A 56,780-nucleotide genomic window follows, 5' to 3' on the forward strand; every position below is an offset into this window, starting at 1 on the left:
GGGTTCAGTCCCATTTGAGATTTCTTTTTTTATATGTTTAGAATCCTTATTATGTGGAAAAGTTTCTTATCAATTGGATGGAAAAAGGGGGATTTTCAATGGACTTAGTTCCTTTAACGATTCAACGTGCCTATATGACATTCTTGTTTCCCTTCGCCTATCACACAAAAGACCGACAAAAGATTGGTAATGTCCTCTTACATGAAGGGTTTTCATTTTTTGATTTGAACAACATAGCTCTTGAAAATGCCTTTTATGGGGACATAACAATCATACACGAGGAGCTTGCCCAGTTTTTCTATCCCTTTCTTGAGGATAAATTATTTCCAAAGGGATTGGACAGCCCAGACTTTCTTCGGTTCTCAAAAGCTTTCTATACACAAGGGGCTTTACATCATCAAGAAAGCAGTATTAACTACGAAATCATGAGTATTGATGTGACACTATGTCCTTTCGGCAATGGCATCGTGACAGTTCGAACAAACATCACAGATATGCCTCATGACATTAGTGATATTTTGAATTTCATCCACTACTTTAGGGTGCTAGAGGCAAAGCTGCGAGAGGAAAAAGGTGCAAGTCATCATTTTTCATTTGGTCATTGTGGTTCAACTAGTGAGCTATTATTCAACTATTTTATCCCCTACTTAAAGCCTTTTCTACAGCACCACCAAGACCATAGCAACGAAGGCTTACCTTTTTTTGAGGATGAACGAATGTTCTCATCCGCTTATTTAATTTGTAATGAAAAAGCAGAACTATTACCTGAACATCTTTTTCGATTAGGGCAGGTAGATGGACGAACACCTGATGGCAAGTCCTTTATTTCCAGTACAAACCCTCAATATATCTCAAATTATGTGCAGGAACATACTCATACACGCTGGGCACCAAATAGTTATATTATCTCTTCAGCACAGGCACAAATGACACTAACAAATAGAACATTTAAGAAATGCACACATAGCATTCAGGAGTTTATGGGTACTCACTATTATAATCTGTTCATCCATTACTTTTATAAAATGATGCTCTTAAAACTTTCTTATGAATACAGTGAAATAAAGTGGGGAAAGGATAAGCAGGTTGTCAATGAGTTAATCGAGCTGATTACAAAGTTTTCAGCACGTTATTATTTTGAAGAGGTTATTGTTCGAACTGAAGGTAGAGAAATTGCTCAAATGCTACGAAAGCATTTTCGTATAAATGAACATTATGTAGAAACAAAAGCAACATTGAACAGTTTGTATCGAACACAAGAAGATCAGTCTGATAATCGAAGCAATAATTTACTGTTTATATTAACCGTATTTACAGTTATATCTGGTATTTACGGCATGAACTTAGTCATTGAAGAATGGAAGGACAGTAGTGATTTAGATAGCGTTTGGAGCTATACACCATTCGAATGGCTTGCCTTCATCACCGCATTGAGTGGGATTGGCCTGTCAATTGTACTCGTTTGCTTGAATGCCTTCAAAACGCTACAAAATATGGTGCGTCGTGCTAGAAGAAAAATTTAAATAAAAGAATCTGTCCCCACGTGGAGGCAGATTCTTTTTAATTAGACATTTTGTTGGTTATTTGTATTTTTCTTATCTGCTAGAATTCGTGCTTCAATTTCCTTTGATTTAATTTCTTGTTTCTTAGAAATTTTACGGAAAAGCGTAAACACGATAACACATAAAATAAGCATGATTAAAAATTCAAATGCTGCTGGAATATATCCTGATTTATCTTCCGGGAAATATAAAAATTGGTACATTAAGTTTTCCATGCTCTACACGTCCTTATAATTATTATTCAAAGACTGTAATTGACTCAATTTTCACATCTTCTAATGGCTTATCACGGGGATCTTTTTCTACGTCCGCAATTTTATCCACAATGTCCATTCCTTCTACAACATGACCGAATACAGTATGTTTATGGTCTAACCAAGGAGTACCACCATTTTGTGCATAAGCTTCGATGATTTCCTCTGGGAAGCCTGCTCCTTGTAATTGACGTAGCATATCACTTGGAAGATGTTTCATTTGTACAAGAAAGAATTGAGAACCATTTGTGTTTGGACCAGCATTAGCCATTGATAGCGCACCGCGTAGGTTAAACAATTTATCTGAGAATTCATCTTCAAAAGAATCACCCCAAATTGACTCTCCGCCCATACCTGTTCCAGTTGGGTCACCACCTTGAATCATAAAGTCTTGAATAACACGGTGGAAAATGATGCCGTTATAATAACCTGATTTAGCATGACCCAAAAAGTTTTCAACAGTTTTTGGTGAAAACTCTGGGAACAGCTTAATTTTGATGGCACCTAATGTTGTGTTCATTTCTACAAGCACTTCGCCTGCTTGTACGTCAGTTGTTAATTGTGGAAACATGGAAGTCTCTCCTTTAATGATAAATTTCAGTTTCAATGAAAAGGATGACAATTCATCCTTCTTGACCTCATTTTAGTCTAACATACTTCCCCTTGGTTTTCTTCATCAAAGTATTGACGATTTATGCACTTTTAACTCCCCCTCTAAAAACGAAGGAAATAGGTCTGACCGAGTATTTGGAATCAATCCAAAATATGTTATTCTGTTGAAGGATTCATAGAAAGAGTGGAGGCACACATGAAAAAGGCTTTTGGTTTTTTTATTATACTTCTTTCCCTACCTGTTCTTTGGTGGATTAGCACAAACATACGAACAGAAATCAATACAGCTCAAGCACATGAGGAACAAATTACACAGGCTATTTATTTGCCCGAAGTGCAACCTCAGCTTCCAGTAACACTTAAAGATCAAAATGGGCAAACATTTAGTGAAGAATATGTCGAATGGCGGCAGCCACTAACATTACAAGAAATTCCACAAATTGCCCAGGAAATATTCATTACTAGTGAAGATGCCGACTTTTACGAACACATCGGCTTTGATTTAAGTGCTATCCTTCGTGCAGTGGTCGCCAATTCAAATACGAGTACTAGCTCTCAAGGTGGCAGTACGATTACACAGCAGCTTGTTCGGATGCGTTATTTATCTGACGAAAAAACATATGAACGAAAATTAACCGAACTTTTTTATGCTTATGAATTAGAAAAAGAATTCGATAAAGAAACAATTTTAACCATGTATCTTAATGAATCCTATTTTAGCAATCAAGTTTATGGCATTGGTGGAGCAGCAACTTATTATTTTCAAAAACCTCTCCAACAATTATCTATAGCTGAAATTGCTTTCATCGCAGCGATTCCCAATAACCCGTCCCTTTACAATCCTTTAAAAAATTTCGATCAAACCAAGGCACGTCAGGAGCGCTTATTAGATACGCTTTCCGCTAAAGGTAGTATTACAAAGGAAGAGGCAACAACGTATAAGGCTGAAACCATTACATTGCAAATTAAAGATAAAATTCAAAGCTATCCGATGTACAGCACTTATGTTCTTCAAGAGTTAAAATGGTTAGTCGCAGAAAAAGAAGGCTATGCAGATCGACTTAACAACACAGATAATGAGGAAGAAAAGAAAAAAATTAAAGCACAATTAGACAATCGACTTGATACGCTATTTCAAAATGGACTCATGATTTACACAGCATTAGATCCTCATAAACAGCAGCATGATGAGGAAAAAATGACGGCTACTTTAGGTGCAGGCCCGTTGCAAGCAGCAGGAGCTGTCATTCAAAACCAATCAAGAGAAATAGTTAGCTTGTATGCAGGAAAAAACTATGAAAAATTTGATTATCATCGCGCATTTCAAGGAACACGCCAGCCAGGTTCTGCCTTTAAGCCACTGGCAGTCTACGCCCCTTTCTTTGAAACGACAGCCCATACACCTGATTCGATTGTAAATGGCGGCAGTTATTGTGTTGGATCATTTTGCCCCCAAAACTATGGGGGTTATAAGTATGGCGATGTGTCCATACGTACAGCGTTTAGACATAGCTATAATACATCCGCTTTGCGACTCTTTCATACAGTTGGCGTTGAAACAGCATTTCATTACTTAGATCGTTTCCACTTCCGTTCTATTGTAGAAAAAGATCGTAATTATGCCACTTCTTTAGGTGGACTTACCTATGGTGTAACAGCGTTAGAGCTAGCAGATGCCTATACAAGCTTTATTGATGGATCTTATGTTCTTGCTCATAGTATTCGTAAAGTCACAGCATTAGATGGAACAGAACTCTATAGTTGGCATACACAGCGTGATCAAATCTGGTCTCCTAAAACAGTAAAATACATGCGCGAACTCCTTGCCGATGTTGTGGCGAATGGTACCGGACAAGGTGTTTACAGTAACAGTAGCTACGTTGGTGCCAAAACAGGTACAACTAATGACTATCGAGACTACTGGCTTGCTGGACTCAATGATAACTATACAGCTGCCGTATGGATTGGTTATGATAAGCCTCAATCCATGCAAAAATTAGAAGAATACAAAATTCATCATCAATTATTTAATGTTTTACTTGAGTAAGATTAATAGCGATTCAAGACCTGCAACATAACCTTTTGGTGCTAGTTGAGTCTCTTTGCTCAACTGCACCTCTTACACATAGATCTTCAATAAAAACCTTCCCTATTCAAATCAGAAAGCTATTTTTGACCTTATTCTTATTTGGAGTTTTAATAGGTGGATGTACGAAGAAAGAGGATGCAGGTAAGTATGTGAAATACTTAAAAAAGGCAGCAGAAATTACTTTTCTGCTGCCTTTTCAATAGTGAAACTATAGAGCAATGTGTATTTATTGAGCAAATGGTAAACTTGCCAAAATACCATTATATAGTTTCAATACAACATAAACGACTAATGTTAATAGAATAGACCACATAAAAAGTTCAAAGATTAATAGACCGATTGTGCCACCCATTGTCATAAAATGACTCATTTTGTAGATCAGATAAATGAAATAAGTAAACACAGTTATGACAAAGATTCCTATTAAAACATAAATAAATTGGATCGCAAATGCTGAACACATGGCACCGATAAACAAGATAATATAGCCGCCTCGCGCTTGACTAACGGTTGCCCCATCATTATCTTTTGAAAAAAAGAGCATTCCTAACTCATGTATGGTTTCTCCTACTAATTTGAGTGCTGAAAATAGCATAAAAAAAACAATAGCAAAAATAATGAGTAAAAATACACGTAATTCCACATCAGATAAAAATTCTCGCATACCTGAATATACACCGATTGCTCGAAAAATCTGTAAAGATTCTCCAACAGCATACATACCAAATGTCAAACTAAACAATAAAATTGTAATTAATGGTAGATAACCATAGATATATGGATTCTTCATAAAATTTTTTTTCCTCGATTTTTATTGATAACTTCCTATTTATAATATAACGAAAATTCTTCCACTACCGCAAGCTAAATCCCAATAGTGCAAATGCATTCCCAATTAAAGTACGTTATAATTGATTTACTTACCTGCATAAAGGAGGGTTATTTTTTTGTTACAAGTACTTTATATTTTCATTCCAATGCTTGCTGCGATATTAGTACCATTTTTATATAGAAGCATAAAAAATATTCATACTGGCTGGTTTGTTCTTGCTGTTCCAGCTACGCTCGTAGTTATCTATGCATCCTATATTACACAAGTAGCTAAAGGCGAAATATTTACTGGTGAACTTCCATGGATTCCATCGCTTGATATTTCCATCGTCTCCTATTTGGATGGCCTTAGCTTATTATTCTCACTATTAATTACTGGGATCGGTTCATTAGTTGTTCTATACTCCATTTTTTACTTAGATAAACATAAAGAAAAATTACATAATTTTTATGTTTACTTACTGTTGTTTATGTCAGCCATGCTTGGAGTAGTACAGTCAGATCACTTAATTACATTGTATTTCTTTTGGGAATTAACATCGATTTCCTCATTTTTACTCATTGGTTATTGGTATAACCGTGATGCATCACGCTTTGGCGCGCTGAAGTCAATGATGATCACAGTTGGCGGTGGCTTAATGATGCTAGGTGGATTCGTGCTTCTCTATTTAATGGGAGGGACTTATTCTATTCGAGAGCTCATTGTCATGGCACCAAATTTAGTAGATCAACCTTTATTTACCTGGTCGCTTGTTTTAATACTTCTAGGAGCATTTACAAAATCCGCACAATTCCCATTCTACATTTGGCTACCAGATGCTATGGAAGCGCCAACACCAGTAAGTGCATACCTTCACTCTGCCACAATGGTCAAAGCAGGTATTTATTTAGTGGCACGCTTTACCCCAATTTTTGCAGCTTCTGAGCTCTGGGTGTGGCTTGTAACAGGTGTAGGTATCTTAACTTTATTCTGGGGCTCCTTCTTTGCAGTCAAACAAACAGACTTAAAAGGTATTCTTGCATTCTCAACAGTCAGTCAACTTGGACTCATTATGTCACTACTTGGGGCAAGCGCAGTTGCTTTTCATTCTAATGACTCAATAGATACGATTAAATTTGCTGCATTTGCTGCCATTTTCCACCTTATCAATCATGCAACATTTAAAGGCAGTCTATTTATGATTGCTGGAATTATCGATCATGAAACAGGGACACGTGATATTCGAAAACTGGGTGGATTAATGAGTATTATGCCCATCAGTTTTACAGTTGCGGCGATTGGAAGCTTGTCGATGGCTGGTCTTCCGCCATTTAATGGCTTCTTAAGTAAAGAAATGTTTTTAACAGCCATGCTCTCACTTCAAAAGTTTGAGTTATTTGGCTTTGATACATGGGGAACGCTCTTCCCTATAGTGGCTTGGGTTGCTAGTATTTTCACATTTATTTATAGTTTTTATTTTGTTTTTCGAACATTTAATGGAAACTACAAACCAGAAAAATTACCTCATAAACCACATGAGGCACCTATCGGGATGCTAATTTCTCCAATACTTTTAGCAGTCTTAGTTGTGTTAATATTCTTTATCCCGAACTTTATTGGCGATACATTTGTAAAACCGGCTGTTCAAGCGATTCAGCCATTTTTATACGATACACCACAAGATATTGACATACATGTAGTAGCTTGGCATGGAATCAACCCAGAGCTGCTAATGACAATAGGTATCATTATCATTGGGGTACTGCTTTTTGTGGCATTACCAAATTGGCAAGGTATGTATCAACGATTACCAAAAGCTTTCACATTGAACAATGCTTATGACAAAATTATGCAGGGATTAGATGTTGGCCTAAATCGTCTATCTCGAATCTACATGACAGGTTCTATGCGTCATTATTTGCTCTATATGTTTAGCGGTATCGTCGTTATCGTCATTGGTTCTCTTGTTGTAAAAAATGCCTTTAGTCTTTCATTCCAAGATACTGCTCCAATTAGACCTTATGAAATTATTTTAGTCATCGTTTTATTAATTGGAACAGCTATCACAGTACTAGCCAAGTCACGGTTAACGGCCATTATAGGGCTTGGTTCTGTAGGTTATACAGTAGCATTATTCTTTGTTATTTTTAATGCACCCGATTTAGCGTTAACACAACTAGTTATTGAGACAATATCTGTTGCACTCTTTTTATTGGCATTCTACCATCTACCAAAGCTTGGTAAACGAGAAGAACGTATGAGGTTTCAATTAAATCGTGCTGTTATATCCATTGCAGTGGGTGTCATGGTAACACTTGTCGCACTATCTGCCCATTCGCAAAAACTCATTCCCTCTATTTCCAAGTACTATGAGGAAACCGTTTATTCCTTAGCTGGCGGAGGAAATATTGTCAACGTCATTTTAGTAGACTATCGTGGCTTCGATACATTGTTTGAAATTACAGTACTAGGTATTGCTGGAATGGCTATTTTAGCAATGATTAAATTGCGCATGAATAGAAAGGAGAAATCACATGAAAACAAATGATGTGATAATACAATTTACGGCTAAAATTGTATTTTTCATTATTTTCTTCTTCTCCATTCATATTTTTTTAGCTGGTCATTACACGCCTGGTGGAGGCTTCGTAGGAGGGCTTTTAACCTCAAGTGCAATCGTACTATTAGTGTTAGCCTTTGATATCAATACAGTACGACATATTTTACCTATTAATTACACGTACTTAACGGCCATTGGTTTACTATTGGCCCTTGCCACTGCGGCATTTCCTATGTTTATGGGCAAACCGTTTTTTACCCACTACTTTAATTATTTCGATTTACCGCTTCTAGGCAAACAGTCTCTACACACGGCTATGCTTTTTGATAGCGGTGTCTATCTGGTTGTTGTCGGCGTTACGATGACCATTATTCAAACGATTGGAGAGGATGAATAATGGAAATAATTATGGCTTTTGTGATTGGCTTTCTCTTTATGGCAGCTGTCTATTTAATTTTATCGAAAAGCTTATTACGTATTATTATTGGTACAGGACTTTTAAGTCACGGTGCCCATCTACTTATTTTAACGATGGGTGGACTTGGCGGTGAGGCTCCACCCGTATTAAACGAAGGAGCCAAAACTTTTGCAGATCCATTACCGCAGGCGCTTATTTTAACTGCTATTGTTATTAGCTTTGGGGTAACAGCATTCTTCCTTGTGCTGGCGTATCGTTCCTATCAGGAACTTCAAACAGATGATATTAGCTTAATGAGAGGAAGTGATGAGGATGAATAACTTCCTACTTCTGCCTATCATCATTCCGTTCTTCTTCGGGATGATTTTAATGTTTGGGCAAAAAAATCTAACCTATCAACGAACCTTTTCATTACTGGGCATCGGAGTCTCCCTGATCACTGCCCTTTCACTTCTTTTTAAAGTGAAAAATGATGGTATCCAAAAGGTAACTTTCGGAGACTGGCCAGTTCCTTATGGCATTACTATGGTTTCTGATATGGTATCCGCACTGCTTGTTACAACGACATTGCTAATAGCTCTTTTTGTTGTTTGGTATGGCTTTGGTTCTATTTCTAAAGAACGTGAACAATTCTTTTATTACCCTGGAATAATGTTTATTTTAACTGGGGTGAATGGAGCCTTTACAACAGGTGATATTTTTAACTTATTCGTTTTCTTTGAAGTATTATTAATGGCTTCTTATCTACTTATCGTGCTAGGTGGCGAGAAAGGGCAACTAAAAGGATCAATCAAATATATCTTAATTAATGTTATTTCGTCTGCCTTATTCGTTATTACCGTTGCCTTTTTATACTCTGTTGTAGGAACCTTGAACATGGCTGATATTGCCGTTAAAATAGCTGAAATCAATCAACCTGGGATCATTACTGTTATAGCTGTACTCTTTTTAATGGTATTTGGATTAAAAGCAGCTATTTTTCCATTGTACTTTTGGCTTCCTACTTCGTATGCAGCGGCGCCTATACCGGTACTTACACTATTTGGTGCACTGCTCACAAAGGTTGGCGTATATGCGATTACACGCACCTATACACTATTCTTTGTACATGATTTATCCTATACACATGATCTATTGATGGTCCTTGCCATTGCTACAATTGTAGCTGGGTGCATTGGGGCACTAGCTTATTTTGATGTCAAACTTATTATTATCTACAACATTGTCATTGCAGTAGGTGTTATTTTATTTGGTGTCTCTCAAATGAACGAGGTTTCTTTAAAAGGTGCGATGTTTTATCTAGTGCACGATATGCTTATAAAGGCAGCACTCTTTATGTTAATCGGTATTATCATCTACATTACAGGTACATCGGATTTGCGTAAGATGGGTGGTCTGATGAAGAAGTACCCGGCTCTTGGTTGGTTTTACTTAATTGCGGCTTTTGGTTTAGCTGGTATTCCACCACTTAGCGGATTTATTGGTAAGCTATTGATTGTACAAGGTGGCTTTGAGGCAGGGAGTATGTGGAGCAGTATTTTCATATTAGCGTCCTCACTGCTCGTGCTATTATCAGTGATTCGAATCTTCCTCTATGCCTTTTGGGGTGATGAAAAAGAAACAAAAGGTACTGTCGACAAATCTGTCTATAAGATGCTGTTTATGCCTTCAGCCCTTTTAGTACTCATTTCTGTAGCATATGGTGTAGGTTCTGAATGGATTACGCCATTTATGGACGATGCAGCAAAACTATTAAATGATCCATCTATCTATATAGATGCTGTGATGAAGGGGGATTAGCACTATGGCATTTCAAATGATTTTAAACTTTGTACTTGCCTTTGTATGGATGTTCCTTTCCTCTAATTACACAGCAACCGGCTTTATTATTGGGTTCTTAATGGGAATCATTCTACTCATAATAATGCGGAGATTCTTCAAGTCTCGTCTTTATATCTATCGCTTATGGGCCCTTTTAAAATTGACTTTGCTGTTCTTTAAAGAATTAATATTAGCGAATGTGCAGGTTCTAAAAGTAGTGTTAAAGCCTAAATTAGACATGCAGCCTGCCTTTTTTGCTTATCCAACTGTATTAACCGAAGATTGGGAAATCACTTTATTATCCAGCCTTATTACTTTAACGCCAGGAACTGTAGTTGTACATGTATCTGATGATGCTAAAACACTGTATGTACATGCTATTGATATTAGTGATGTGGATGAAGCTGTTGCTTCAATTCGAGATTCATTTGAGAAAGCGATTTTGGAGGTGAGTAAATCATGACAACTTTTATTATTGCGGTCATTGTAGTGATTTGCTTATCGATGATTGCGGTCATTTATCGAATGGTAAAAGGGCCTTCAGCATCTGACCGTGTTGTTGCTTTGGATTCACTGGGTGTTTCCCTTATTTCCTTGATTGGACTATTTTCGATATTAGTGGAAACAAGCTTCTTCCTTGAGATTATTTTATTGTTAGCGATTTTATCATTTATCGGTACAGTAGCCTTCTCTAAATTCATAGAGAAAGGAGATATCATTAAACGTGACAATTCTCGCTAATAGTTTAGTTATCTTTTTCATTTCTATTGGAGTAATTTTCATTGTCGTCACAGCTATTGGACTTGTTCGCTTACCTGATTTATATACACGGGCACATGCTGCTTCAAAAAGTGCTACACTTGGTGTCATGTGTGTATTGATAGGTGTATTCTTTCACTTTTGGCTGATTGAAGATCATTTCAATCCACGTATATTACTGGGAATATTATTCCTCTTTATCACTGGCCCTGTTGGGGGACATATTATGACTCGCTCTTCCTATATCGCTGGTGTAAAGCCTTGGAAAGGGACAGTACGTGATGAATTAGGTCCTGAAATTGACAGAATGAAAAAAGAACAAGGTGTGAAATAAAACATATAAAAAATCTGCTCGATCATTCTGAACGAGCAGATTTTTTGTTTGCTTAAATATATCCCTTAGCAGTTAAAATACTTATTAGCTGTTCCACACATTCTTCAATGGTATGGTGTTCTGTATCTAAAATAATTTCAGGATTTTCTGGTTCTTCATAAGGAGCGCTAATACCTGTAAAATTAGCAATTTCTGCATTTCTTGCTTTTTTATATAGACCCTTTGGATCCCGTTTTTCACATGTTTCTACTGAGCACTTTACAAAGACTTCAATAAATTCGCCATCTTCGACAAGCGTACGGACCACCTGACGATCTTCTCGATAAGGCGAGATAAATGCCGTTAACACAATTTGACCGCTTTCTATAAATAACTTTGAAACTTCTCCTATTCGACGAATGTTTTCTTTTCGCCCTACCTCATCAAAGCCTAAATCCTTATTTAAGCCATGACGGACATTATCGCCATCCAACACAAACGCTTGGTTGCCCCTTTCATATAATTGACGGGCGAAAGCATTGGCTACGGATGATTTTCCTGAGGCAGATAAACCCGTAAACCATAAAATAAAACTTTGGTGTTTATTATGGGATCGACGCTCCTCTTTCGTAATGGACGCTTCATGCCAAACAATATTCGAACTCATTTGACTACCTCCTTCTGCATGCCTTTAATTAATACATCTACTACCTCTTTACGGCTGAATGTACTAGGTGGCACTTCTCCATTGCGAAGCATCTCTCGTACTTTTGTTCCTGATAAAATAATATGGGCAGAGCTATCGTGCGGACAAGTTTTTGTCGTAGCCATCCCTTCACATTGCTGACAATAAAAACTATGCTCGAACTTTAATGGGACAATCCCTAATTCGTCTTTCGTAAACTGTTCGAAGATCTTTTGGGCGTCATACGTGCCATAGTAATCCCCTACACCTGCATGGTCTCGGCCGACGATAAAATGTGTGCAGCCATAATTTTTCCTTACAAGTGCATGGAAAATGGCCTCCCTTGGTCCTGCGTAACGCATAGCAGCCGGAAATACACCCAATTGTACACGATTTTCAGGATAGTAATTTTTTAATAGAATCTCATAGCTCTCCATGCGGATAGTCGCAGATACATCATCCGATTTTGTTTCACCAACAAGAGGGTTTAAAAATAAACCATCAATCGTTTCAAGTGCTGCCTTTTGGATATATTCATGTGCTCGATGCACTGGGTTACGCGTTTGAAAGCCAACAATTGTTTGCCATCCCTTTTCAGCAAATAAATGACGGGTTTCCACTGGATCAAATGAATACGTAGGAAACTTTTGTGCAAGACGTTTGATTAAGGTGATTTTTCCTCCGACATAAATAGCAGGACGTTCATGTAATTTGTGAACCCCAGGATGTGCTAGATCCTCAGTACCATATACAAGTAATGCCTCTTTTCGCTTATTCGGCTCAAAAATATCAGCCACCTGAATGACACCATAAGTTTCACCTTGATAGACTAATTTTACCTCTTCATCAGGTTGTAATGTCGCTGCTTTCTCTTCCGTCACAGGGAGGGTAATTGGAATACTCCATACTATGCCTGATGCTAATCGACTTTTTTCCACCACTGATTCATAATCTGCTTGTGTTAAAAAGCCTTCGATGGGACTATAACCACCTATGGCAATTAACTCTAAATCACTCAAAGAAATGGCATCCAGCTCTATCTCCTTATGAATAGATGTCATATCCTTTTCGGGATGAAAAGCTTGCACAAGAAACCCTCCATGTGGTTGTAAACTCATATAATCTCCTCCTAATTCTAGTTAAATACTAAGTTTAATAGTTGAAATGTATGAAAGATCAAAATCAATGATGTTGTAACACTAGTAAAATTAAATACCCTCTCCTGCATCATATATGGATTGCTCTTCTTCTCGCATTGTACGCATTAAACTAATAACACCAAGCGTTCCAACAATAATGCTGCCATTCAAAATAATCGCATAAAGATCTTTTTCTAAAAACAACTGCACTAAAAAATAAGAAATAGCTAACGAAAAAATTGGTGATACAACCCAAATACGAATAATTTTTTTCACGATATGCTTGTGGAAAATTTGTTTTCCATTCTTCGCCATCCCTATCCCAATAATAGAAGAAGATGTTACTTGTGTTAACGGTACTGGAAGTCCAAAAATTGAGCTTATACCAACAAGAAGCGCACCCGTACTTGAAATTAAAATCCCTTCTGCCTTTTGAAAACGAATAATCTTTTTACCGTTTGTTTCAAGAACTCGTTTTCCAAGTAGGATGGCCCCTAACGCCACAAATGCACCACCCAGCATAATGCCCATAGAAACGTCCATCATCCCCGCACCAACTAGCGGTCCAACTGCATTGGCAACGTTATTCATACCTGCCGAAAAAGCTTCAAAAAATCCTGCTAATACTAGTAGTAAAGTTAAAATTGGACGATCTTTTAGTAATCCCCTGTGTTGTAATTTATATAATAGCTTCCCAAATATAAGGGCAATAACAAAGGCTATAAGTGGTACAATGACCCAAAAGGTTATGATGACAAGCAAAGAATTGACGTATAACACTTTATATGCCATTCCCACACCAACGACTGCCCCAACAGTAACTTCACTCGTAGATAAGGGAATGCCTAAAAGATTGGCAAAAAATAAACTACTTGTTGCAGAAATCAAAATAATGATGACAATCTTCACTGTAATATACTCCTGAGGCATAATGCCTGAGCTAATCGTTTTGACAACTTCTCCTCCGCCTAAAACTGCTCCACTATAAACGCCTATTGCGCATAACAGTAATGCTTGCCATGCCTTTTTTATAGCACCTGCCCCGTAAGCAACTCCCATTGAAGCTGCTGCTCCACTTGCACCTATATTCATTGCAAAAAATAAACTAATCGCTATGGCAAAATATTCAAGCATGACATAACTCCTCTATTCATGTAGCCCACATTCCGTTTTACCAGAACCTTGCCATCGACCAGAACGTAAATCATCCATCGTAAACGCCGGTTTTGTACAATGCTCACAACCGATACTTGGATAACCTTGATCATGCAAGGGATTGTATGGCAAATTGTGCTTTGAGACATATCGCCAGACATCCTTCCAAGTCCAATGGATAAGTGGACAAACTTTAATCGACTTAAATTTATCATCACGATTAAGAAAATTTGTCTGTTGACGTGTTGGCGATTGTTCACGACGTAAACCAGATATCCAAGCCTTTGTACCTGACAGAGCTTCATGTAAAGGCTTAATCTTGCGAATATCACAACATTGATTTGGATTTGACTTCCATAGTTCATGACCATATTGAACCGCTTGTTGTTCTAGTGTAAGTGCAGGCTTCTTCATAACAATGTTTAATTGTGGATATTTTTCTTTTACTTGATTGATCGTTTCATAAGTTTCTTTAAAATGGACATCTGTATCTAAAAAGACAATGGTTGCATCTGGCCTCACCTTAGAAATGAGATCAATTAAGACTATGCCCTCAACCCCAAAACTACAGGCATAAACTATTTCATCTCCATACTCTTGATAGCTCCACTGTAGAACCTCTAATGCTCCCTTATACGTATCATCCACTTGAAAATTAATGTTTGGTTCTTGCCAATTTGCATGTGTTAACATTGAATCCCCCTCATAGCGAAAAAAGGCGTTCTAACAAACGACACAAAAAAACATGTCTTTGTTAAAACGCCTCTAGTTTGACTAGCCAGCTCATTATTCAACGATTGTTCACTAGTAATTGCTACCTCGTTCTATAATCGTTCTTCTTATTACCAAATATATACTAAAGTACACCAAGCAGTCAACTAGGTTTTTGAAATATCTTATGCAATGAACCCACTTTTGACACTCTTAGGTGCATAAGATGAATGATATATAGACAATCACAGTTACTTTCAAAATTTTATAATTCCTTGTTGACTAATAGGAAATATATGTTTAATGTATTACCTAAAGCTTTGACACAAATACTAAAAATGCTGATCAGAGGATCTGAAGGCCGTCTACCCATGATGTTTTGTCATTATGGGGGATGGCCTTTTGCATTCTTTGGCCAGAAAGGGAGTGAAATGGAATGAAAAAAAGGAGATATGTTCTGCAATTAATAGTACTACTAACTGTAATAACGTTAACCTTAACAGGATGTGGTAGCGCTGACTCAAATGAAAATGCAAGTGGAAAATCAGTAGAGCTACTAAATGTATCCTATGATCCAACACGTGAGCTTTACGATGAGTTCAATAAAGATTTTATAAAAAAGTGGAAGGATGAAACAGGGCAAGATGTTACGATCAAACAATCTCATGGGGGCTCTGGCAAACAAGGTAGAGCTGTGATTGATGGTCTTGAAGCGGACGTTGTCACGCTTGCTCTCGCCTATGATATTGATGAAATTGCCCAATCTCGTGAACTGTTGAATAAAGATTGGCAAACGGAATTTGACCATAACTCTACCCCTTATACATCAACCATTGTCTTTTTAGTACGTAAGGGCAACCCCAAAAATATTCTAGATTGGGATGATCTCATAAAAAAAGACGTATCTGTCATTACACCTAATCCAAAAACATCTGGTGGTGCAAGGTGGAACTACTTAGCTGCTTGGGCTTATGCTGGGAAGTTATATAACAATGATGAATCAAAAATAAAAGAATTTATGAAATCACTTTATAGCAATGTTGAAGTACTAGATTCGGGCGCACGAGGAGCTACAACAACATTTGTTGAACGAAAAATTGGGGATGTCTTAATTGCATGGGAAAATGAAGCCTACTTATCACTTCATGAATTAGGTAAGGATGAGTTCGAAATTATAACACCTTCATTAAGTATTTTAGCGGAGCCACCAGTTGCAGTTGTTGATAAAATCGTGGATAAAAAACGGACACGTGAAGTGGCTGAGGCTTACTTACAGCATTTATATAGCGATAACGGGCAAGAAATTGCTGCGAAAAATTACTATCGCCCTCGCAGCGAAACTGTTCTAGCCAAATATAAAGATCAATTCCCTCAGCTTGAACTTGTCTCTATTGATGATTTTGGTGGCTGGACACAAGCACAAGCCACGCACTTTAAAGATGGTGGTACCTTTGATGAAATCTATGTACCACAATAAGGAGTGTTCTAATGAGTAGTCTAACCCTGACGAAGAAATCACGTCGAATTATCCCAGGATTTCACCTGTCTCTTGGTTATACGATGCTATATGTAAGCTTACTAGTATTGTTACCACTTTCCATGATATTCATCCACACTATGTCCTTAAGCTGGACAGCGTTTGTCGATATAATCACGGATCCTCGTGCTGTTGCTTCCTATAAAGTAAGCTTCAGCACAGCTCTAATTGCAGGTCTATTGAATGTTCTTTTCGGCACAATTATTGCTTGGGTTCTGGTGCGCTACCAGTTCCCCTTTAAAAGAATCATAGATGGATTAGTAGATTTACCCTTTGCTTTGCCTACTGCTGTAGCTGGGATTGCCTTAACATCGCTTTATGCGCCCAATGGTTGGATTGGCCAATTTTTTGATTTTAAAATTGCCTTTACACCCCTTGGCATCATTATTGCCTTAACGTTTATTGGGTTACCTTTTGTTGTACGGACAGTACAGCCAGTATTGCAAAATATTAGTGCTGAAGTCGAGGAGGCTTCTGCTAGCCTTGGAGCGAATCGTTTACAAACTTTTCGAAAGGTCATTCTACCCGAGTTGCTACCAGCGATATTAACGGGCTTTTCATTAGCCTTTGCTCGAGCACTAGGCGAGTATGGCTCTGTTGTTTTCATTGCTGGAAATATGCCTATGAAAACAGAAATTACACCTTTAATTATTATGACTAAGCTTGAGCAATATGATTATGCTGGCGCCACTGCAATTGCAGTAGTAATGCTTGTTACGTCATTTATTTTATTATTTACAATCAACATCATACAATGGCTAGCCAATCGTCGCTTTGTACATTAGGAGGAGCTATATGGAACAATCAACATTTATTCAACAGGCTAGTACTGAAAAAAATAAAGTTACTAAGTCTGCCGCCTTACAAGAGCCTCGTTTTATTCGCTATACACTCACATTTATTGCTTTAGCCTTTTTAGCTTTTTTTATCGTACTACCATTAGCTTCAATTTTTATCACAGCCTTTCAAAAAGGTGTGGATGTTTACTTGGCAGCTATTACACATCCAGATGCATTAGCTGCTATTAAACTCACTTTAATGGTCGTAGCTATTGCCGTACCGCTAAATGCGATCTTTGGTGTGATGGCTGCTTGGACACTTACAAAATTTAATTTTAAGGGGAAAAATCTTTTACTAACCATTGTTGATTTACCTTTTGCAGTCTCCCCTGTTATCGCGGGTTTGGTGTTTATTTTATTATTTGGGTCACAGGGATTATTTGGTGATTGGTTATTCGCTAATGATATTAAAATTGTTTTTGCTCTACCAGGTATTGTCCTTGCAACTATATTTGTCACATTGCCATTTGTTGCTCGTGAATTAATACCGCTGATGCAAGCACAGGGTACTTCTGAGGAGGAGGCGTCCATTTCACTTGGTGGAAGTGGCTTTAAGACATTTTGGTATGTCACATTACCGAACATTAAATGGGGTTTATTTTATGGTTTGATATTATGTAATGCACGCGCCATAGGAGAATTTGGTGCTGTATCAGTAGTATCAGGTCATATACGAGGCATGACCAATACAATGCCACTCCATATTGAAATTCTCTATAATGAATATCAATTTTCAGCTGCATTTGCTGTTGCATCTTTAATGAGTGTCATGGCCATCTTTACATTAATTTTAAAAGACATTATTGCATGGAAGTCAAAATCAAGTTAAAAGGAGATGGTCAAAATGAGTATTCAAATTCAAAATGTATCAAAAAAGTATGGATCTTTTCAAGCATTAGAGGACATTTCTATTCATATTCAGTCAGGTGAACTTGTCGCATTGCTCGGTCCTTCTGGATCAGGAAAAACCTCTTTATTACGTGTCATTGCAGGGCTGGAAACCGCCGATACAGGTGATATCTTTTTTGATGGATATTCCATGACGGATCGGCATCCAAAGGAACGTAATGTAGGCTTTGTATTTCAACATTATGCCCTATTTCGCCATATGACTGTCTTTGATAATGTCGCTTATGGGCTGAAGGTTCGCCCCCGAAAAACTAGGCCTTCTAAGCAGGAGATACATGACAAAGTGATGGAATTACTACAATTAGTTAAACTCGAAAATTTCTCCGATCGTTATCCCACACAGCTCTCAGGTGGACAGAGACAACGTGTAGCTTTAGCGAGAGCACTTGCTGTAGAGCCTAAAGTTCTTTTACTAGATGAGCCATTCGGGGCACTCGATGCAAAAGTACGTAAGGAGTTGCGTCGATGGCTGCGAAAGTTACACGATGATTTTCATATTACAAGTATTTTTGTTACGCATGATCAAGAGGAAGCATTGGATGTAGCAGATCGTATTGTTGTCATGAACAATGGTAAAATAGAGCAAATCGGGAGTCCTGATGAAGTCTATACAAATCCCAAAAGTCCATTTGTCTATGATTTTTTAGGCAATGTCAATCTTTTTAAAGGACGCTTACATAACGGTAAGCTGATGCACGGAGAAGTTGCACTTGATGTGCCTGATGTGCAAACACATACAGAAGATAATGTGATTGCTTATGTTCGCCCTCATGATATACAGATAGAAAAAGTGAGTGTTCCAGGTACGGTTCCTGTCCAAATAAATCATATCCATTTGCTAGGACCTATTGTCCAAATTGAGCTACGCCGTGAAGATCTTGATGAATTTTTAGAGGCTGAATTATCAAAAGAACAGTTCCTTCATCTTCACCTTAAAGTTGGTGATCATGTATTTGTTAGGCCCAAACAATTAAAAGTCTTCATACCTGAAGATTACTCCATCTAAAAAACCATGTAGCAAAAAAATTTTGCTACATGGTTTTTATTTATATATGAAATTCTCTACCATCATAAACGGCTGTCACATATCCAGCACGAATCACAAAATCGCCAAAATGCTCATCCTCTAAACGTTCCTTCGCATAATGTATAAGAATTGGTCGAAGTTCCGCTAGTATCTCTTCTTCACCAATATTTTCACGATAGATTTTATTCAATCGATTACCAGTAAAACTTGCCCCTAGATATAAATTGTATTTCCCAGGACCTTTACCGATAAAGCCTATTTCAGCCATCGCTGCGCGTGAACAGCCATTTGGACAGCCCGACATACGAATTACAATTTCTGTATCATTTAACCCTGTTTCATCGATGATTGTTTCAATTTTAGTAATAAGAGAAGGCAAATAACGCTCTGCTTCCGCCATCGCTAAACCACAAGTAGGTAAGGATACACAGGCAATGGAATTTCGGCGCAATGCAGAATAATGTGCACCATCCGTCAACTTATATTGATCTATAATAGCCTCAATCTTTTTCCTCTTCTGTGGTGTTACATTTCCAATCATTAAATTCTGGTTAGGCGTTAAACGGAAATCACCTGTATGCACCTTAGCTATTTCACGTAACCCTGTTAACAGCTGATAATCTTCAAAATCTTTAATACGGCCATTTTGAATAAATAACGTATAATGCCATTTACCCTCTGCCCCTTTAATCCAACCGAACTCATCCCCTGTACGTTCAAACGTATAAGGACGTGCTTCTTGAATGCTCCAACCCAAACGTCGCGTTAGTTCTTCGTTAAACCATTCTAGTCCTTTAACATCAATCGTATATTTGAAACGTGCATTTTTACGGACAGAGCGATTCCCATAATCTCTCTGAATGGTAATAATCTTTTCCGCTGTTTCCAATAGTCTATCCGGCGTAATAAAGCCAATTTCACGTGCAAGCTGTGGATAGGTAGTATGATCACCATGCGTCATGCCCATTCCTCCACCAACAGCTACATTAAAACCAATAAGCTGTTGATCTTCTACGATAGCGATAAATCCGATATCTTGCGAAAAAACATCGACATCATTACTTGGAGGAATCGCAATGGCAATTTTAAATTTACGTGGCAAATATTGTGCTCCATAAATCGGTTCAATTTCTTCATCCTGACTGTCTATTACCTTTTCTCCATCTAACCATAATTCATGGTATGCACGTGTACGCGGTAGTAAATGCTCACTTAGTTTAGCAGACCAGTTATAAACTTCTTCATGTAATGCTGACTGATTTGGATTTACATTACACATGACATTACGGTTTACATCCCCGCAGGCAGCAAGAGAATCCAATAACACTTCATTCATTTCTTGCATATATTTTTTAACATTCCATTTTAAAATGCCATGTACTTGAAATGCTTGACGTGTTGTTAGTTTTAAGGAGCCATTGCCATACTTTCTAGCCATTTCATCCATTACAAGCCATTGCGCTGGGGTAGCCGCTCCTCCAGGTGTTCGTACGCGTACCATGAATTGATAGGCAGGCTCTAGTTTTTGGCGTTGTCGTTCATTGCGAAGATCTCGGTCATCCTGTAGGTAACTACCATGGAATTTCATTAAACGATTGTCATCTTCGGGAATACCTGAACTTAATGGGTCGTTCATAGTCCGTTCAAGTGTCCCACGAAGATAATTACTTTCGGTCTTAATACGCTCTACATCACTTGGTTTCCCAGACTGTGGAGGCAAAACAATTTTCTCTGTCATTCTTTATCGCTCCTTTAATCCATTACACCTCTCCAGAGGATTCGCTTGCTAGCAAATAGTAATCTTCCTACGAGGAAGGTTTTTGTTCCGAATACAGTTAATAAACATCACGCTGGTATCGTTTTTGTTGCTTTAGTTCTTGTACAAAGGCTTTTGCTTGCTCAGTTGTTTTCTGCCCCTGCCGTTCAATGATACGATGAATGGTTACATCCACATCAGCTGCCATTGATTTTTTATCACCACATACATAAATGGTAGCGCCTTGCTCAAGCCATTCATAAAAACTAGCTGCATTCTCTTCCAATTTGTGTTGAACATAGATTTTTTTATCGGTATCACGTGAAAAGGCTATATGCATTTGACTTAATGTGCCAGAAGCTAGCCAGCGTTGCCAATCTGTTTGATATAGGAAGTCCGTGACAAAATGCTGATCGCCAAAAATGAGCCAAGCTTTCCCCTCAACCCCTAACTCTTCTCTTTCCTCTAGAAAAGCTCGATATGGTGCGATACCTGTGCCAGCGCCAATCATAATTATTGGCGTTTCCTTCTGTTCTGGTAATCTGAAATTTGGGTTTTTATGAACATAGATTGGTAATGTATCGCCAATTTGAAGTTCCGCAACACTACCTGAACAAACTCCAAAACGTTGTCGGCCGTTCGTCTCATAGCTTACCTTGCTAATCGTTAAATGAACCTCATCATTATTGGCCAATTGGCTACTTGCAATGGAATACAATCGTGATGGAATTTTTCGTAGAATCTCCACGAATTGCTGCGCACTCCATGTGAAAGGAGCAAATTCTTCTACTACATCAAGTAAATCCCTTCCCTTGGCATAATCCTTCCATGCATTAGGTTCTTCAAAAAGCTTTGAAAACTGATTATGGTTTGTGTAAACATTAATTTTTTCGAGCACTGGCTTCGATAACACTGTAATTTCCAATTTTTTTTGTAAGGCATTCTTTAAGGACATGATTTCATCAAAAACAGTCACCTCAGTAACTGGATCAAATTTCAGGGCTACCAGTAATGCATGGACTAATTGCTCACTATTCTCCGGTTGAATACCTATGCTGTCTCCCGGTTCAAATAGAAAATTCGCTCCTTCAATGGATAATTCTAGATGACGTGTCTCTTTGTTAGAGCCTCGACCGTTTAGATTAATATTTTCTAACACTTCAGCGTAAAATGGATTTTTTCTTGAATATGTAGTAGCTCCTAGTTTTTCATCGCTCTGTGTTGAAGTTACTGATATTGCTGTAGCCTGTTTGAGAAATTCCTGTTGAACGGTTGAGAACCATTGTGCAGCCGCGTCGTCATAATCCACATCACAATCAATACGAGGAACAATCCTTGTTGCACCTAACTTGGCAAATTGTTCATCTAGGTCCTTGCCTGTTTTGCAGAAAAATTCATAGGAGCTATCCCCTAAAGCAAGAACCGAATACTGAAGATGCTCTAGTTTTGGTGCTCGTTTACTATGCAAAAATTCATAGAACTGGATCGCCTGATCTGGTGGATCACCCTCACCATGTGTACTCACAATGAGTAATAGATTAGTGATTTTCTTTAAGTTACTTGCTTTAAATTTTCCTAATGATGAGACAGTAACGTCTACGTTTTGAGTCTTTAATGCGGACGCATATTTTTCAGCTAATCCTTGACTATTGCCCGTTTGTGAACCATATAAAATCGTCATTGTTTTCGTAATAGGTTGGTTTGCTTCTGGAATAGTTTCAACTATGGCTTCCTGAGTAGCTTGTGGTGCACTTAAATAACCGTTTAACCAAATTTTTTGTTCAAGTGTTAATTTAGGCAAAAGTTCGTTTAATAACTTTACCTGCTCTTCATTAAATGGACTGTTTACTACTTGCAATCTCAATCTTTGCCACCTCGCGAATCGTCATCATTTCATTCTCTAAAAAGAATTATCGGAGTCTTATTTTTTCCTTTTTTTCTATTTGAACCACATAAGAGTTTTGAACAATCAATGTAATCGATCCATGGTTCACAGTATTTAGCATTTGGCGGACATTATCTAATGCTAGATTTACATTTTCAGTCCTTTTATCTACCATTACGAAACACCTTCCTCTTTAAAATGTAGTAATTCATCAACACGCTCCACTAATACTTTTTTTACATTGTCGTCATAACCTAAGCTTTCACACAGTATCATGTTGTGGTTTTCTAACCCTTGTAATCGCTTTGTAATGCTTTGCCGTAAAATACCTGTAAATAAGAGATAAGGTACAATAAAAACTTGATGCTGCCTCTCATTTTCTTGCTGAAGCCAGTCATCAAAACTTGGACCCATTCCATATAAGAAGCAAATATCTACTGTTTGATAGTTGTATTTCATACGCAACCTAGTTGCAATTTTAGCTAAATCTCTCTTAACGGTTGGATCACTACTGCCACGTCCTATTAATAAAACATTTGCTTCACTGTTAGGTTGTTGTTTCTCGAGAATCCTAGCCTGCAACGTGTCAATGATTCGTTCATGAATGCCTAATGGTTCACCATAGGTAAACTGGACATATGGATAGAGCTTTTGGGCCTTGGCCATTTCGGTAGGAATATCCTGTTTTGCATGTTGTGCGGCAAGTAGTAAAATGGGCATAACAGCAATCGTGGTAGCCCCTTGTCTAACACAGGTTGCGATCCCGTCTGCAATTGTTGGTGTTGCAAGCTCCAAAAAGCATATTTCCTGAATGGGTACATGAACTTCTTGTTGTACTCTTTGAAGAAATGCTACGGCTTGCTCTACACCTGCTTTGACACGACTACCATGGGCAATATATAAAATAGCCTGCATGAACTCACATCCTTACCTCACAATTTGGATTGGTTGTGGATTGTTATGCTCAAACCATTGAATAGTTTCTCTTAATGTCACAACCTTCCCAACTAAAATGATGCTCGGGTTTTGAATATTTTCTGTTCGAGCAATTTCTTCAATCGTTGCTAAAGTACCCGTAACCGTTTTTTGCTTAGCAGAAAATGTTCCCCAATGGATAACAGCTACAGGCGTTTGTTCCTCACGTCCATATTTAAGGAGTTGCTGACGGATGTACGGCAGATTACCTACCCCCATATAAATCGCAATCGTATCGATCCCTTTCGCAAGACTCTCCCAACGAATCTCGTCATCTTTGCCTTCCTGCATATGTCCAGTGACCATAGCAAAACTTGAGCCCAAGTCCCGATGTGTCACAGGAATCCCTGCATAAGCTGGCGCTGCTATACCTGAAGTAATCCCTGGTACAATTTCAAATGGAATATGATGTTTCACTAGTACCTCGGCCTCTTCTGCTCCTCTTCCAAAAACAAATGGGTCACCCCCCTTTAATCTTGTAACGACTAACCCTTGCTGTGCATAACTGACAAGTGTTTGATTAATATGCTCCTGAATCATGGCATGTTGTTGTGGCATTTTCCCGCAAAATATCAATTTAGCGTCTTGCTTGGCGTAGGTTAATAGCTCTTTATTAATGAGTCTGTCGTATAAAATGATATCTGCACATTCAATACAACGTAATCCCTTGACCGTAATGAGGTCAGCGTCTCCGGGACCAGCACCTACGATATAAACTTTCCCCATTCCATTTCACTCCTTATATCAATTGCGCCTCAGCGTCATGGTGTCCAAACTTTCTCAACCTGACGAGTAAAAGTTCATCTAAAATCCTCACACCATGTGATATCCGCCAGATGCTCAATTTTGATTAGGCGGACGTTCGAATACCAACTACAAAGGACAAATTTCATTCATCTCCCCTATTGAGGAAGGGGTCTTCTGTACCTGGCACCTTTCTAAATCAAGATAACGAAAAAAGGCTAATATTATCCCTAAGCACAAAAATGCCTATGAACAATAAAAGCCTCTAGTTTGCCTAGTCAGCTACTTATTTAATTCTTAGTAATATAATAAGAATAATAAATAATTTAGTATATTCTGTCAACACAAAATTTGCTACTTGCCAAAGCACAACAAAAAAACCAGTGACCAATTTTGACATGGCTACTGGTTCATGCATTTTATGTCCTTACCAAGGTCTACGATACCCTGGTCGGTAAAATGGACCTCGCGGATATGGCGGATATGGCCGATAGTTTGGATAATATGGATAGTAAGGATATCGATTAAATTGAGACCCTAGTAAACTTCCTAAAAATCCACCAAAAAACGGTGCACCGAATGGCCAAATAAACCCTCCAAATCCTCCTCCTGGGTAACCTCCGAAATTACGCATATGCTACCTCCCCTTTTTACTCTATCGTATGAAAGAAGATACATCTATCATATGTACAATGCCTAATCTATCGGGATTAGTGCTTAAAACGCAAAAAATCAGCGAGAATAAACTCCCGCTGACTAAAATGCTCTATTATTTTTCTTCTCCTAAACGTTGGACAAAATTAGCGAGTGTACGTACCATCACGCCTGTACCACCTTTGGGACCTAAATCATGTACAGCTACCGCATCGGATGTTCCGGCAATATCCAGGTGAATCCAAGGTGTTTCACCAACAAATTCGCCAACAAAGCCTCCACCAAAAATCATGTGACCGTCACGACCAGGTGAGTTGTTTAAATCAGCTACATCTGATTTACGAATTCTCTTTTTATCATTCTCTGTTAAAGGCATACGCCAAACAAATTCATCCGTTTCTTTTGCTGCTTCCATAAACGCTGCAAAAAATTCATCATCATTAGAAAGAGCACCTGTTTTATCCATACCAAGCGCAGTAATTACGCCTCCTGTTAGGGTAGCGACATCAATAAGTGACACAGCTCCCTGCTGCTTAGCATATGTAGTTGCATCTGCCAGAACTAAACGCCCTTCTGCATCTGTATTTAACACTTCGACTGTTTTCCCACTATACGTCGTAATTACATCATCTGGTTTAAATGCTGTGTCAGATACCATGTTATCAGTAGATCCAATAACGGCTACTACATTTTTATTCGGACGTAATTCACCGATAATTTTCATAGCACCAAGTACTGCTGCTGCACCGCCCATGTCGCCTTTCATACCAACCATCGAATCTTTTGGTTTTAATGAATAGCCACCTGTATCATAAGTTACACCTTTACCAACAAGGCCAATTGGATTTTCAAAATCATCAGTCGCTTTATATTTTAATGTGATCAATCGAGGTTCTTCATAGGAGCCTTGGTTGACACTTAAAATACCGCCCATACCTAGTTCTTCTAATTGCGTTTTACCTAAAATCTCTACTTCAAAATCATATTCATTTGCAAGTGATTCAGCATAGTTTGCTAAATCAGTTGCTGTTAGTAAATTCGGTGGTAAATTAATTAGGCTACGTGCTTCATTTACTGCGTCCGCATAAATGACGCCGACTTCAAAGCCTGCTACAACTTCATCTAAATCCTCTGCTGTTGTCACAAGATGCACAGCGTCAATTCGTTTATCCACTTCGTTTGAAGTTGTTTTGTAATGAGGAATAGAATAATAGCCAAGGCCAATTCCTTCACCCGCTATGAATGCTACGTCCGTCACTGAGATGGTTTCGGTTGTAAATGATTCAAGCCAGATGGAATACTCTTTCACTTTTAAAGCTCTTAATTCTTTTCCTACCAAACCAAAGGCTGCTCGTACATCACCTTCTGTTAGGTTTTTACGCTCATCCAACCCTACAAATAAAATACGTTTAAGATTGGCATGCTCTTTCACAAATGGCAATTTCGTTAGCTTCTTTAGTTCAGTCGATACGTCCCCTGCGCTAACCCACATATCAAGAGATTCACCATAAAAAGATGAAAAGCTTGCCCAGTCCTGCATTTGTTCACGATGTTTTGTGACTCCCACCACTAATAATTCGGTAGAAATCGTTTCAAATGTCTTTGCTTCTTTTACAATATGCATGTAAATTCCTCCATTCCTTCTACTATTATAACGATATTTCTGAAAAGCGCGTAATATTTGCCTATATCTTCTTTTAGAAAATAATGAATGTTATAATAAAAGCAATTATTTGCGAAGGTTGTGATGAATTTGAGTTTACTTCAAAATACCCCATTACTTATTGCCCTCTTTTCGGTTCTCTTTGCTCAGTTTGTCAAGATCCCCATCCATTTTCTAATGACCAGACAATTGAAATGGAGCCTCTTTACTTCGACCGGCGGGATGCCTAGCTCTCACTCCGCTTCTGTCACTGGACTGGCAACCTCTATTGCTTATGAGACAGGTTTAGAATCTCCAATTTTTGCAGTAGCCGCTATGTTTTCCATTATTGTTATGTACGATGCAAGTGGTGTACGTTACCAAGCTGGGCAGCATGCCGCTATATTAAATCAATTGCGCAAGGATTTCCAAACACTGCTCCATGATTTGAAAAAATGGCCTCAGATGGATGGGCAAGAGAAAATGGAGGAATTAAAAACATTATTAGGCCACAAACGAAGCGAGGTATTTTTCGGAGCTCTCACAGGTATTTTTATCGCCATCATAACCTATGAATTTTTCATACAGTAGCAAAAACACATCCTCTATTCAGGAGGATGTGTTTTTTAAAGAATAAAAAAGTATTCTTCTGTCAACAAATTGAAAGAAGAATACTGGGCAAATTAGAACATTCGATATCCACTTTTTCGTAAAAAAATCATCACAATGCCTGCCACGATGGAGCCTGCAAAGCCACCTGATAAAATAGCGATATCTACCAAGTGAAGGGCTTGTAATTTATCGATTAACGCTGGAAATGCAGAACCTGGCTTAAAAATATAATCTAAAAAGCTTACTTCGTCCACGATAAAGATCACAACAATTGGATATACAATCGCCATTAACCATGTCATACGTAACAGCATATTTAATAAGAATCCGATACCAAAGAACATGACAAAAAACAACAAAATAGAAATGATTAACTGTACTAATGAAACTGGACCATCCATGTATGTATAACCTCCGTTTTCCTCTCATTAGTTTACATGATTACGACAACGCTTTCAATGAACATATCCTTGTTTTCGCTTGTTCGACATATTTAGGAAATCATTTTCGTTTATTGCAATTGTTCTTTCTATTATCGCGGGTATTCTATACACGCGAATAGCATACTTTTATCCTCAAAAAAACTATTGAAGACAGTTCCTTATCTTCAATAGTTTCTACTATTACATTATGATGTTGATTGCGATAATACAAACTTTGGAGATTTCCACAGCTGTGCCCATTTTTTAAAGGCTGTAATAACGATTAGTAAACCTAGCATCAGCATGATTACGGATAATATACCATTTAACATATTGAAACCTGCGGCCGCTGGATTCCAATAAACATTTTTAATCATCCAATAGCCTGCAACATTAACAGTGACGTATAAATAAACCAATGGAATAAAGCATGTTAAAGCATAGATTCGCTTATCTGCTACCTTCAATACCATCGTAACCCCACATACTAAACCAATTGCTGCCATTAGCTGATTGGATACACCGAATAGTACCCAAATAGAGCTTATATCCCCCGAATACAATAAATAGCCCCACATAAGGCAAGCAAGGGCACTGGCAAAAATTGTGCCTGGTATCCAATTAGTACGCTTCAATGGCTTATAAACATTACCACCAAAGTCTTGAATTAAATAACGGGCTACTCGTGTGCCTGCATCAATGGCTGTTAGAATGAACACAGCTTCAAACATAATGACAAATTGATAGAAATAGGAAGATAACTCCGCAAACCAAGGAATACCTGTAAAGATATCAGTCATCCCGACAGCTAATGTCACGGCTCCTCCTGTCCGTCCTTCTAAATCCATGCCAATACTTTGTGATAATGCTTGTAAATGAACAGGCTCCATCCCTAATGTAGCAAAAACTGCTGGCGCTGAGTTAATGGCAAAGTAGTCTGCTGGATGAAGGGCCGTAGCAGCAATTAAAGCCATCACACCTACTAAAGACTCTACAAGCATAGCGCCAAACCCTACGATACGGATGTCTTCCCAACGATCAATCATTTTAGGCGTAGTTCCTGAGCCCACAAAAGCATGGAAGCCTGAAATGGCCCCACAAGCAATCGTAATGGACACAAATGGCCAGACAGGACCAGCAATAACTGGACCACCACCATGAATAAATTCCGTAAATGCTGGGAATTGAATAGCTGGATTAACGAAAAAGACGCCAATAATTAAGGCAATGAATACCCCAATTTTCATGAAACTACTTAAATAATCCCGTGGAGCCAATAATAACCACACAGGTAATGCTGCGGCGAAAAATGCATAGATAGGTAATATAATAGCTAAAGTATCACGATCAAACGTTAAAAAATCACCAAATGCTGTGCCTTGAATGAGCGGTCCAATAAATACGCCAATCATTAACAAAACAAACCCAACTGTTGATGTGACAAGTAAATTGCCCGTTTTACGATAAGCAATACCTACAAGCATGGCAATTGGAATGGTGATTCCTACCGCAAATGTCCCCCATGGATTGCGTTCTAAAGCACCTAAGACCACCATTGAAAGGCCTGCCATTGTAATTGTAATAATAAACAGCATCGCAAGGCCTGTACAGAAGCCAGCAATCGGACCGAGCTCTTCCTTCATCACTTCAGATAATGACTTACCACCATGACGCATAGAAGCAAATAATACCACTGCATCATGGACAGCCCCTCCAATGACCGCTCCTATTAATAACCATAGAAGGCCAGGTAAATAACCAAACTGTGCAGCTAAAATCGGCCCTACTAAAGGTCCCGCTGCTGCAATTGCTGCAAAATGATGTCCAAAGGTTACCCATTTATTCGTCGGAACATAGTCTTTACCATCTTCCAAAGCGTGGGCGGGTGTGGGCGTATCATCTTTTATTTTCAGCACTTTTTTTGTAAAGAAAATGCCATACAAACGATAGCTAATCACTAAAACACAAATGGAACCTATTACAATTGTAATTGCATTCATCTAAACACCCCTTTTACTTTTTTCCACATCATAGCAAAGGAATGTCCTCATTATTCACATAATTAACTGAAATGTCAGAAATTTATGTTGAGAGGTAGTATTCTACTGGTGAAATGCAATTACTTAGATAGATCAAATATTTTTCTTACATCCTTCATGTATAGTCGACTAACAGGAATCGAATGCCTGTTGTGCAATATTAAATTATATTTAGAACTACTCCAAGGTTCTAGCTCAACTATATACTCTATATTGACAATATACGCTCGATGGACGCGCGCAAAACCTTTTAAAACAAGCCTCTTTTCTAATGCAGCTAAAGATTCCGAAGCGAAAAATCGGCCTTGCTCTGTTACGACAATCGTTTTACTTTCTTCAGATGTACAATACAAAATATCTTGAATTTTCATTAATAAAATTCGATCATTCATATAAACGGTTAATTTCTCAAGCTTGTCAAATTGTGACACTTTTAATTCTTCCATTGTTTTTACCTGTGCTGCTCTTTTTTTTGCTATTAGTTTTTCCACCGCATTTTGTACTCGCTGCGCCTCAAATGGTTTCAAAATATAATCAAATGCATTCACTTCAAATGCTTGCAGTGCATATTCATCATAAGCTGTAGCAAAAATAATTTCTGGCCGTTGCTCATTTAGCATAAGTTGCTTGGCTAGATCAAGTCCATTGTTCATTCCTAACTCAATATCTAAAAATACACAATCTACTTCTTCAAACAGCGACTTTTCACAAAATTCTTCTAAGTTCTCTGATTCCCCACAAACGTTCACTAGCGCTGTTTGCTCTAATAAGTAACGCAACTCAGCTCGCGCTAAAGGTTCATCATCAACAATATATACATTCAATTTTGTCTACTCCCATCTACTCGCCTTTAACGGCAGTTGAATCATAATTTTTGTTCCTACATCCAATGTACTTGTTATATGAAAATCAGCCTCAGAACCATAAATTTCATGAATTCGTTGATAAATATTCCACAAAGCTGTGCCTGTGCCTTGTTCCGATTCCATAATGCGTTTGCCCAGTTGTTTCACCTGTTCTTTCCTCATGCCACAACCATTATCCTCTGTCAACAGCAATAGCTTATCGTTCACGCGTTGTACTTTGACATAAATTTTGCCTTCCTTACGATTTTTAAAGGCATGATAAATAGCATTCTCAACAAGAGGCTGTAATGTAAATGGTGGGATCTGTACATCAAAAAGCGATTCATCCATCATAAATTCAACTTCATAGCGATTAGGAAATCTTGTTTGCTCAATGGATAAATAGGCTGCAACATGATCAATTTCATTTTTTAATGGAATCAGCATTTGCCGCGCTCCCTGCAAATTACTTCTAAAAAATGTACTGAGTTTGATCAATAAAGCTCTCGCCTCATCTGCATCCGTCCGAATCAAGCTAGAAACGGTATTAAGACTATTAAAGAAAAAATGGGGATGGACTTGTGCCTGTAATGCTTTAATTTCAGCATCCTTTAGCAATTTTCTCTGCTGTTCAATTTCAGCATACTCAAGCTGTGACGAGAATAGTCTACTTAAGCCCTCTGCAAGCTCTTTCTTAACTCCGGTTAAAGAATCCTCATTCGTGAAATAAAGCTTTAAGCTTCCAACTGTTCGATGTTGCACTTTTAAAGGCAAGACAATGGCCGCACTTAATGGACAACCATCTTGTGGGCAATGAATCTCTTTGGAAGAAGTGGCCATTAAAATTTTGCCTTCCTCTAATACTCTTTTTGTCAAAGCGGTCATGATTTGACGGTGAATTAAATGGTGGTCTTCACCAACTCCAACATGAGCTAACACTCCATTTTTATCGGTTATCGCGACCGCATCTACCATTATTTCTCTTTTAATAATTTCAGCAACTGTTTGACAAGATTCCTCATTCAAACCCTTGCGGAAATGCTCAATCGTTTGTTGGGCGATTGAAAAAGCCTGATGCGTTTGTAAGGCCTTCGTTCGTTCTTCTTCATCAATAAACGTTTTAATAATCATGAAAAATAAAAAAATCCCAAAGGCATTCATCAAAATCATAGGCATGGCGATTAACGAAACTAATTGCAGCGCTTGCTCAAATGGCTTAGCCACTACTAATATCACGATCATCTGTATGGTTTCCGCACAGATTCCAATCACTACAGCCTTTTTATAGGAAAAGGTTTGGCGAATCTTAAAGCGTTTACTTAATCCACCAGTAATAAAGCCCGCTAGAATTGTCGAAACCCCACAAGCAATGGCAGTAAAGCCACCTAGTGTAATACGATGAATGCCTGCAATAATACCCACACAAACACCAACTAAAGGTCCACCAAAAATACCTGCAATGGCTACACCGATTAACCTCGTATTGGCAATGGCCTCCTCTGCATTGATCGTACTATGTATCATCTGATTTAACGGATGAATCGTTCCACTTTCAATTTTAATCCCTGTATAACTACTGATAATACAAAGGCCACTGAAAATAATAATGAGCCATATTTTCTCTTTTGTCCCTTGCTCCTGAAATAGTTTTTCTCGAAAGAGTCGCCACCTTGACATTAAAAAGGCAAACACAATGATCAGCCCAACTCGTTCTAACATAAATAAAAATAGCTCCATCATAGGTTCCCCCCTACTCTCACATCACTTTTTAAAAAATAATCGATAAGAGGTATAGCCAAAAATATCACCGGGATTAATCCCTTCTATTGCTTCTAATTGATGCCTTTCAAATTGATTAGATGCCATTTCCTTTAACATAACAGACGTCGTTTCATCTTGAGCAAGCTCCTCAGGATACAACCATTTCGCTTCCAGAATTTCTTTCTCCTGAATGCTTACCTGCTGTTGCTCATCTAGCACACGACAATAAAAAATGGCCATATTATCGCTGATGTCACCACGGATGACACCTGTACGAAATCCGATTAAGCCAGATACTTTGCAGTCGATTCCTGTTTCTTCTTTTATTTCACGAATCACTGCCTCATCCACTGTTTCTCCAGCATTTACGAAGCCCGCTGGCAATGACCATCGTCCTTTTAAACCACTATAAGCTTTTTTTACAACCAACCATTGTCCGTGCGCATTAACTGTCACTCCCGACACACCTAACAAAATTTTACCACGGTCTTTTTTCATAACTTTCACCTCTATATGGCTATTATACCTGCTTGCTTTCAAAGGAATGAAACTTTTATTCAGAATGTTAAGGCTAATCTTCATAAGAAAACACTGCTTTTAACCAACGTCGATGAAACAAGCGCTATTTAACATCATTTCATATCCATACAAAAAGGGCCTCTATTATTCATTAAACAGTTTAAGAGTTCCGTTTTTAAATCTTCATTATTGATCAGTTTTATGCTGTCTCTACATCGAAAAAACCAACTTCTAAACTTTCACAACTTGTTTGAAAGGTACCACCAATTGGGACTCCCTGCACCACAAATAACTTTAAATGTTTGTATTATGATCATCTCCTTAATTAATTAGCAACGCCCCACTACCAATAAGCATTTACCATACTCCTACCACAATCGATTATAACCTGTTACACTTTAAAATAGATCTAATATTCAGTTATTATTATTTATCTACATAGGAATGAAGAGATCGGATGTGCAGTTAGGATTATAAAAGTCTTTAGAAAGGGAAGTTTTCATTTTAAAGGTATTAGTATTACCTACAGGTGAAGGAGATTAAGATGATCATTAAAATGACCCCATTAAATATGAAAGATTTCAATAAATCCAATGAAGGTTTTATTGTTTCTGGAAGGATTATACCGACATATAAAAATAAGGTTTGGACTTATACAGAGGAGATATTTTCTGACCCTTACTTCAAGAAATATGAAGATGATGAAATTGATATTAGTTATGTTACAGAAGAGGGGAAAGTTGTATTTTTTTACTACATTGAATACAACTGCGTTGGCCAGATTAAGATTTGCTCGAATTGGAATGGATATGCACTTATTGAGGACATTGCTGTTGCCAAAGCTTATAGAAAAAATGGTGTTGGCACTGCATTACTAAACAAAGCAATTGAGTGGGCAAAGGAAAACAACTTTTGTGGTCTTATGCTTGAAACACAAGATATTAACGTTTCAGCTTGTTATTTTTATGCCAAAAATCACTTTGTAATAGGTGCAGTTGATACAATGCTTTATTCAAACTTTCCATGTGCCAATGAGATTGCTATCTTTTGGTATTATAAATTTTAGGTATTCACGATGTAGTAACAGGTAAGTTAATTTCCCCAGTGATATGACAAGATGAACAAACAGAAATGTAATGAGATTTTAAATAGAAATGGACATGCGTATTTGAAAGACTTCCAGATATGCACGTCCTTTTGTTTTTTTACTCGTCGTAGCCATAATTTAAGACCCTGTGTGTATTGTTCCTCAGCTCCGCTAAAACGCCTAACGCACTAGGTGCTACTGTTGACTAAACAATAAAACTTCCATTTATAATCCAATTCTTGTTACAATTAACGTATAGATGCAATTTTCAGTCAATAAAACCAAGGAACGTCAATTGCAAGGAGGGATATACATTGAAAAAGTTATTATTTATATTGGTCGTATTAATTTTAACAGCATGCCATTCATCGTCGTTAAGTATAAGTAAAATAGAGAGAGTTCCAAAAAAAGTGCAAGCGGTCATTGAAGAAAATAGTACACTTCAAATGATCAATAATGGTAAGGGTATTTCTTATATCGTTTTTCGCTCAAAAGGAACCGTTTCAGCAAACCTTGAAACACAAGATGACACATTAATAGTCAAGTTAGATGTTACGAATCAACAAGATAACCCGATGGAACAGCATGTCTTTAAGTTAACATTAGACCCTAACTACGATACGATTGATATTCAAATCAATGGGGCATCTACAACGATTGATAATGTAACAGGTATATAACGATGATTATTCTATTTAAAACTTTATCATACTAGCCAACAAACATCTGTTACGGGCTTATCTTACAACAACTCTTTATACAAAACCTTTACTCTTAATCTCCTGGATACCTACTACTAGAGATATGATGGGATGTTATTTTGAAAAATTATTGAGGCTTTTATTTTCAAAGAGTGGTTTACTTTTTATGAAACACCACATTTAAATTTATTTACTGTCTTTTTTGGTATTGTATTGCTCGTGTCCGGCATAATAAGTGCGATAAAAAGTGTGTTTTCACCTAGACTCCAGAAGTAACGATTTTGTTGATAACTGAATAGTTACACTGACAGGAGTTAACGGAGAGTTTATACCTACTGTCTAACACTAAAAAAAGTAAAAGACAGTAGGAACTATACAATATTTATTTCAACTTCATAGTGCTTAACAAGTTTCCAGTAGTTATTTAACAAATCTATACATCAATATGTCGTCGATGTATTCACCATTATCTAATTTAACTTCTCGAACTTTACGACCTTCTTCAAGAAAGCCCATTTTCTGATATAGTTTAATAGCTTTTCATTTGTTGAAAAAACACCTAAACAAACTTTCTCAATAAATGGATTAACAGTTGCCCAATCAATTAACTTAGTTAACAATAAAGTGCCTACTCCTTGACCTCTTATGTTGGAAGCGACCACCATTCCAAATGTTCCTGTATGGGAAATTCGTTTTTGGGGTGGTGATTGGAACATTAACCATCCCACTATTTCTCCTTCTAATTCAGCAACGAAAATCACATCACGTTCATTTTCTTGTTTTTGTTCAATCCATTTCTCTTGCTCTTCAATAGTTTGATTAAACTCCTCAAGTGTAGTTAATAAATATTTCTGCTCTGCTAAAGCTTGCAGTTGAATTTTTAACATTTGTTCTGAATCAGAAACTAATGCTTCTCTAACTATTAGATCCATTCTCTTTTCTCCTTTATCGCCTCTTTATTACGGAAAAAAATTAACCCTTATTGTGTAGATTCCTGTAACTGTCATTTTCACCATTCTTGTATTTACCATTATATTACCAAATACATCTTCTGTATGTTATGATTTTCTATAAATAGAATTTTAAGTAGGTAAGAAGTGGCTGGATTTGAGAGGTGAATGAAATTGAATAAAAGTGAACTAGGAACACTATTACTTTTTCTAATTGTGCTAATTTTAATAATTAGTATTTTTGGAATTGTAATTCGAAAATTGTTAGGTGTCGGAAGAAAGAAATGGTTTTCTTATAATCACTTAAACGAAAAACATAAAAAACTAGATTGGTCAGTACGATTAACTTTTACAGGTCTACTATTCATAAGTACGTTTCATACAAATTACAACGATATTTTGGGAGTTTATTGGTATTTTGAAACATGGTTTATCTTAATTGCCTTTGTCATAACATCTGAATCGTTACGTGCAATTATGGAGTGGAAATACGCAGAAAATAAAAAAGACTTTGTTGCCACTCTCGCAGAAATGCTGTTTATGATTAGCGTAGTATTTTTAACGATAGTAACTGGTTTTTTCGGCTTATTTAATATTTAATCGGGGACTACTATTCCTAATCAAAGAATCGAAACGATATACCTTAACTTTTTAAGATAGGGCTTGTGAGTAATATGACATTCAAGTCCTTTTGTTACGCCTTCAGAACCGCTCCTGTTGCTTTACATTTCGCCCATCAAAGCCCACACAACATGCTCGTTAAAAGCTTTTAGGGGTTGCTACAATTGATTAGCTAACTCAAAGTTGAAACGATTGAGCTTAGACTTTACTAAATTGCGACTCTCTGTAATTAAATTTCAGCTAGTCAGGAATAGGGTAATTCTTTTAAGGGAGACTATATCATGAAAAATAATTTTTTCAAAGTATTTATAGTTGTATCGTGGATGTATTGTTTGGGATATATTTTATTCGGTTTCCCTACTGATACCTTTGTAATGCGTGCGATTAAAAGTGTAATGTCGATAGTTTTTTCTTGTAGTCTACTGTTCTTCTTATTTAAAATTCTTGATAAGAAACAGAAAAAAGAGATGAATAAATAAACATTTGGGGCATTATCTCCTTTTCTACAATCAAAACCATACCATCATACGTTATTTAGGGGCTAGTGCATAAAAACATAAGCCCTTTTATTATACTCCACACTTTCATAAGAACACTCCTTTAGCTTCATATAGCAATGATTAAATATCCTGTGTGATTGATTCCTCTATCCCATTTCCAAACCTCACATTCTCGCTAAATATTTCTAAGAGATTGCTGTCATATTGTCAGCTAACTAATGGGTGAAACGATTTTAATCTCATCGTATCAAATACTTCTTTTAAAGACCAAACAAAAAAGCCTCCTCAATTTGTTATGTTTTTGCAACATACAAATCAAAAAGGCTTGGTATCTACAATCCTAAATACCATCTTTTTAGGGTTGTGTAAACTGCTGTTATTTACACCCCTACATAAAATTTATTTTATTCACAAACCTCAGGCGAACCTTCACGTTTTGCTGTTTTGAAAGACGTACCGCAACCACATGATGCAATGGCATTTGGATTATCGATTGTGAAGCCACCGCCCATTAGCGATTGTTTATAGTCAATTTTTGTTCCCATCAAAATCGGCGCATCTTCACGGGAAACAAGAATTGTTAAACCATGCTGCACATCTTCAAAGTCGTCCTCTTTTTTCTCTTGATCAAAGTGCATGCCATAGGATAGCCCACTACAGCCACCACCGTTTACTACTACACGTAAAAAAGAGCCTTTCTCTTCATTATGCTCCATCATTTCATTAATATGAAAGCCAGCAGCTTGTGTAATTTCAATAACTTGCTTTGTACTTGTCATCCCAATCACCTTCCTTCTTACGTATTATCATATCAATTTTGACCAATGTATGACAAACATTCAGCTTCAAGTCGATTTTTAGGGATAATTCTAATATTTTTCACATTTTTAGTATTTTTTATTCATGTTTCTAAACGTCCTATTGGTATAATAGTTACAACGACTTCTATCTAGGGGGTAATATATATGGATATTTCACCATATTATGAAAAACAAATTCATTGTTTGAATTGTAAAAAAGATTTTCCAACGTTAAAAGTTCGTTCCAAATTTATTAAAGTAGACCATACAGAAACCGATTTCCACCCTATTTACGCAGATGATGTGAATGCCCTTTATTACAATGTCTACGTTTGTGAGCATTGTGGCTTTTCCTTTACGGAAGACTTTACTAAATATTTTGCTCCAGGTATACAAGATGAAATTCACACTCAAATTACGAAAAAATGGGTGCATCATGATTTTAAAGGAGAACGTACTGTTTTTCAGGCCATACAAGCTTATAAACTAGCTTTTCTCTGCGGTACGATTAAAAAAGAAAAAAATGTCGCTATTGCTGGTTTAGCTTTGCGTCTTGCTTGGCTCTACCGCTCGCTAAAAAATGGTGGGCAAGAGGAGCGCTTTATGAAATTAGCGCGGGATCATTATATGGAATCGTATTCAACAGAGGATTACAGCTCCACACAAATGTCTGCTGTACGGATCATGTATATGATTGCAGAATTATCAAGAAGAATCGGGGACATTGAAAATGCAACACGCTTCTTTTCTAGAGTTATTGAAAAACAAAGTAGCGGTGGCGAGGCAAAGATTGTGGATATGGCGAAAGAACAATGGGCTATTATCCGAGAAGAAAAAGAACATGCGCGTCATATATAGAATAAAGAAAAAAGTTCTAGTCTGAAATTCAGCTAGAACTTTTTATAATGACTTAGAATACTTGCTCTACTTCCACAATACCAGGTACTTCCTCTAATAATGCGCGTTCAATACCAGCTTTTAATGTTATTGTAGAACTTGGGCAACTGCCACAAGCACCTAATAAACGTAATTTTACAACGCCATCCTCAACATCTACTAATTCACAGTCTCCACCGTCACGTAGTAAGAATGGACGTAATTTATCTAATACCTCTTGTACTTGGTCGTTAATTGTTGCTTCTGTCATTTTATCTCGACTCCTTTCCTTATAATGATTATAATGTTAGCAACAGAAAAAATCCAATATTGAATCACAAGGAGAGAAAATACGATGCAACCAACTAAACCTATGATTGAAATTTATGGAACAGCTGTTATTTGCGCTAGCTGTGTCAATGCTCCATCTTCCAAAGATACATATGAGTGGCTACAAGCAGCCATTGACCGAAAATACCCAGATCAACAATATGATATTCGTTATATCGATATCGAAGGTCCAATTGAGAATGAACGTGACCAAGACTATGCGGCTCGTATCCAAGAGGATGAATTTTTCTACCCACTTGTCCTCATCAATAATGAAGTCGTTGGTGAAGGCTATGTACAGTTAAAACCTGTCTTCACAGCACTTGAAAATTTAGGTTTTGTCCCAGACGAGACGGTATAATCAAAGCCAAGGGATTGTTTCAAATTGAAACAATCCCTTTTACTAATTAATCATTTTGACGTTTATAATACCATAATAATCCTGATTTCATTAAACGAGCGATACGTCCTGTTACTGTTGTATCTGCCAAATACACAAAGCCTTGTTTTTTACCAAGAGCTCCCATGAAACCTTTTAATTTAATATCTGGCATTTTTTCAGGTAAATGTTCACCCTTCCAGCGCATACGAAGCACTTTTACAATTAGCTCCGCCTGTTCCTCTGCTAACTGCGCAGTTGGAGGTAAATCTGAAGAAGCACAATCTCCAACAACATATACATGTTCATCGTCAAGCACATTAAAGTACTGTGTTACTAATGGGCGATCTTGTTTATCCTTTTCAACATCCAAATCACGTACGATTTTTACAGGCTGTACACCCGCAGTCCATACAACCTTATCGAGTAAAATTTCTTCTTCATGATTAAAAATTTTACCTGGCTCCACTTTCGTAATGTTGGAATTGGCAATGACATCAACGTTATTCTTCACAAACCAATCCTTTACATACTTACTTAGTTTTTCAGGGAAATCCTTTAGAATACGTGGACCACGGTCAAATAGCTTTATTTTTAAATCTGATCGACTTTCACGTAGCTCACTTGCAAGTTCAATACCACTTAAGCCAGCCCCTACAATTCCGACTGTAGACCCAGCTGGTAAACCACATAGCGCTTGAAGTGTAGCACGTGATTGCCCCATTGTTTGGATGCTATATGTGTACTCCTCTGCACCTGGTACACCATGATATTTATCTTCACATCCAAGACCAACGACTAAATCATCATACTCAATACGTTGCCCATCTCCTAGTACAACTACTTTTTCCGCACGATTAATTTCAGATATTTCTCCATATACAGGCGTTAAACGTTCATGCTCTGGGAAGCTTACACGAATTTCTTTATCTGTTGCAGTACCTGCTGCTAGTGCATAAAATTCTGTTTTCAAACTATGGAAAGGGGCTCTATCTACTATTATTACCTCTCTGTCTAATGGCAGATTATTTAATAGACGAAGCATGACACGCATATTGCCATAGCCGCCACCTAAAAGTACTAATTTTCCCATAATAGTCTCCTTTTATATCTCTTATAATAATTGTTCACAAAGTATCCACAAACGAGTATAACCGATTGTGAGAAGTTTCACAATATCAGAATGAAAATTTGTGAAAGATTTCACAAAATAAATGGAAACATGTTCATTTCGAAAGATTTTAACGCAATTAATAACGATTTTCCCTTTATTTTTTATAAAAAAACATTCTTTACCTTCAATTTAAATAATTGACGAAAATCATAAAACCGAGTAGCATTACTTTGGTGAGGTGACATGGATGAATCCAATGGTTGAATTTTGTATTAGTAATTTAGCAAATGGCTCTCAAGCAACTTATGAAGTACTCGAACGCGATCCGAATATCGACGTTTTGGAATATGGCTGCCTCAGTTATTGTACAAAGTGCTCAGAATCTTTTTATGCTATTGTAAATGGTGAATTAGTAGAAGCTGATTCTCCAGAAGCGTTAACGAAAGCCATTTATCAATTTATTGAAGAAAATCCTTTATGGTAGTTTTCCTAAAACGCCTATATGAATAAATTTGAACAAATAAAAAGGATGTTATGCTAAAAAATCAGCTTAACATCCTTTTTTTTATTGTAACGCATCCACTACATATGTAGGTTGAAGTTCTTTCTCTTGTACAACCTTTGTAGGTGTAACGCCTGTATTCACATGAATTGTATCACAGCCAAAATTAATACCGCACATAATGTCAGTATCATAATTATCACCAATCATAACCATGTCTTCTTTAGCAAAATTGTGTTCTGTCGCAATCACTTCCAGCATGGCGGGTGATGGCTTCCCTATATAGATTGGATCAACGTCTGCTACCTCTCCTACTAAACGAGCAAAAGAACCATTCCCAGGTAAGAAACCATATTCTGTAGGGAATTTAATATCCTGATTTGTGGCAATAAAGGTTGCCCCTCTTTGGACAAAGATGGTCGCTCTAGCAAGTGCCATATAATCGAGTGTACGATCAATTCCCATGACAAATACATCCGGCTCATCTTCAACAGGCTCAATATTTTCACTGAGTAATGCCTGACGAATACCATCAGAGCCCATCATAGCTACTTTTTTACCTGCGAAATTTAGTGCAATATACTTCGCTGTGACTAACGCACTTGAATAAATATGTTCTAGTGGCGCACTAACACCAATAGACATTAAAGCTTCCTGCAGTTGCTCTCGCGTTTTAGAGGAATTATTTGTGACATAAAATGGCTCGATCCCTGCTTGTTGTAAGCGATGAATAAAAGCAACCGCAGAAGGAATTCCTTCCTTCCCACGGTAGACAGTGCCGTCTAAATCAAAGCAATAGGCCTTATAATTTCTCATTGATGATCCTCTGGTAAAAATGCAGAAACTGGACCTAGCTCATTTGTTAAATAACTATGGACTGCTGGCGAGAATTGCTTTAATGCTGGCAAATTCGCTGTAAGGACGTGGATAACTTCAGCGATATCTACTTCTATAAACTCACGTACAAGCATTTTACGCAAGCCAACAACTGCTTTATATGGTGCCTCCATTTCAGCAACTACGACTTTTTCATCGACTAATATATCAATAATATCCTCGTAGCTTCCTGGGTCGCGCATAATGAAACCGTCTATCATTAAATTTCCTACATCCATCATTGACTCCATAATGTTGTGACCAATTCGCTCGATAGCTAATTTCTTTATATCATTTTGAGACCAGTTATTCTCTGTCTCCAAAATTGCTAATAGCCCATCTAAGTACTGTAAATTTTTTGTGATTTTATTACGATCTACAAAATACACAAGGAAAGCCCCCATTCAAATCTTTAAAAGTTGATAGTCTTTTCTCTTCTATAGTACCATAACTATAGGACTGGAAGGAGATTAAAAGATGGAACGCTTTTTTTTATATGATGATGTAGAAGATACAAAAACACGCTTTGTTAGTTTTGCTGGGAAAAAGTTACGTTATGATTTAGCGATATTACAGTCTGGCCGCTTCTTTGGGAAAGTGCTTGTCATGGATATTCAATTTGGTCGCTTTGCTATTATTGGCCCTGATGATGTAGAAGAGCCTGGCTACTTAGAACATGTATACAATCGAACAGAGGATGAAACAGAAGAACTTCGAGAATATTTACGTGAATTATTGAACTAACACCCTTTTTACTGGGTGTTTTTTATATATCATCTATAATGCTTCAGGGGGCAATGCTCCAAAAACTCCTCTAACATCTGACGGATCACTTTAGTTGATTTAGAAAACATTTGCTAAATCAAGATAAAAAAATTCCGCTGGCCAGTAGGCGTCTGCGAAATCTTTTGAGGTAGATTATTTATTTAAAGTGGATGGATTATCTTTATTATGCGGCTTGTCTTTATTTTCATTATCATTTTGCTTTTTAGCTTGTTGATTTTGACCAATAACACCTAAATCATCTACACTAATATCAAAACCATACCCATATTCTTCACGGTCTAGGGGTTTTTTATTGCGTTTCTCCTTCGTCAACCTCATCACCTCCACTCATAAATTATCCTTTTTTCAAAATTTTATACTTCTTTTGTCTCAATTTTTCAAGATGTTGCATCCTTTATTATCCATCGTGCAGCACTCATTAAATCAGGAAATACTGCATCTGCTAACGGGTCCTGCTCGCCTAAAAACACGCCCTTTGTACCTGCTTGTTTTCCCGCCATAATATCTGTGTCCGTATCGCCCACCATATAGGATTTAGATAAATCAACGTTGTATTTCTTTCCTAAATCAACAATAAGTTTACTATTAGGTTTTCTACAGGCACAGCCAGACTTAGGCTTATGGGGACAATAAACAACTTCATGGATAATGGCTCCTTTTTTCTTTAGCTCCTTCACCATGTGCTCATGTATTTTCTGCAAATCGCTTTCCTTCATGAAGCCCAAACCAACGCCACCTTGATTTGTTACAACAAAAATATAGTCAAAATGCTTATTTAATTTCCGTATGGCTTCAGGAACATGTGGTAAAAAGTATAAATCCCTAGGTTTATTGACAAATTTCACACGTTTCGTTAATACTTCATTAATAACACCATCGCGATCTAAAAAGACGGCTCTTTTCATTCGTAACACACCTTTAACAAGCTGTTTTGTGCCTTATTGTTCCCCAATAATTCAAAAGCTAACAATAACAAAGAAAAAAACCTGATGACAACACATCAGGTTTCTCTGTTTTATTCTGCTAAAGGTTCTTGGTCTGTTGGTATTGTTATCTCATTCACATCCAACACTTCTGGCTGTTTCGTTACTTTACCCGTTTTACGTAAAACAAAATAAGCACAGCCAAAATTGCAATACTCATATAGATAATCTTGAAGCGTACTTATTTTCGTATCAAAAGTTGATTTTTGATTTTTATCATCAAAAAAGCCCTTTAATCGTAATTGGTTATAGCCCCAATCACCTACTATATAATCATATCTAGCTAATATATCGGAATACCTTTCCTGAAAAGCTTCCTCCTGAAAGGCTTCACGAAAATCTTCTATTAGTTCATATTCTAATCCTTCAACTATGATCAAAGTGACACCACCCTTTTGTTCATCCTTGACGCTTAGAGCTCAGCTTGTAACTGACGTTCTTTTGTTGCAGCATTTACTTGTTCGTCAGCATGGTAACTACTACGTACAAGTGGGCCAGCTTCACAATGTTTAAAGCCTTTTTCCATAGCAATTTTTCGCAGTTTCCCAAATTCTATTGGGGAATAATATTTTTTAACTGTTAAATGCTTTTTCGTTGGCTGTAAATATTGACCAATCGTCATGATATCCACATTATTTGCTCGTAAATCATCCATTACTTCTAAAATTTCTTCGTGTGTTTCTCCTAAACCAATCATTAAAGATGATTTCGTTGGAATAGTTGGTTGCATTTCTTTAGCCAGACGAAGAAACTCCAAAGAGCGCTCGTATTTAGCACGAGCACGTACTCTTGGTGTTAAACGGCGTACAGTTTCAATGTTATGATTTAAAATATCTGGCTTCGCATCCATTAACATTTGAAGGTTCTCCTTCATACCACCTAAATCGGAAGGTAGTACCTCAACAGATGTGAAAGGACTTTTACGGCGAATTGCACGTACTGTTTCTGCTAAAACTTCCGCTCCGCCATCTTTTAAATCGTCACGCGCTACCATTGTAATCACCACGTGCTTTAGGTTCATAATAGCTACTGAATCTGCAACGCGTTCTGGTTCTGCTAAATCTAATTCATTTGGTAAACCTGTTTTTACTGCACAGAATCGACAAGCACGTGTACAAACCGAACCGAGAATCATCATTGTAGCAGTACGTCTTTCTCCCCAGCATTCATGAATATTTGGACAGCGAGCCTCTTCACAAACAGTATGAAGATTTTTCTCACGCATTAGCTTTTTAAGACCTTTATATTCATCATTCGTGTTTAGTTTTATTTTTAGCCAGTCTGGTTTTCTTAAATGTTCTTCTTTGCTTGTAGGTTTACAAGATGTCATACGGATATCGCCCCTATCAAAAATATGCATTTTTTATATTTACTATCTTCACTGTTGTCAATGTAACATATTAAATGAACTCCAACAACTATCACCGTAAACATTTCTATTTATAAGGGACAGGTATTTCAATGGAAGGTTGAGGCGCATCACTGCTATTGGTATAGATGTTCGGTACTGGACCTCTTGTTAAACCCATCGCTACAGGGATATCCTGTGCAACGGTTGAAGATTTACTTGCGAATGGAACAATAATCTGGACGTTTACTTCTAAATGAATGCCCACCTCTACATATGCACTATTGATCCCAAATTCTTGAATGGATGAGGTCACATTGCTATGGACATTTCCAATCACATGGAATCGTATAGGAATTTTCGGTCCTAAATTTCCGAGCAAAGGAATATTCGCTGCTTGCCCGAGTGGCACAAAAAAGACAATGCCATCCCCTTGCTGAATCCTGTTAATATCATATTCAACATTATCTAATTCAGGCAAATGGGATAGTTCTCCTTGTTCAGCCTGTTCTAAATACATTTTTACAAGCTCTAATGTCTCAGCTCGAACACGATTAATAATTTCCGTATTAAATTTTGTCGTCATCATATCAGAACTACCTGGAGGAATATCTTCAATGATATCATTTACATCTAATACATTGGACGTACGTGAGTTGATGGCTTTACTTACTACATATGATGCAATTTTTGTAGTTTGTACTTCTGCATATTGCAAATATGTGGGCATGAGCCGTTCATTTAAATAATAAATAAATAATATAAGGCAAACAACCATACTAACAATTAAAATGGTTAATCGATTAAGACGTATTCCCCGTTTATTATAAGAGCGCAATTTCATCCTTTTTCGAGGGAAAAACAAAAAAATCTCCTCCTGTTCCATAACGTATGAACAGGAGGAGTAATTTATTCTACTTTCGCAGGAACCACATAGTCCGTCTCAACATTTTCAATCAAAACATTTGGATAGTCCACTAAATTGATTTCATATGTAGCCGTGAGCAATTGATTTTGCTCCTCAAATATACGAATCCAAGGCAATGCTGCATCCAATGGATTTTGTCTCGATACAATGCCACGTCGTCCATCCGATAGTTTAAGAATAACACCATTTGGATAATGAACAACAGCTCTTTTTAGCGCTTTTACGATACGAGCATCATATAGCGTTCCAGAGCCCGCCTCTACAATAGCTAGTCCTTGCGAAGGGAGCATCTTTTCACGATACACTCGATTAGTGGTAACCGCGTCAAAGACATCGGCTACACCAATAATCTTGGCGAATGGGTGAATTTCAAAGTCAACTAACCCTCTTGGGTATCCACTTCCATCAATACGTTCATGATGTTGAAAAGCACAATGGGCCACAAGCAGTGAAATAGAATGTAAGTTGCGTAATAAATCAAAGCCATGTCGAGCGTGCATTTTCATCGCTTCAAATTCTTCATTGGTTAAGCGACCTGGTTTTGTTAGGATATCTTTCGGTACCATTAGTTTACCTACATCGTGGAGTAATGCTCCGATACCTATTAACCGTAAATCCTCAGAGGAGTAGCCAAGTTCTTTGGCAATGGCTATCGAGTAAAGTGTCACTTGGAACGAGTGTTGATATAAATACTCATCAAATAAATAAGCATCTGTTAATATGGTTAAAATCTCATCATTTCCAGTAACAGCAGAAAGTAGTTCATCTACAATGGAGACAATTGTCTTTGATTGTTGATCTAATATATAAGAGGCATTTACTGGATTTAAACCATCGATGGATTGAAATGAATCTTTAATTGTTGTAATGACCTTATTTCGCATCGCAGGTGGCACGGTTTCTTCTACTTCTATGCCCTCAGAAATATCATCGTCAATGTATAGGTAATGTGTATTTAACTGTTGAAGTCGTTGAATAATACGGTCATTAATGATAACATCCTTCTTTAAAAGCGGATGCCCTGCCTCATTCCAAATGGTTCTTCCTAATACCATTCCTTCTTTTAATACATCGATTGAAATTAATCGCATGATTTCTTCCCCAATCTATTCTTTAAGCTATCTCTATTGCTTAAAGAAACTCTGACCATAATCTATCATAATGTTTCGTAAAAATTCCGGTAATATATATTGTTTCTTTGCATATTTGAAACTTGGATAAAAATAACCAAATGTAAACAAATCTAATGTCACGAGTTTATAAACGTGATCATTATCTGCCAACTTTCCATTAATTAATAACTGACGATTGTCATTCATGGAGAAACCATACGTCAATATTTTTCCAAAAATTACGCCTCTAAACCCTAATCCCTTTAATTCAATATAGGGCCATTCCTCATTTTCGGATTGTATATAGATTTCCTTCATTTCCGTAACTGATAATTCAATTGTACATAAATTAATAGGATGTGGAAAAATCCGATGCAAATCTAATGCAGTCACAGTCCCTTTAGGAAGGCCATCTAAAAAAATCCCTGCATTAAATAAGGCACAATCAGCACCACTTTTTTCTAAAATAGCATGTGCAAATAAATCAGATAGCTGTGAGTAGTGGAACCATTCCTTATTATAAGATTTCTTCGTCGTAAATACTGGCGTATCCAATATTCTAATTCCTTCATCCTCTAAGGATTGTACAATTTGCTGCTCGTTATGGATATTTGGCAAGTCCTTATTATGAATTAAAGTATCCTTTTTTTCAACAATTTTCCTCATATTTTCATCATATTCGATGACAAGATGTCCTGTATATTGTCCAAATTTCCCTCCACCTGTCAATAAAACACCATTGACAAGTTTCCCATTTGGCAAGACATGATGTGTATGGGAACCGAATATGACATCAATTTCTGGACACTCTTCTGCTAATAGTTCATCTTCAGTTATACCTAAATGTGATAAGCATAGAATAATATCAACTTCTTTGCGTAGTTGATGAGCTAGACGAAGAAGTGTACTACGTGCTTCAACCATCTGCCAATTTAACTCCTGATAATACACTTCAAACATAGCCGTTGCAGCAATTATCCCTAGCTTCGTTCCCTTCTCTGTTGTAAGCACCACATAGGGCTTAAGCCAGGCTGGATTTCTCCCGTTATATGCATCAATATTACCTACGACTACATCAAAATTTGCATCATCATATAAATGAAAAAGCTCATTATGAGACAATGTAATGCCCTCATTGTTCCCAATTGTCACTACATCATATTCTGCCTCGTTCAGTAATTGTACATTCCCCTTACCGATTGTCGCTTCAGTATAAATATTTGAGCGATCTAAATGATCCCCCACATCAAAAAAATAACTCGTTTCCCCAATTCCCGCTAGAGTGTTACGCATCTCTTTCACATAGCTTTGCATTCGTGGCCAATACTTAAAATGACTATGCAAATCATTTGTGTGAAAAATATGGATTTTTTCAAGCATTAAAGCCACCTCATTTTCATTAGCTACTATAGCAGATTAAGCCAGTATCCCTTCAACGATGGAACGAATTCCTAATAATAATAAAATAATACGAAGGACGAGTACAAGCGTATCTGATTTAATTCTTTTATTTAATGCAGCACCTAGCTTTGCTCCAATATAGGCCCCTGGTATCACTGGAATTGTATAAAGCCATGGAACATGCCCAAAATATATATGGCTGGCAGAATTGACAATAGACGTTAAAAACACCAAAAACATCGATGTTGCCACTGCCACATGCGGTGGAAATAAAAACAAAATAATCATGGCCGGCACAATCATCGAGCCTCCACCTATACCAAACAGCCCCGAGGCAAAGCCAACCCCAAATGTAAAGATAATCGCAAACCAAATCGGATAGCCATAAACAAAGGTAGTACCTTGAACATCAGTAAATTCTTGTTGCAGACCATTTTTCACAAACCATTTTACAGGCTTCAATTTGTCGCGTACAAGTAAAATAATCGCTAAAATAATAAGCAGGATGCCAAAGTATAAATTGAAGGATGGTAAATCTAATCCTTTATTAACCCAAGCACCGAGGATCGAGCCTGGAATACTCCCAATAAAAAATATATAGCCACTTTTGTAATCCACCGTTTTTGATTTCATATAACTTAAAGTGGAGGCAAGTCCAGTGAAAATCATCATCACGACAGATAAACCAACTACTTTTTGTGGGGTCATATCTGGAATCAAACCAAGGTTTAAACCGATATATAAAGTTGCTGGCACTAGTACAACGCCACCACCTAGCCCCACTAATGAACCTATTAGACCAGAAAACAATGCAATAATCACTAATAAAATAAACGCCATTATAATTCCCCTTCAAACATGTTTAATTGTTTAGGCGCTAACCCAACATCTTTAATATTCAAATTAGCTTGTAGTTCCTTTGCGTTTTTCGCTGCGTGATTACCTGAATTGTTATTAAATAATATAAAAAGTTCCTGGACCTCTGTCTCAAGCTTTAAAATATGCTGAGCAAGCTGCTGTAATTCTTCTTTATTATAGTCATATAAAAAGCGAACTTTACGCCAATTTTCTGCATTCCCAGTGTTGCGCCAACCATGTATATTTCGTCCATGTATACGCACAAGCGCTTTATCGGCTGTCACTACAGGATAGAATGGGACTGACCCTACACCAGCCTGCGGCTCATCACAAATCGTATGAATAAATTGGTGCTCCCTTAAAAAGTCAACCGTCTGTTGTACTACATCTTCTGCATACCATGTTTGATTTCGAAATTCGATAGCCACTTCGAAATCCTTTAGTTGTTGACGGATATACAATAGGTATTGCACATTTTTCGCCTGGCAATCAAACCATGGTGGAAACTGAGCTAAAACCATTCCTAGCTTTCCATAACGTTTAAATTCATTGGCACATTCAATAAAAGCGTTGAACATATCATTTTTTGATTCGAAAGGAATATCTCCCCTTAAATGTCCCGTCATACCTTGATAGGCCTTCACGACAAAACGAAAATGCTCTGGTGTATCCTCACACCATTTGCGAACATGTTCTTTAGATGGTATGGCATAAAAAGAAGTATCTACTTCCACCACTAAAAAATGACCTGTATAATCAAATAATTTATCCTTTGAGGTAGTCACTCCACTATAAAGTGAAGGGTGATCGCCCCAACCAGTTAATCCAACTACAATCATGTGACATCCTCCTCTATGTACATAATCATAGCACACAGTCTTCCACTACAATTAAACATCATGTAAAAAATGTAGCCTTCAAAAAAAAAAAGCATGAGTCCCTATACAATTGAACTCATGCCGAATAAGTTATTTATCAAGATTTTGTTGGATTGCCTCTAAAAACGTAATACGACTAAACGCCGGGCCACCTTCCATTAGTGGGTCCACAACATTAACAAATACTTGTTCATTTTTAAAGGCATTTATATTTTGGATAATTGGATTCTTTTTAAAATCTTCTAACGCATTTGGAGCATCCGCATTTTCATCTGTTGAGAATTGTACAAATAAATAATCCGGATTCATATCAGCAAGTTGTTCAATAGAAATAGCTTCTTGTGATTTTGCCTTAGCAATCTCACCGGGTACTTCTAAACCTAGCTCACCATATAGAACAGGATTTAAAAATACTTCTTTTGGATATACATAAGCTTGTCCACCACGAATTCGAATGGCCGCCACTTTTTTACCTTCTAGTTTTGCCGTTAAGGTAGATTTAGCATCTTCAATATCCGCCTTATATGTAGATAATATTTTTTCTGCCTCCGCTTGCTTGCCAGTTAACTCAGCTAATAAATTTAAATTAGATTCCCAATTCGTTGAAATGTGTGAGACTAATATTGTTGGAGCGATTTTTTCTAATTTACTTTGTACTTCCTCCGGAAACTTCGTTGAGCCTAAAATCACATCTGGATCTAATTCTAATATTTTTTCAAAGTTTGGTTTGATTTTCTCACCAATTGATTCTGCTTTGTCTGTAACAGCAGCGTACAACTCAGGGAACTTGCCACCAACCGCAATTGCTCCTACTGGATGAACGTCAAGTACGACCATATCTTCCATGGCCTCCATTGCACCTGTGACAACAATTCTTTCGACCTTTTCTGGCACTTCATAGCTTTCTCCAAGATATTCAATTGTTCTCGTCCCATTTTCATTGGTAGATTCTTCGTGTACTTGTGCTGCTTCTTCGTTTGTATTTGTGGACGAATTTTCCTCTGCTGTCTTCTTCTCTCCACACCCAGCGAGGATAATCATAAATACGGCTATGAGACTAATAAATAGCAACTTGTTTTTCATGGACAATACTCTCCTTTTTAATTGATATTGATTCTCATTATCATTTTAGTATGTCTCCTTCAAAAAATCCAGTATTATTTCAATATATTGTGAAAGTCATTTTCCATGAAAAACAAAAAACCCTTGTCACAAACATAGTTGTGACAAGAGTTAGTCCATATATTAGCCGATAGAACCTTCCATCTCGACTAAGTATAAGCGAAATAAACGTATATAATAGAAGGAACTACAGTTAAATCAATAAAAATGCAGTTTATTTTTCACTTAATTTCATCGTTTTCATTCAAAACGGTATCAAAAATGGTATCACTGACCGCCCTGAAATGGCGGTCTTTTTTTCTTTACCTACATACGATATATCCAATCTTGCTAGGTACAATAACAATTTTTTTATCAACAGGTTTATTAACATTTGTGGATGCATTTTTCCTTGGTTGTTCCAAAATATCAAACATACTCATTTGTTTATTCATAAATAAAACCTCTCTCTTTATAATCAATAGTTTAAGATTTATAAAATAAGTAAATACTAATCTGTGTAAGGGGGATCGCTATGAACAACAATGTGTCCTAAACCCTTAATCTCTTTACTCCATTTTTACAGTTCATAGCGATTACCATTCAAGCCAGTTTTCTAAATTTGGTCTCCTACATATCTCCGAACGACTATCACGCTCATTCAGCCAGTTATAGAAAGGTACTGGACGCTCTCTATCTGCTGTTTTTTCTATAGATGAAGATTTATTAGGCGTAACTTTTGAACGCTCTAAAACCTTGTTATACGCCCCTACAAACACGGCTCTTAATGTATTTGTTACAGTTAAAGTTCCTTCTTTAATATCCATAGCAATTTTAAATAGCACGTTCTTTGCTTTTATAAATTCATCCACAGAATTTACTTGTGCAGCTAATACAATCTTGTGTAGTTCATCTTTCAAGTTATCAGCTAACAGCAAACTATTCATGAAGTCGAATAGCATTACCTGGTACTCGTTCATGTATTCCTTTTTCTTTTCAGCTTGCAAAGCTAATTCATTGCCAAGACTCATAATATTATTTGCTTGTTTAGAACTTAAAAGATTAAAAGATTTAGATGCTTGATTCTGAGATTGTGGACGGCAAGCCACGTCATTACTAGCTTCATCGACTGTCTCTCGATGTTTCAAACTCGATGTATCATCATAAGGTAAAATGCGATAGATGCTAGCTCCTTTGATGCCATTCAACTTTGTTTGCTTCACTTTTTCGATGATGTTTAAGCTAACTAATTTCTTTATTGCACGCATTACTGTGCTTCTGGATGTTCCAGTTTGCTCGGCTATTGTTTCAGCTTTTAAGTGACAAGTGCCAGGATAAGCTAATGAACGACTAGCTAAAGCAAATACGATTACTCGCTCTGATTCTGTTAAATCATAATAATGAACGGCCATGTGGTTTTCCACACTCTTATCCATATCTGTTACTGAGTTAAATGTTATGTATTGTGCTAGGTATTCGAATGCCATTTTGTATTTCACCTCTTTTCTATAAATCATCCGTTTTTCCGTATAAACGTTTTATTGATTATTATCATATATACGTTTAAACGGAAATGTTTTATAATGACTATAGGAATATTTCTAAAGGTAGGTGATTAGAATAATGGAGATGCGAGTAAAATTAAAAGAAGTGTTAGAAGAACGAAACATGACTCAAGGTGAACTCGTTAAAATGACAGGGCTACGACAAGCTGTTGTAAGTGAATTAGTTCATAACCAAAGAATGAGCTTAAAAAAAGAGCACATCACAAAAATCTGTGAAGCACTCGATATTAATCGTATTGAGGATATAATCGAACTTGTTGAAAACAGATGACAAATAAAAGTTATCTGTTTTTTTATGTATACTTTTCACCCATACTTTCCTAAAATGGTAATTGAAAGGAAGTGCTTTGTATGAAGAAGTTATTTTATATTGGGGCATTATCAGCCTTATTATTAGCTGCATGTAGTGACGGCGAGGAAGTCGAGCCAGATAAAGATGTATCGGAACAGGTAGAAAAAACAGAACCTACACAAGCTGAATTGGATACCCAATTAAAAAAGGATGCCACGGCAATTGATTTTGTTGCAGCAAATGGTGATGAGGTTGAGGTAAATACAAAGGTTACTATTAGCGGTGAGGTAACGGGCATTTCATCTGAAGGTGTTGGAGGAACTTTCACTGTTACGACTACAGAGAAAGATGGATTCGGCATGTACACGGTTGAAAATTATGCATTAGCAGAAATTCAAGAAGGGTCTAAAGTAACGGTTTACGGTGTATACAAAGGGAAAGATGATGTAGGATTTCCTACGATTACTGCAACAATTATAGAGTAAAAATAAGCCCTCCACAGATTTGAATTGTGGACGGCTTATTTTTTATTTTTCAACTGCATATAAAAGTCCATCCATCTCTACCTCTTTAACGTGTTGCAAATTAATCGCCATGTCAATATCATCAAAAACTACCATGTTAGCATCATTGATCTTAACGGCTTCTGTGGTAAAAACGTTCCGTTCACTGTCAATTTTGATTATAGCGCCATCATGTAAAGTAAATTCGTATTTGTGCATCATCTCACCTCCTTACCAACAACTTACAGTAAATTGGTAGACAAATCTATAAAAGGTGGCAAAATTTCTTTTTGGTCCTATTGCCGACAAAATGCAACAAACATTTATTACTTTTTTCAGTCTACTTAAAAATGACTTCGGAACTTAATCTAATAGATATTTAGTATTAAATTACAAAAATACCTATATTTACCTTGATATATATGTAATAATAGAATCCTATTCTACAAAAATATAATTTCGGAGGTAATTAAGAATGAAAAAAATTTTTACTTTATTAAGTCTTTTAGTTTTATTCAGCACTACTATTTCAGTTCCTTTTGCTAGTGCAAATGAAGAAGAGTTTCTGCACTCTACCAATGCTAGCCAAATGGAAGTAGACACACAAAGTGAGTATGATTTGAAAGCGCTCGAGATAATAAAAGAATTAGAAACATCAGATGAAGGTGTTATAGTAGAAGAATATCAAGCAGAAGAATTAGAAACATCAGATGAAGGTGTTATAGTAGAAGAATATCAAGCAGAAGAATATAAGATAGATGAAGAAGTTGAGAAAGCTATAATTTTAAAAAAGGGTAAAAAGCCACCCAAAAAGGATCCATCTAAATCTGAACCTGTTTACAAGACAGATAAAGAAGCAACTACAGCTGCAAAGAAACTCGGTTATACTAAAATATCAGAGACATGTGGTAAAGCTGCAATTTTCAGAAACAAAAAAGGAAAACCTGAATATATATCTCGTGATATAGATGGTCATATTGGTGGAGCTTGGAAAGGTGGCTCTTCACCTAGTACTATCTGTTCAAAAGACACTAGGAGTGGTACATATGATAAAAACCTCACAAGGATTGGCGACTAAATCTATTCATACTAAGTCTGGGGTTCCCATTACTGAACCGTGGAGTTCTTCAATGTATTTTAATGCGTCAATGGAAAACCGTGTTCGATTCTTAACGGATTATTTTAAAGAAGTTCGAGTGGATGGGATTCGAAAGTTTATTAATGACCTCACACTGGATGATCCCACTGTTGATCTATTCATTTCTTTAGAATACGATAATAAAAAGAAATACATCTCTAATAACTTATCCAAGCGTATACGCTTAGTTAATTGGAAAGAATATAAACTTACAAGTGAAGAGTTTGATCTTTATGAAGGCTTTGGTAAGATTGCATTAATAAAAGATGTAGCAGTAAATGACACCATTTTATATACAATAGATGCGCTTCTCAACAAAAATAAGTGTGCCTCTAATGCTGTATTTTTTATTGTCACGAGTAAGTATTTAGTTCATTTCGGAGCGAGTGGGGACGTAATTAATATACTTTCTACAGATCCTATAAATATTAAAAACCTAAAAATGAATTATAAAGGTATTTTTGATACTTTTTATGATGAACCTTTAAGCTAACTTCAGTAATTAAATATGTAAACGCAAAAAGCCCGTCATCACTGTGATTTGAACATTAATGACGGGCTTTGATTTTCATTTAACTTTACGTTCAATATAAATCAATGCATACTCCAATATTTTCTCTGTTGAATAATTATCAACATCAGTATGTGGCGATGTAAATGTACCATCCGCTACTGCTTTACGAATTAAATTACGCCCTTTGTCCTCCACAGTTGATGATGTGGAAGGCTTCAGCATTTTACCGACCGCTTTTGCTAGTTGTCCTGCAATCGCTTGGCATATCTTCTCAAAGTCTCGCTTGTACATTGCAACATCTACGCTATCATTTACAAAGCATACTTCAATCAAGTAACAAGGTTTATTCGTACCTTTTAGCAATCCTAAATCAGTACGAATTTTCACCCCACGATTCTGCAATCCACTCGCATTACTAATCGCATCTGTAATAGCTGTAGCTGTATCAATATTTTTCCCACTATAAATAAGTGTCTCTGTGCCGATGCCTTTGTTGTGTGTGCCTGGAACTGAATTAAAGTGAATAGACACATCAATTTCTCGGCTCGATTTATTATGTTGTGCAATCAACCATTTGATGTTTGCTGCCTGCGATTTACTCACGTTATCCTCAATGTAATTTGTAATAATACCTGCTGCACGTAAAATAGACGTTACACGCTTTGCTACGTTGATTGCTTCGGTTCCTTCGTCGATTAATCCCATAGCTCCAGTATTCTTTCCTCGATGTCCTGGGGAAACTGTAATCATTTATTACCACCGTCCTTTTTATCATCGTTGTCCATTTGCAATTGCGTTAATGCATTGGTTAAAAATTTAGGTACTTTGATTCCGAGTTTACCTAGATTCTCAATCATCGAAATACCTTCCATGCCGATTAAAAACAATATCATAGCGTTACGCATGAAGTTGCCACTCTCTGTTGCTAAGTCCAATTGCACTGCTGCAATAACCATTAAAACCATTGCTGTTTTTTTAATCAAACCTTTAAATGCCTTTTTACTTTCAACGTTTTTATGGATGAATCCAACCATGATGCCAAGAATATAATCAATTACCATGAAGATGATAAAAGCTTTGATTAGATGGTCAATGCCACCGACAAGGTATGCTAACCATGCCATTGAGCCACCTACTAGTGACGTGTATAATGTATCTGTTTTCATTTGACACCTTCCTTTTCTGCATAATAAAAGCCCTCCACAGATGATTGTGGAAGGCCTATAAAATAGTTATTCTACATCTTCTTTGACGATCTTCTTAAAAAATTCACTGAAAACCGTTTCTTGTTGTTCATTTCCATCTGAAATAAGTTCGTGTGCTGTTACACCTTTTAAAATTGTGTCTTTTATTTGGTCGCTCATGTTTTTCACCTCTCTTTGAAAAACATTATTATAATAACGGACAAAATTATTAACAATTAATTTTAGACAATAAAAATAACGCTTGCTTATGCTTGCGTTTGCTGTGAGTCCATATTTGTTAATAATTGCGTATATTCTTCATCTTCCAACTGATTATTGGCGTAGAAGACATTTACCTTCTTTAACATGTCGTCATAGCTGTATCGGTTACGATCAAT

67 protein-coding genes (1 of these 67 running past the window's edge) are annotated in these 56,780 nt (G+C 37.0%); 26 read left to right on the forward strand and 41 right to left on the reverse strand.

Going from position 1 to position 56,780, the window contains the following annotated elements; genetic code table 11:
* Nucleotides 1-98: 98 nt before the first annotated feature.
* On the forward strand, nt 99-1,523 hold the full coding sequence (locus AO843_RS08115) for a magnesium transporter CorA family protein (RefSeq protein WP_054610622.1): 1,425 nt from the start codon (nt 99-101) through the stop codon (nt 1,521-1,523).
* Nucleotides 1,524-1,564: 41 nt separating this feature from the next.
* Here the strand turns inward: AO843_RS08115 and AO843_RS08120 are convergent, their stop codons facing one another.
* Nucleotides 1,565-1,777 carry a hypothetical protein gene (locus tag AO843_RS08120; RefSeq protein ID WP_054610623.1) on the reverse strand — a complete coding sequence of 71 codons (213 nt, stop codon included), beginning with the start codon at nt 1,775-1,777 and terminating at the stop codon, nt 1,565-1,567.
* A 22-nt stretch (nt 1,778-1,799) separates the two neighbouring features.
* Nucleotides 1,800-2,387: a peptidylprolyl isomerase gene (locus tag AO843_RS08125; RefSeq protein WP_054610624.1), complete on the reverse strand. Its 588-nt coding sequence runs from the start codon at nt 2,385-2,387 to the stop codon at nt 1,800-1,802.
* A 237-nt stretch (nt 2,388-2,624) separates the two neighbouring features.
* Between AO843_RS08125 and AO843_RS08130 the strand changes: the two genes are divergently transcribed.
* On the forward strand, nt 2,625-4,475 hold the full coding sequence (locus AO843_RS08130) for a transglycosylase domain-containing protein (RefSeq protein ID WP_054610625.1): 1,851 nt from the start codon (nt 2,625-2,627) through the stop codon (nt 4,473-4,475).
* Nucleotides 4,476-4,743: 268 nt separating this feature from the next.
* Here AO843_RS08130 and AO843_RS08135 read toward each other — a convergent pair whose 3' ends face one another.
* A complete protein-coding gene (locus AO843_RS08135; RefSeq protein ID WP_054610626.1) occupies nt 4,744-5,307 on the reverse strand; it encodes a DUF5366 family protein in 564 nt (187 codons plus the stop codon).
* Between the two features lie 157 nt (nt 5,308-5,464).
* Here AO843_RS08135 and AO843_RS08140 point away from each other — a divergent pair, with 157 nt between their 5' ends.
* Genes AO843_RS08140 through mnhG form a run of 7 tightly spaced genes read left to right on the forward strand, consistent with a single transcriptional unit; the run spans nt 5,465 to nt 11,220 of the window.
* Nucleotides 5,465-7,876, forward strand: coding sequence for a Na+/H+ antiporter subunit A (locus AO843_RS08140; RefSeq protein ID WP_082389419.1), 2,412 nt, complete (start codon nt 5,465-5,467; stop codon nt 7,874-7,876).
* The gene (locus AO843_RS08145; RefSeq protein ID WP_054610627.1) at nt 7,863-8,285 is read left to right on the forward strand and encodes a Na(+)/H(+) antiporter subunit B; all 423 of its coding nucleotides are present in this window, start codon (nt 7,863-7,865) and stop codon (nt 8,283-8,285) included. The genes AO843_RS08140 and AO843_RS08145 overlap by 14 nt, the downstream gene beginning before the upstream one ends.
* The gene (locus AO843_RS08150) at nt 8,285-8,626 is read left to right on the forward strand and encodes a Na(+)/H(+) antiporter subunit C (protein WP_008178124.1); all 342 of its coding nucleotides are present in this window, start codon (nt 8,285-8,287) and stop codon (nt 8,624-8,626) included. The genes AO843_RS08145 and AO843_RS08150 overlap by 1 nt, the downstream gene beginning before the upstream one ends.
* Nucleotides 8,619-10,106 carry a Na+/H+ antiporter subunit D gene (locus tag AO843_RS08155; protein WP_054610628.1) on the forward strand — a complete coding sequence of 496 codons (1,488 nt, stop codon included), beginning with the start codon at nt 8,619-8,621 and terminating at the stop codon, nt 10,104-10,106. The genes AO843_RS08150 and AO843_RS08155 overlap by 8 nt, the downstream gene beginning before the upstream one ends.
* 4 nt (nt 10,107-10,110) lie before the next feature.
* Nucleotides 10,111-10,590 carry a Na+/H+ antiporter subunit E gene (locus AO843_RS08160; protein ID WP_054610629.1) on the forward strand — a complete coding sequence of 160 codons (480 nt, stop codon included), beginning with the start codon at nt 10,111-10,113 and terminating at the stop codon, nt 10,588-10,590.
* The gene (locus AO843_RS08165; protein ID WP_054610630.1) at nt 10,587-10,868 is read left to right on the forward strand and encodes a Na(+)/H(+) antiporter subunit F1; all 282 of its coding nucleotides are present in this window, start codon (nt 10,587-10,589) and stop codon (nt 10,866-10,868) included. Before AO843_RS08160 ends, AO843_RS08165 begins: the two co-directional genes overlap by 4 nt.
* On the forward strand, nt 10,852-11,220 hold the full coding sequence (gene mnhG, locus AO843_RS08170) for a monovalent cation/H(+) antiporter subunit G (protein WP_054610631.1): 369 nt from the start codon (nt 10,852-10,854) through the stop codon (nt 11,218-11,220). Before AO843_RS08165 ends, mnhG begins: the two co-directional genes overlap by 17 nt.
* Before the next feature lie 52 nt (nt 11,221-11,272).
* Here mnhG and cysC read toward each other — a convergent pair whose 3' ends face one another.
* The 4 genes from cysC to AO843_RS08190 all read right to left on the reverse strand — a co-directional run bounded on the left by cysC (nt 11,273) and on the right by AO843_RS08190 (nt 14,871).
* Entirely contained in the window at nt 11,273-11,866 is a 594-nt protein-coding gene (gene cysC / locus AO843_RS08175; RefSeq protein ID WP_054610632.1) for an adenylyl-sulfate kinase, read from the reverse strand.
* A complete protein-coding gene (gene sat / locus AO843_RS08180) occupies nt 11,863-13,002 on the reverse strand; it encodes a sulfate adenylyltransferase (RefSeq protein ID WP_054610633.1) in 1,140 nt (379 codons plus the stop codon). The genes cysC and sat overlap by 4 nt, the downstream gene beginning before the upstream one ends.
* 90 nt (nt 13,003-13,092) lie before the next feature.
* On the reverse strand, nt 13,093-14,157 hold the full coding sequence (locus AO843_RS08185; protein WP_054610634.1) for an inorganic phosphate transporter: 1,065 nt from the start codon (nt 14,155-14,157) through the stop codon (nt 13,093-13,095).
* A gap of 12 nt (nt 14,158-14,169) precedes the next feature.
* Nucleotides 14,170-14,871, reverse strand: a complete 702-nt coding sequence (locus AO843_RS08190) for a phosphoadenylyl-sulfate reductase (protein WP_054610635.1) — start codon at nt 14,869-14,871, stop codon at nt 14,170-14,172.
* A 454-nt stretch (nt 14,872-15,325) separates the two neighbouring features.
* Between AO843_RS08190 and AO843_RS08200 the strand changes: the two genes are divergently transcribed.
* From AO843_RS08200 to AO843_RS08215, 4 genes are read left to right on the forward strand one after another with little or no spacing between them, the layout of a single operon-like run.
* Nucleotides 15,326-16,366 carry a sulfate ABC transporter substrate-binding protein gene (locus AO843_RS08200; RefSeq protein WP_054610637.1) on the forward strand — a complete coding sequence of 347 codons (1,041 nt, stop codon included), beginning with the start codon at nt 15,326-15,328 and terminating at the stop codon, nt 16,364-16,366.
* 11 nt (nt 16,367-16,377) lie between these two features.
* Nucleotides 16,378-17,211 carry a sulfate ABC transporter permease subunit CysT gene (gene cysT / locus AO843_RS08205; RefSeq protein ID WP_054610638.1) on the forward strand — a complete coding sequence of 278 codons (834 nt, stop codon included), beginning with the start codon at nt 16,378-16,380 and terminating at the stop codon, nt 17,209-17,211.
* Nucleotides 17,212-17,221: 10 nt separating this feature from the next.
* Complete coding sequence (gene cysW / locus AO843_RS08210) at nt 17,222-18,094, forward strand: sulfate ABC transporter permease subunit CysW (protein ID WP_054610639.1); 873 nt, start codon at nt 17,222-17,224, stop codon at nt 18,092-18,094.
* A gap of 15 nt (nt 18,095-18,109) precedes the next feature.
* Nucleotides 18,110-19,180, forward strand: a complete 1,071-nt coding sequence (locus tag AO843_RS08215) for a sulfate/molybdate ABC transporter ATP-binding protein (protein ID WP_054610640.1) — start codon at nt 18,110-18,112, stop codon at nt 19,178-19,180.
* 40 nt (nt 19,181-19,220) lie between these two features.
* On the opposite strand, the gene cysI is transcribed toward AO843_RS08215, so the two are convergent.
* From cysI to AO843_RS08245, 7 genes are all read right to left on the reverse strand, one after another.
* Complete coding sequence (cysI, locus tag AO843_RS08220) at nt 19,221-20,939, reverse strand: assimilatory sulfite reductase (NADPH) hemoprotein subunit (RefSeq protein ID WP_054610641.1); 1,719 nt, start codon at nt 20,937-20,939, stop codon at nt 19,221-19,223.
* A gap of 97 nt (nt 20,940-21,036) precedes the next feature.
* On the reverse strand, nt 21,037-22,821 hold the full coding sequence (locus tag AO843_RS08225) for an assimilatory sulfite reductase (NADPH) flavoprotein subunit (RefSeq protein WP_054610642.1): 1,785 nt from the start codon (nt 22,819-22,821) through the stop codon (nt 21,037-21,039).
* Nucleotides 22,822-22,867: 46 nt separating this feature from the next.
* The gene (locus tag AO843_RS23955) at nt 22,868-23,017 is read right to left on the reverse strand and encodes a YezD family protein (RefSeq protein ID WP_004228347.1); all 150 of its coding nucleotides are present in this window, start codon (nt 23,015-23,017) and stop codon (nt 22,868-22,870) included.
* Nucleotides 23,017-23,757 carry a sirohydrochlorin chelatase gene (locus AO843_RS08230; RefSeq protein ID WP_054610643.1) on the reverse strand — a complete coding sequence of 247 codons (741 nt, stop codon included), beginning with the start codon at nt 23,755-23,757 and terminating at the stop codon, nt 23,017-23,019. Before AO843_RS08230 ends, AO843_RS23955 begins: the two co-directional genes overlap by 1 nt.
* A 12-nt stretch (nt 23,758-23,769) precedes the next feature.
* Entirely contained in the window at nt 23,770-24,543 is a 774-nt protein-coding gene (cobA, locus tag AO843_RS08235) for a uroporphyrinogen-III C-methyltransferase (RefSeq protein ID WP_054610644.1), read from the reverse strand.
* A gap of 445 nt (nt 24,544-24,988) precedes the next feature.
* Nucleotides 24,989-25,195, reverse strand: a complete 207-nt coding sequence (locus AO843_RS08240; protein ID WP_054610645.1) for a hypothetical protein — start codon at nt 25,193-25,195, stop codon at nt 24,989-24,991.
* 135 nt (nt 25,196-25,330) lie between these two features.
* Nucleotides 25,331-26,839 (reverse strand): leucyl aminopeptidase, encoded by a 1,509-nt coding sequence (locus tag AO843_RS08245; protein ID WP_054610646.1) that lies wholly within the window; start codon nt 26,837-26,839, stop codon nt 25,331-25,333.
* 123 nt (nt 26,840-26,962) lie between these two features.
* On the opposite strand from AO843_RS08245, the gene AO843_RS08250 reads away from it, so the two are divergent.
* Nucleotides 26,963-27,448: a divergent PAP2 family protein gene (locus AO843_RS08250; protein ID WP_054610647.1), complete on the forward strand. Its 486-nt coding sequence runs from the start codon at nt 26,963-26,965 to the stop codon at nt 27,446-27,448.
* A 92-nt stretch (nt 27,449-27,540) separates the two neighbouring features.
* Here AO843_RS08250 and AO843_RS08255 read toward each other — a convergent pair whose 3' ends face one another.
* The 5 genes from AO843_RS08255 to AO843_RS08275 form a co-directional block, all read right to left on the reverse strand.
* Nucleotides 27,541-27,870 carry a YuiB family protein gene (locus AO843_RS08255; protein WP_054610648.1) on the reverse strand — a complete coding sequence of 110 codons (330 nt, stop codon included), beginning with the start codon at nt 27,868-27,870 and terminating at the stop codon, nt 27,541-27,543.
* A gap of 227 nt (nt 27,871-28,097) precedes the next feature.
* Entirely contained in the window at nt 28,098-29,891 is a 1,794-nt protein-coding gene (locus AO843_RS08260; protein ID WP_054610649.1) for a carbon starvation CstA family protein, read from the reverse strand.
* 119 nt (nt 29,892-30,010) lie between these two features.
* Complete coding sequence (locus tag AO843_RS08265; RefSeq protein ID WP_054610650.1) at nt 30,011-30,754, reverse strand: LytR/AlgR family response regulator transcription factor; 744 nt, start codon at nt 30,752-30,754, stop codon at nt 30,011-30,013.
* A gap of 6 nt (nt 30,755-30,760) precedes the next feature.
* On the reverse strand, nt 30,761-32,512 hold the full coding sequence (locus AO843_RS08270) for a sensor histidine kinase (RefSeq protein ID WP_054610774.1): 1,752 nt from the start codon (nt 32,510-32,512) through the stop codon (nt 30,761-30,763).
* 24 nt (nt 32,513-32,536) lie between these two features.
* Nucleotides 32,537-33,034 carry an NUDIX hydrolase gene (locus AO843_RS08275; RefSeq protein ID WP_054610651.1) on the reverse strand — a complete coding sequence of 166 codons (498 nt, stop codon included), beginning with the start codon at nt 33,032-33,034 and terminating at the stop codon, nt 32,537-32,539.
* Nucleotides 33,035-33,599: 565 nt separating this feature from the next.
* Between AO843_RS08275 and satA the strand changes: the two genes are divergently transcribed.
* The 3 genes from satA to AO843_RS23960 all read left to right on the forward strand — a co-directional run bounded on the left by satA (nt 33,600) and on the right by AO843_RS23960 (nt 35,119).
* Nucleotides 33,600-34,121: a streptothricin N-acetyltransferase SatA gene (gene satA / locus AO843_RS08280; protein ID WP_054610652.1), complete on the forward strand. Its 522-nt coding sequence runs from the start codon at nt 33,600-33,602 to the stop codon at nt 34,119-34,121.
* Nucleotides 34,122-34,456: 335 nt separating this feature from the next.
* The gene (locus AO843_RS08285) at nt 34,457-34,822 is read left to right on the forward strand and encodes a hypothetical protein (protein WP_054610653.1); all 366 of its coding nucleotides are present in this window, start codon (nt 34,457-34,459) and stop codon (nt 34,820-34,822) included.
* A gap of 150 nt (nt 34,823-34,972) precedes the next feature.
* Nucleotides 34,973-35,119, forward strand: a complete 147-nt coding sequence (locus AO843_RS23960) for a YfzA family protein (RefSeq protein ID WP_255350369.1) — start codon at nt 34,973-34,975, stop codon at nt 35,117-35,119.
* Between the two features lie 194 nt (nt 35,120-35,313).
* Here the strand turns inward: AO843_RS23960 and AO843_RS08290 are convergent, their stop codons facing one another.
* Nucleotides 35,314-35,775 (reverse strand): GNAT family N-acetyltransferase, encoded by a 462-nt coding sequence (locus AO843_RS08290; protein ID WP_369814416.1) that lies wholly within the window; start codon nt 35,773-35,775, stop codon nt 35,314-35,316.
* A 192-nt stretch (nt 35,776-35,967) separates the two neighbouring features.
* Between AO843_RS08290 and AO843_RS08295 the strand changes: the two genes are divergently transcribed.
* The gene (locus AO843_RS08295; RefSeq protein ID WP_054610654.1) at nt 35,968-36,393 is read left to right on the forward strand and encodes a DUF4181 domain-containing protein; all 426 of its coding nucleotides are present in this window, start codon (nt 35,968-35,970) and stop codon (nt 36,391-36,393) included.
* A gap of 925 nt (nt 36,394-37,318) precedes the next feature.
* Here AO843_RS08295 and AO843_RS08305 read toward each other — a convergent pair.
* Nucleotides 37,319-37,693 carry a HesB/IscA family protein gene (locus tag AO843_RS08305; RefSeq protein WP_054610656.1) on the reverse strand — a complete coding sequence of 125 codons (375 nt, stop codon included), beginning with the start codon at nt 37,691-37,693 and terminating at the stop codon, nt 37,319-37,321.
* 186 nt (nt 37,694-37,879) lie between these two features.
* Here AO843_RS08305 and AO843_RS08310 point away from each other — a divergent pair, with 186 nt between their 5' ends.
* Nucleotides 37,880-38,572 carry a DUF2225 domain-containing protein gene (locus AO843_RS08310; RefSeq protein WP_054610657.1) on the forward strand — a complete coding sequence of 231 codons (693 nt, stop codon included), beginning with the start codon at nt 37,880-37,882 and terminating at the stop codon, nt 38,570-38,572.
* Nucleotides 38,573-38,624: 52 nt separating this feature from the next.
* Here the strand turns inward: AO843_RS08310 and AO843_RS08315 are convergent, their stop codons facing one another.
* Complete coding sequence (locus AO843_RS08315; RefSeq protein WP_054610658.1) at nt 38,625-38,861, reverse strand: NifU family protein; 237 nt, start codon at nt 38,859-38,861, stop codon at nt 38,625-38,627.
* Between the two features lie 84 nt (nt 38,862-38,945).
* Here AO843_RS08315 and AO843_RS08320 point away from each other — a divergent pair, with 84 nt between their 5' ends.
* Nucleotides 38,946-39,281, forward strand: a complete 336-nt coding sequence (locus AO843_RS08320) for a YuzD family protein (RefSeq protein WP_054610659.1) — start codon at nt 38,946-38,948, stop codon at nt 39,279-39,281.
* A gap of 46 nt (nt 39,282-39,327) precedes the next feature.
* Here the strand turns inward: AO843_RS08320 and AO843_RS08325 are convergent, their stop codons facing one another.
* Entirely contained in the window at nt 39,328-40,392 is a 1,065-nt protein-coding gene (locus AO843_RS08325) for an NAD(P)/FAD-dependent oxidoreductase (RefSeq protein WP_054610660.1), read from the reverse strand.
* 268 nt (nt 40,393-40,660) lie between these two features.
* Between AO843_RS08325 and AO843_RS08330 the strand changes: the two genes are divergently transcribed.
* Nucleotides 40,661-40,897, forward strand: a complete 237-nt coding sequence (locus AO843_RS08330; RefSeq protein ID WP_008178065.1) for a YuzB family protein — start codon at nt 40,661-40,663, stop codon at nt 40,895-40,897.
* 81 nt (nt 40,898-40,978) lie between these two features.
* On the opposite strand, the gene AO843_RS08335 is transcribed toward AO843_RS08330, so the two are convergent.
* Together AO843_RS08335 and AO843_RS08340 are read right to left on the reverse strand one after the other, a co-directional pair.
* Nucleotides 40,979-41,731 (reverse strand): TIGR01457 family HAD-type hydrolase, encoded by a 753-nt coding sequence (locus AO843_RS08335; RefSeq protein ID WP_054610661.1) that lies wholly within the window; start codon nt 41,729-41,731, stop codon nt 40,979-40,981.
* Entirely contained in the window at nt 41,728-42,180 is a 453-nt protein-coding gene (locus AO843_RS08340) for a DUF86 domain-containing protein (RefSeq protein ID WP_054610662.1), read from the reverse strand. Before AO843_RS08340 ends, AO843_RS08335 begins: the two co-directional genes overlap by 4 nt.
* Nucleotides 42,181-42,268: 88 nt before the next feature.
* Here AO843_RS08340 and AO843_RS08345 point away from each other — a divergent pair, with 88 nt between their 5' ends.
* Nucleotides 42,269-42,535 (forward strand): DUF3055 domain-containing protein, encoded by a 267-nt coding sequence (locus tag AO843_RS08345; RefSeq protein WP_008178058.1) that lies wholly within the window; start codon nt 42,269-42,271, stop codon nt 42,533-42,535.
* A gap of 174 nt (nt 42,536-42,709) precedes the next feature.
* Here AO843_RS08345 and AO843_RS08350 read toward each other — a convergent pair whose 3' ends face one another.
* From AO843_RS08350 to AO843_RS08400, 11 genes are all read right to left on the reverse strand, one after another.
* Entirely contained in the window at nt 42,710-42,895 is a 186-nt protein-coding gene (locus AO843_RS08350; protein ID WP_197278895.1) for a hypothetical protein, read from the reverse strand.
* A gap of 59 nt (nt 42,896-42,954) precedes the next feature.
* Complete coding sequence (locus AO843_RS08355; protein ID WP_054610664.1) at nt 42,955-43,482, reverse strand: D-glycero-alpha-D-manno-heptose-1,7-bisphosphate 7-phosphatase; 528 nt, start codon at nt 43,480-43,482, stop codon at nt 42,955-42,957.
* 110 nt (nt 43,483-43,592) lie between these two features.
* Nucleotides 43,593-43,940 (reverse strand): YutD family protein, encoded by a 348-nt coding sequence (locus AO843_RS08360; protein WP_054610665.1) that lies wholly within the window; start codon nt 43,938-43,940, stop codon nt 43,593-43,595.
* A 32-nt stretch (nt 43,941-43,972) separates the two neighbouring features.
* Nucleotides 43,973-44,890, reverse strand: a complete 918-nt coding sequence (lipA, locus tag AO843_RS08365; protein ID WP_054610666.1) for a lipoyl synthase — start codon at nt 44,888-44,890, stop codon at nt 43,973-43,975.
* Between the two features lie 106 nt (nt 44,891-44,996).
* Entirely contained in the window at nt 44,997-45,794 is a 798-nt protein-coding gene (gene yunB, locus AO843_RS08370; RefSeq protein WP_054610667.1) for a sporulation protein YunB, read from the reverse strand.
* A gap of 23 nt (nt 45,795-45,817) precedes the next feature.
* Nucleotides 45,818-46,927: an HD-GYP domain-containing protein gene (locus AO843_RS08375; protein ID WP_054610668.1), complete on the reverse strand. Its 1,110-nt coding sequence runs from the start codon at nt 46,925-46,927 to the stop codon at nt 45,818-45,820.
* A 33-nt stretch (nt 46,928-46,960) separates the two neighbouring features.
* Nucleotides 46,961-48,328, reverse strand: a complete 1,368-nt coding sequence (locus AO843_RS08380) for a bifunctional metallophosphatase/5'-nucleotidase (RefSeq protein ID WP_054610669.1) — start codon at nt 48,326-48,328, stop codon at nt 46,961-46,963.
* A 36-nt stretch (nt 48,329-48,364) separates the two neighbouring features.
* Nucleotides 48,365-49,189 carry a sulfite exporter TauE/SafE family protein gene (locus AO843_RS08385; protein ID WP_054610670.1) on the reverse strand — a complete coding sequence of 275 codons (825 nt, stop codon included), beginning with the start codon at nt 49,187-49,189 and terminating at the stop codon, nt 48,365-48,367.
* The gene (locus AO843_RS08390) at nt 49,189-50,046 is read right to left on the reverse strand and encodes a DUF72 domain-containing protein (RefSeq protein ID WP_054610671.1); all 858 of its coding nucleotides are present in this window, start codon (nt 50,044-50,046) and stop codon (nt 49,189-49,191) included. The genes AO843_RS08385 and AO843_RS08390 overlap by 1 nt, the downstream gene beginning before the upstream one ends.
* A 129-nt stretch (nt 50,047-50,175) precedes the next feature.
* Complete coding sequence (locus tag AO843_RS08395; RefSeq protein ID WP_054610672.1) at nt 50,176-51,168, reverse strand: ABC transporter substrate-binding protein; 993 nt, start codon at nt 51,166-51,168, stop codon at nt 50,176-50,178.
* A 614-nt stretch (nt 51,169-51,782) separates the two neighbouring features.
* The gene (locus tag AO843_RS08400) at nt 51,783-52,673 is read right to left on the reverse strand and encodes a helix-turn-helix domain-containing protein (RefSeq protein ID WP_082389421.1); all 891 of its coding nucleotides are present in this window, start codon (nt 52,671-52,673) and stop codon (nt 51,783-51,785) included.
* Nucleotides 52,674-52,809: 136 nt separating this feature from the next.
* On the opposite strand from AO843_RS08400, the gene AO843_RS08405 reads away from it, so the two are divergent.
* Complete coding sequence (locus tag AO843_RS08405; RefSeq protein WP_054610673.1) at nt 52,810-53,022, forward strand: helix-turn-helix domain-containing protein; 213 nt, start codon at nt 52,810-52,812, stop codon at nt 53,020-53,022.
* 80 nt (nt 53,023-53,102) lie between these two features.
* Nucleotides 53,103-53,528, forward strand: a complete 426-nt coding sequence (locus AO843_RS08410) for a hypothetical protein (RefSeq protein ID WP_054610674.1) — start codon at nt 53,103-53,105, stop codon at nt 53,526-53,528.
* Nucleotides 53,529-53,570: 42 nt separating this feature from the next.
* Here the strand turns inward: AO843_RS08410 and AO843_RS08415 are convergent, their stop codons facing one another.
* Entirely contained in the window at nt 53,571-53,768 is a 198-nt protein-coding gene (locus AO843_RS08415; protein ID WP_197278896.1) for a hypothetical protein, read from the reverse strand.
* A gap of 253 nt (nt 53,769-54,021) precedes the next feature.
* Here AO843_RS08415 and AO843_RS25565 point away from each other — a divergent pair, with 253 nt between their 5' ends.
* Both AO843_RS25565 and AO843_RS08425 read left to right on the forward strand, forming a co-directional pair.
* A complete protein-coding gene (locus AO843_RS25565; RefSeq protein ID WP_054610676.1) occupies nt 54,022-54,624 on the forward strand; it encodes a toxin C-terminal domain-containing protein in 603 nt (200 codons plus the stop codon).
* On the forward strand, nt 54,593-55,177 hold the full coding sequence (locus tag AO843_RS08425; RefSeq protein WP_036166835.1) for a hypothetical protein: 585 nt from the start codon (nt 54,593-54,595) through the stop codon (nt 55,175-55,177). The genes AO843_RS25565 and AO843_RS08425 overlap by 32 nt, the downstream gene beginning before the upstream one ends.
* A 75-nt stretch (nt 55,178-55,252) precedes the next feature.
* On the opposite strand, the gene AO843_RS08430 is transcribed toward AO843_RS08425, so the two are convergent.
* From AO843_RS08430 to AO843_RS24510, 4 genes are all read right to left on the reverse strand, one after another.
* The gene (locus tag AO843_RS08430) at nt 55,253-55,948 is read right to left on the reverse strand and encodes an N-acetylmuramoyl-L-alanine amidase (protein ID WP_054610677.1); all 696 of its coding nucleotides are present in this window, start codon (nt 55,946-55,948) and stop codon (nt 55,253-55,255) included.
* The gene (locus AO843_RS08435; protein WP_054610678.1) at nt 55,945-56,364 is read right to left on the reverse strand and encodes a phage holin family protein; all 420 of its coding nucleotides are present in this window, start codon (nt 56,362-56,364) and stop codon (nt 55,945-55,947) included. The genes AO843_RS08430 and AO843_RS08435 overlap by 4 nt, the downstream gene beginning before the upstream one ends.
* Nucleotides 56,365-56,430: 66 nt before the next feature.
* A complete protein-coding gene (locus AO843_RS25360) occupies nt 56,431-56,562 on the reverse strand; it encodes a hypothetical protein (RefSeq protein WP_255350368.1) in 132 nt (43 codons plus the stop codon).
* 86 nt (nt 56,563-56,648) lie between these two features.
* On the reverse strand, nt 56,649-56,780 hold the 3' portion of the coding sequence (locus AO843_RS24510) for a hypothetical protein (RefSeq protein ID WP_156313945.1). Its footprint extends 30 nt past the window's final position; the window shows 132 of its 162 coding nt (coding positions 31-162); its start codon lies beyond the right edge, outside the window — the gene reads right to left on this strand; it ends in the stop codon at nt 56,649-56,651.

The organism is Lysinibacillus sp. ZYM-1 (assembly GCF_001308875.1).
Taxonomy (GTDB): Bacteria; Bacillota; Bacilli; order Bacillales_A; family Planococcaceae; genus Lysinibacillus.

Coding starts and splice junctions, on each gene's coding strand:
- AO843_RS08130 (WP_054610625.1), top strand. CDS start 2,625: ATGAAAAAGGCTTTTGGTTTTTTTATTATACTTCTTTCCCTACCTGTT.
- AO843_RS08315 (WP_054610658.1), bottom strand. CDS start 38,861: ATGACAGAAGCAACAATTAACGACCAAGTACAAGAGGTATTAGATAAA.
- AO843_RS08320 (WP_054610659.1), top strand. CDS start 38,946: ATGCAACCAACTAAACCTATGATTGAAATTTATGGAACAGCTGTTATT.
- AO843_RS08250 (WP_054610647.1), top strand. CDS start 26,963: ATGAATTTGAGTTTACTTCAAAATACCCCATTACTTATTGCCCTCTTT.
- AO843_RS08425 (WP_036166835.1), top strand. CDS start 54,593: ATGATAAAAACCTCACAAGGATTGGCGACTAAATCTATTCATACTAAG.
- AO843_RS08385 (WP_054610670.1), bottom strand. CDS start 49,189: ATGGCGTTTATTTTATTAGTGATTATTGCATTGTTTTCTGGTCTAATA.
- AO843_RS08345 (WP_008178058.1), top strand. CDS start 42,269: ATGGAACGCTTTTTTTTATATGATGATGTAGAAGATACAAAAACACGC.
- AO843_RS25565 (WP_054610676.1), top strand. CDS start 54,022: ATGAAAAAAATTTTTACTTTATTAAGTCTTTTAGTTTTATTCAGCACT.
- AO843_RS08135 (WP_054610626.1), bottom strand. CDS start 5,307: ATGAAGAATCCATATATCTATGGTTATCTACCATTAATTACAATTTTA.
- AO843_RS08435 (WP_054610678.1), bottom strand. CDS start 56,364: ATGAAAACAGATACATTATACACGTCACTAGTAGGTGGCTCAATGGCA.
- AO843_RS08355 (WP_054610664.1), bottom strand. CDS start 43,482: ATGAAAAGAGCCGTCTTTTTAGATCGCGATGGTGTTATTAATGAAGTA.
- AO843_RS08145 (WP_054610627.1), top strand. CDS start 7,863: ATGAAAACAAATGATGTGATAATACAATTTACGGCTAAAATTGTATTT.
- AO843_RS08125 (WP_054610624.1), bottom strand. CDS start 2,387: ATGTTTCCACAATTAACAACTGACGTACAAGCAGGCGAAGTGCTTGTA.
- AO843_RS08310 (WP_054610657.1), top strand. CDS start 37,880: ATGGATATTTCACCATATTATGAAAAACAAATTCATTGTTTGAATTGT.
- AO843_RS08230 (WP_054610643.1), bottom strand. CDS start 23,757: ATGCAGGCTATTTTATATATTGCCCATGGTAGTCGTGTCAAAGCAGGT.
- AO843_RS08160 (WP_054610629.1), top strand. CDS start 10,111: ATGGCATTTCAAATGATTTTAAACTTTGTACTTGCCTTTGTATGGATG.
- AO843_RS08290 (WP_369814416.1), bottom strand. CDS start 35,775: ATGGATCTAATAGTTAGAGAAGCATTAGTTTCTGATTCAGAACAAATG.
- yunB (WP_054610667.1), bottom strand. CDS start 45,794: ATGGAACAGGAGGAGATTTTTTTGTTTTTCCCTCGAAAAAGGATGAAA.
- AO843_RS08240 (WP_054610645.1), bottom strand. CDS start 25,195: ATGCGTAATTTCGGAGGTTACCCAGGAGGAGGATTTGGAGGGTTTATT.
- AO843_RS08330 (WP_008178065.1), top strand. CDS start 40,661: ATGAATCCAATGGTTGAATTTTGTATTAGTAATTTAGCAAATGGCTCT.
- AO843_RS08380 (WP_054610669.1), bottom strand. CDS start 48,328: ATGCTTGAAAAAATCCATATTTTTCACACAAATGATTTGCATAGTCAT.
- AO843_RS08260 (WP_054610649.1), bottom strand. CDS start 29,891: ATGAATGCAATTACAATTGTAATAGGTTCCATTTGTGTTTTAGTGATT.
- cysT (WP_054610638.1), top strand. CDS start 16,378: ATGAGTAGTCTAACCCTGACGAAGAAATCACGTCGAATTATCCCAGGA.
- cysC (WP_054610632.1), bottom strand. CDS start 11,866: ATGAGTTCGAATATTGTTTGGCATGAAGCGTCCATTACGAAAGAGGAG.
- AO843_RS08115 (WP_054610622.1), top strand. CDS start 99: ATGGACTTAGTTCCTTTAACGATTCAACGTGCCTATATGACATTCTTG.
- AO843_RS08375 (WP_054610668.1), bottom strand. CDS start 46,927: ATGCGATTAATTTCAATCGATGTATTAAAAGAAGGAATGGTATTAGGA.
- AO843_RS08185 (WP_054610634.1), bottom strand. CDS start 14,157: ATGCTTGAATATTTTGCCATAGCGATTAGTTTATTTTTTGCAATGAAT.
- AO843_RS08165 (WP_054610630.1), top strand. CDS start 10,587: ATGACAACTTTTATTATTGCGGTCATTGTAGTGATTTGCTTATCGATG.
- AO843_RS08415 (WP_197278896.1), bottom strand. CDS start 53,768: ATGATGCACAAATACGAATTTACTTTACATGATGGCGCTATAATCAAA.
- AO843_RS08325 (WP_054610660.1), bottom strand. CDS start 40,392: ATGGGAAAATTAGTACTTTTAGGTGGCGGCTATGGCAATATGCGTGTC.
- AO843_RS25360 (WP_255350368.1), bottom strand. CDS start 56,562: ATGAGCGACCAAATAAAAGACACAATTTTAAAAGGTGTAACAGCACAC.
- AO843_RS23955 (WP_004228347.1), bottom strand. CDS start 23,017: ATGGTAGATAAAAGGACTGAAAATGTAAATCTAGCATTAGATAATGTC.
- AO843_RS08350 (WP_197278895.1), bottom strand. CDS start 42,895: ATGAGGTTGACGAAGGAGAAACGCAATAAAAAACCCCTAGACCGTGAA.
- AO843_RS08275 (WP_054610651.1), bottom strand. CDS start 33,034: ATGAAAAAAGACCGTGGTAAAATTTTGTTAGGTGTGTCGGGAGTGACA.
- cobA (WP_054610644.1), bottom strand. CDS start 24,543: ATGGGGAAAGTTTATATCGTAGGTGCTGGTCCCGGAGACGCTGACCTC.
- AO843_RS08215 (WP_054610640.1), top strand. CDS start 18,110: ATGAGTATTCAAATTCAAAATGTATCAAAAAAGTATGGATCTTTTCAA.
- lipA (WP_054610666.1), bottom strand. CDS start 44,890: ATGACATCTTGTAAACCTACAAGCAAAGAAGAACATTTAAGAAAACCA.
- AO843_RS08430 (WP_054610677.1), bottom strand. CDS start 55,948: ATGATTACAGTTTCCCCAGGACATCGAGGAAAGAATACTGGAGCTATG.
- AO843_RS08395 (WP_054610672.1), bottom strand. CDS start 51,168: ATGAAAAACAAGTTGCTATTTATTAGTCTCATAGCCGTATTTATGATT.
- AO843_RS08120 (WP_054610623.1), bottom strand. CDS start 1,777: ATGGAAAACTTAATGTACCAATTTTTATATTTCCCGGAAGATAAATCA.
- AO843_RS08390 (WP_054610671.1), bottom strand. CDS start 50,046: ATGATTGTAGTTGGATTAACTGGTTGGGGCGATCACCCTTCACTTTAT.
- AO843_RS08400 (WP_082389421.1), bottom strand. CDS start 52,673: ATGGCATTCGAATACCTAGCACAATACATAACATTTAACTCAGTAACA.
- AO843_RS08150 (WP_008178124.1), top strand. CDS start 8,285: ATGGAAATAATTATGGCTTTTGTGATTGGCTTTCTCTTTATGGCAGCT.
- AO843_RS08190 (WP_054610635.1), bottom strand. CDS start 14,871: ATGTTAACACATGCAAATTGGCAAGAACCAAACATTAATTTTCAAGTG.
- AO843_RS08200 (WP_054610637.1), top strand. CDS start 15,326: ATGAAAAAAAGGAGATATGTTCTGCAATTAATAGTACTACTAACTGTA.
- AO843_RS08410 (WP_054610674.1), top strand. CDS start 53,103: ATGAAGAAGTTATTTTATATTGGGGCATTATCAGCCTTATTATTAGCT.
- AO843_RS08245 (WP_054610646.1), bottom strand. CDS start 26,839: ATGCATATTGTAAAAGAAGCAAAGACATTTGAAACGATTTCTACCGAA.
- AO843_RS08155 (WP_054610628.1), top strand. CDS start 8,619: ATGAATAACTTCCTACTTCTGCCTATCATCATTCCGTTCTTCTTCGGG.
- AO843_RS08270 (WP_054610774.1), bottom strand. CDS start 32,512: ATGGAGCTATTTTTATTTATGTTAGAACGAGTTGGGCTGATCATTGTG.
- satA (WP_054610652.1), top strand. CDS start 33,600: ATGATCATTAAAATGACCCCATTAAATATGAAAGATTTCAATAAATCC.
- AO843_RS08335 (WP_054610661.1), bottom strand. CDS start 41,731: ATGAGAAATTATAAGGCCTATTGCTTTGATTTAGACGGCACTGTCTAC.
- sat (WP_054610633.1), bottom strand. CDS start 13,002: ATGAGTTTACAACCACATGGAGGGTTTCTTGTGCAAGCTTTTCATCCC.
- cysW (WP_054610639.1), top strand. CDS start 17,222: ATGGAACAATCAACATTTATTCAACAGGCTAGTACTGAAAAAAATAAA.
- AO843_RS08305 (WP_054610656.1), bottom strand. CDS start 37,693: ATGACAAGTACAAAGCAAGTTATTGAAATTACACAAGCTGCTGGCTTT.
- cysI (WP_054610641.1), bottom strand. CDS start 20,939: ATGACAGAGAAAATTGTTTTGCCTCCACAGTCTGGGAAACCAAGTGAT.
- AO843_RS08255 (WP_054610648.1), bottom strand. CDS start 27,870: ATGGATGGTCCAGTTTCATTAGTACAGTTAATCATTTCTATTTTGTTG.
- AO843_RS08405 (WP_054610673.1), top strand. CDS start 52,810: ATGGAGATGCGAGTAAAATTAAAAGAAGTGTTAGAAGAACGAAACATG.